This is a genomic window from Streptomyces incanus (assembly GCF_042656345.1).
GTDB lineage: Bacteria > Actinomycetota > Actinomycetes > Streptomycetales > Streptomycetaceae > Streptomyces > Streptomyces incanus.
In genome coordinates, this window is the sequence record NZ_JBHSPC010000028.1 from 43258 (window position 1) to 86186 (window position 42929).

The window sequence follows — 42929 nt, forward strand, 5'->3', positions numbered from 1 at the left end:
CGTGCCTCTCCGTACGGTCTTACCGGCGCTGTCGTGCGGTGAGTGCAATCCGTGGGTAAGCGCTGTATCGAAGTACGCTGAAGGCATGACGAGCACGCGGCCGCACCCGGAGGATTCGGCGGAGCAGCGGCCCCCCTACAACGCGTTCGCCAGACTGTGCCCGTCGCGCGGCACGCTGGAGCATGTGACGGGACGCTGGGGCGCGCTGACGCTCGGGGCACTGTGCGAGGGGTCGCTGCGCTTCAACGAGCTGCGCCGCCGGGTCGACGGTGTGAGCGAGAAGATGCTCTCCCAGACGCTGCACGCGCTGGAGCGCGACGGTCTGGTGCACCGCGAGGCGCAGCCGACCAACCCGCCCCGGGTGGACTACGAACTCACCCCGCTGGGCCACGAGGTCGCGCGGCGCGTGCTGTCCCTCATCCATTTCCTGGAGGACAGCATGGACGACGTGCTCCAGGCCCGCGAGAGCTACGACGCGGCGCGCGGAGCCCTCTGACACCTCGGGCAGAAGTAGCTGGACCGGTTCATCCAGGGCCGTCGGCGCATCGGCGTACCGCAGCGCCGGCAGGGCAGGCCCTCCCGGCCGTAGGCGTCCAGGGACCGGTCGAAGTAGCCCGATTCGCCGTTGACGTTGACGTACAGGCTGTCGAAGCTGGTGCCGCCCACCGCGAGGGCGGCGTTCATCACGTCCCGGACGTGGTCCAGGAGAAGCTGGGAGCGTGGGCGGGTGAAGGTCTCCGTGGGGCGCTCGTAGTGGATGCGGGCCCGCCACAGCGCCTCGTCCGCGTAGATGTTGCCCACTCCGCTGATCAGTGTCTGGTCGAGCAGGGCCCGTTTGATCGTGGTGCGCTTGCGGCGCAGCGCCCGGTGGAAGGCCTCGTCGTCGAAGAGCGGGTCGAGGGGGTCTCGGGCGATGTGCGCGATGACCTCGGGCAGCCCGTCGGGGGTGTTGTCGTGCAGCGAGAGCCCGCCGAAGGTGCGCTGGTCGACGAAGCGGAGCTCGGTGTCCAGGTCGTCGGTGAAGCGGACCCTCACGCGCAGGTGCTTCTCGTCCGCCGCGCTGTGCGGCTGGACCAGCAGCTGGCCGCTCATGCCGAGGTGGGCCAGGACCGACTGGTCCGAGTCCTCCAGGGGCAGCCACAGGTACTTGCCGCGGCGGCCGGGGACGCCGACGCGGTGACCCCTCAGTCGGTGCGCGAAGTCGTCGGCGCCGGCGAGGTGGCGGCGGACCGCGCGCGGGTGCAGCACCTCGGCCGCGGCGACGGTCCGGTGGGCGACCCACCGCTCCAGTCCGCGCCGTACGACCTCGACCTCGGGCAGCTCGGGCATGGTTCCCCCTCCGAGGACCTCTCTCCACGACCGCGACCCGAACACCCGTCCCCTGCCGGGGGCGGGCGCTCGGGTCGCGCTCTGCGTGTATCGCGAACACCCCGAAGACCGCGGGTGCCGCGTGATCCGTGTACGGATCGTCAGGCGGAGGCCGACGACGCCTCGGCGGCAGGTTCGGCGCCCGCGTCGGCGACCGGGCCGGCCGCTTCGGTCGAGGCAGCCGCCTCGGCGCGCTCGTCCGCGGCGGCCCGGATGGACCGCCAGGCGGACTCGGCGGCCTGTTGCTCCGCTTCCTTCTTGCTGCGGCCGGTGCCGGTGCCGTACGAGACGCCTCCGACGCGGGCGGCAGCAGTGAAGGTCTTCTCGTGGTCGGGGCCGGTCTCCGTGACCAGGTACTCGGGCACGCCGAGTCCTTCGATCGCGGTGAGCTCCTGGAGACTGGTCTTCCAGTCCAGGCCGGCACCGAGGTTGGAGGACTTCTCGATCAGCGGGTCGAACAGACGGTGCACCAGCTCCGCCGCCGAGTCGAGTCCCTGGTCGAGATAGACCGCGCCGATCACCGCTTCGAGGGTGTCGGCGAGGATGGATGCCTTGTCCCGGCCACCTGTGCCCTCTTCACCGCGGCCGAGCCGGATGAAGGAACCGAGGTCGAGCCCGCGGCCCACCTCCGCCAGCGCACGCGAGTTGACCACCGCGGCCCGCAGCTTGGCCAGCTGTCCTTCGGGCAGATCGGGGTGGGTGCGGTACAGCGTGTCCGTGACGACGAGGCCGAGCACGGAGTCCCCCAGGAACTCCAGTCGCTCGTTCGTCGGCAGACCGCCGTTCTCGTACGCGTAGGAACGGTGGGTCAGCGCGCGTACCAGAAGGGCGGACTCGAGCTGGTAGCCGAGCCGCCCTTCCAGAAGCGTGTGGGACGAGGCCTGGTGGTCCGCCGATCCGCTCCCGCTCTCGCGGGGCGACTGCTTCTTGGGCGTGGACACAGTGCCTCTCACCAGCCGCTCAGACCTCGAGGACCTGGCGCTTGTTGTAAGTGCCGCAAGACGGGCACGCGATGTGCTGCAGCTTGGGCTCGTGGCAGCGCTCGCACGCAACCAGGGTGGGGACCGCAGCCTTCCACTGCGACCGGCGGTGGCGCGTGTTGCTGCGCGACATCTTCCGCTTCGGAACAGCCACGGCTACTTCTCCTGCTTCTCGTCGACGCCCGGTTCGGCGCCGCTCATCTCGTCCTTCTCGCCATCTTCGGGTGAACCGGCGAGTCCCTGCAGTGCCGCCCAACGGATGTCGACGGCGTCGTGGTGGTGGTCCGGGTCGTCCGCGAGCCGGGCTCCGCATTCGGAGCACAGGCCGGGGCAGTCGTCCTGGCACACCGGCTGCATCGGCAGTGCGAGCACCACCGCATCGCGCAGCACGGGCTCGAGGTCGAACATGCCGTCCTCGAGGGGAAGCCTGTCCTCGTCGTCCTCGGCGTCGTCGCCCGGTTCCGCCTTCACGCGGCCCCGGTCGTCGGCGTCAGGGTACGAGAACATCTCCTGGTATTCCGCGACGAGCTCCTGCTCGAGCGGCTCCAGACACCTTACGCACTCCCCCTCGGCCGTCGCACGGGCGGTGCCTGTGACCAGCACACCTTCCATGACCGACTCGAGCCGGAGTTCGAGTTCCACCGGGGCGCCTTCCGGCACTCCGATGACTCCCTGGATCCCGAGGTCCCTGGGCGCCTCGAGCGAGCGGGTCAGGCGCTGCAGCGCGCCCGGCCTCCGTCCCAGCTCGTGTGTGTCGAACACGAGGGGATTGCGGTGGTCGAGGCGGGCGTTCAGAGCCATTCCTGCTTTCGATCTTCGAGCTCGGAGAAACGCTGTCCCATGGTGTTCCCGGGCAGCGTGGATCGCGGACGTCTACGAAGTCAGCGCAGTACACACACGACCGAGGAGCCAGGATACTGGACCTTCGGCTCTCGTCCCAATCCGGGCCGGTGACAGGCCACGGGCCGGGCACCGCCCGGGCCGTGGCCGGACGGTCAGCCGTTGCCGCGGCCCTGTTCGTAGGCGCGCAGCTGCTCGGCGCTGATCATGCTGGTGTCGAAGAGACTGATCTCGTCGAGGGCCGCGGGGTCCTGCTGCTGGGGGGCGTAGTCCTGCCGGCCCTGTCCGGGGTCGTAGGCCGGCTGCTGCGGCGTCTCGTAGCCCTGGTAGGCGGCGTACGGGTCGGCCTGCTGAGCGGCGGCCTGCTGCGGGTAGCCGTAGGGGTCCTGCCCGCCGCCGTACTGCTGCGGGTAGCCGCCGTACGGATCGGGCTGCTCGTTCTGCTGCGCGTAGCCGTACGCCTGTTGCTGCTGGGCGTAGTCCGGCTGGGCGACCTGCTGGGGCTGCTCGGGCGCGGCCTGCTGGGGCCGGGCGGGCCGCTGGGCCGGGGCGTCCGACATGGCCGCGAGGTCGGCGAGGTAGTCGGCGTCGCTGGAGTGCTGGATGGTGGTCATGTCCTCGGCGAGGGCGCCGAGGTCGTCGCTGGCGATCCGGCCGTGCAGGGTCTGGCGGCCCCGGCCGACCGCCTCCAGGGTCTTGGCGAGGACCGCCTCGAAGGCGCCGAGCTTGACGTCGACGTACTCGTCGGCGCTGCGGCGCAGGGTCTCCGGGTCGTGGCTGCGCTCGGGGGCGTCGTCTTCCTCGGGGTCCACGTAGCCCTGCTCGTCGAGGCCGGGTCCGGTGCCGAGCAGCTTCTCGCGGCCGCGGCCGACGGAGCCGAGGGTCTTGGTGAGGACGACCTCGAAGTTGGCGAGCTTGGAGTCGACGTAGTCGTCGGCCTCGGCGCGGACCTCTTCGGCCTCCTTGCGGGCCTCGGTGAGAATCCGGTCGGCCTCGGACTGGGAGCGGCGGGCGACCTCCGTGCCGGAGATCAGGGAGCCGCGCTCGGCGTGCGCGCCCTCGATGATCCGCTCGGCCTCCTGGCGTGCCCGCTCGACCATCTGCTCGCGGCCGCCGATGAGTTCCTGGGCCTGGGCGAGCGAGTCGGGCAGCGCCGCGCGCACCTCTTCGAGCATCGAGAGCAGGTCGGCGCGATTGACCACGCACGAGGCCGACATGGGCATCGACCGGGCCCCGGAGACCAGGTCGACGATCTCGTCCAGCTTCTTCTGCACGTCCACCGTGTGCTCGCCACTCTCTACAGCTGTGTTGGAGACGGACGCAACGACTGTACGACCCTGGGGCGGGTGGGGAACACCGCCCGGCGGATTGCCCGGGGGCGGCGGCCCCGGGGCTGGAGGGCCGGTCCGGCTCCGCCGTGCGCTCAGTGCTCGCGCGGGCGGCGCCCGGACCGTGGGCGGGTGGCTCTCAGTCCTTGCGGAGGCGCTCGGAGAGGGCGGAGAAGACCTCCGGGGGCACCAGGTGCGAGACGTCGCCGCCCCAGGTGGCGACCTCCTTGACCAGGGAGGACGACAGGAAGCTGTAGGTCGGGTTGGTGGGGATGAAGAGGGTCTCCACGCCCGAGAGGCCGTTGTTCATCTGGGCCATCTGCAGCTCGTAGTCGAAGTCGCTGACCGCGCGCAGGCCCTTGACGATCGCGGGGATCTCGCGCTGCTTGCAGAAGTCGACGAGCAGGCCGTGGAAGGCCTCGACCCGGACGTTCCCGTACTCGGCGGTGACCCGGCCGATCAGGTCGATCCGCTCCTCGACCTCGAAGAGGCCCTTCTTGGACTGGTTGATCATCACCGCGACGTAGACCTCGTCATAGAGACTCGAGGCTCGGGCGATGATGTCGAGATGTCCGTTGGTGATGGGGTCGAACGACCCGGGGCAGACGGCGCGGCGCACTGGTGGTCCCTCGCTCTCCGGTCCGGTCATCGTGCGTCTTCGCACGTAGAGGCGGCGCGACCGTACCAAAACGTTCCCTCGCCGTAGCGACGGGCCCGGAGCGCTTCGAAACCGGGCGGCCACGCGAAATCCCCGCCTCTGGTGCTGCGCTCCACGGTGACGAGGGCTTCGCCGGTGAGCCAGCCCCCGGTACGGAGTGTGAGAAGGATCTCGCGGAGATCATCGTCGGAGACGGCGTACGGGGGGTCGAGGAAGACGAGGTCGTACGGTTCGGCGGGCGGGGGCGTACGGATGATCTGTTCCGCTTTGCCCGGTCTGACCTCGGCGCCGGGCAGCCCCAGTGCCTTGACGTTGTCCCGGACCGTGCGGACGGCTCTGGCGTCGGCCTCGACGAGGAGGGTGTGTCCGGCTCCCCGGGACAGGGCCTCCAGGCCGACGGCGCCGGACCCGGCGTACAGGTCGAGGACGCGCTCGCCGTCCAGCGGGCCGCCGAGGAGGGCCTGCCAGGTGGAGAACAGGCCTTCGCGCGCACGGTCGGAGGTGGGGCGGGTGCCGCTGCCCGGCGGTACGCCCAGGCGGCGTCCGCCGGCCCGGCCGGCGATCACGCGGGTCATGTCCTCGTCCTTGTCCTCGTCGGTGTGCTTGTCGGTGCCCGGCCGTCCCAGTCTGTCAGCCCTTCTCCAGGTACTGCTCCCTCTCGTCGTCCAGCAGCGCGGCCAGCGCGGTGCGCAGTCCCGGCAGGCGCTCCAGCTCGGGGTCGGCGGCGACGACCGCGGTGGCCTCCTCGCGTGCCTCGGCGATGATCTCCTCGTCGTCGATGACGGCGAGCACGCGCAGGCTGGAGCGGGTGCCGGACTGGGCCTGGCCCAGGACGTCGCCCTCGCGGCGCTGTTCGAGGTCGATGCGGGAGAGTTCGAAGCCGTCCAGAGTCTCGGCGACCGCGCCGAGCCGCGCGCGGGCCGGGCTCGCCTCGGGCATCTCGGTGACGAGCAGGCACAGGCCGGGGGCCGAGCCGCGGCCGACCCGGCCGCGCAGCTGGTGGAGCTGGGAGACGCCGAAGCGGTCCGCGTCCATGATCACCATGGCGGTGGCGTTGGGGACGTTGACGCCGACCTCGATGACGGTGGTGGCGACCAGGACATCGGTCTCGCCGGCCGCGAAGCGGCGCATGACGGCGTCCTTGTCGTCCGGCTGCATCCTGCCGTGCAGGACCTCCACGCGAAGACCGTTCAGGGGCCCCTCGGCCAGGTGTGCGGCGACGTCGAGGACGGCGAGCGGCGGGCGCTTCTCGGTGTCGTCCTCGGGGGTCGCGGGCTTCGCCTTGCCGGTCTTCTTCGGGTCGTCCTCCTCGTCCCCGATGCGCGGGCAGACCACGTACGCCTGGTGGCCTTTTTCGACCTCCTCGCGGACCCGTTCCCAGGCGCGGGCCAGGAAGTGGGGTTTGTCGGCGGCGGGGACGACATGGCTGGCGATGGGCGAGCGGCCGGCCGGGAGCTGGTCGAGGACGGAGGTCTCCAGGTCGCCGAAGACGGTCATCGCGACCGTGCGCGGGATGGGGGTGGCGGTCATGACGAGCAGGTGCGGGGGCTGTTTGCCCTTGCCGCGCAGGGCGTCGCGCTGTTCGACGCCGAACCGGTGCTGCTCGTCGACGACGACCAGGCCCAGGTCGTGGAACTGCACCTTGTCCTCGATCAGCGCGTGGGTGCCGATCACGAGGCCGGCCTCGCCGGTGGCCAGGTCGAGCAGGGCGTGGCGGCGGGCCGCCGTGCCCATCGAGCCGGTGAGCAGCACCACCTTCGTGGCGTTCTCCGCCCCGCCCAGCATGCCGCCCTCGGCCAGTTCGCCCATCATCTCGGTGATCGAACGGTGGTGCTGCTGGGCGAGCACCTCGGTGGGCGCCAGCATGGCCGCCTGTCCCCCGGCGTCGACGACGGCGAGCATGGCGCGCAGGGCGACCAGGGTCTTTCCGCTGCCGACCTCGCCTTGGAGCAGCCGGTGCATCGGGTGTTCGGTGGCGAGGTCGGCGAAGATCTCGCCGGAGACCTTCCGCTGGCCGTCGGTGAGCGTGAAGGGGAGCCGGTCGTCGAAGGCGGCCAGCAGGCCGTCGGGCTCCGGTTTGCGGGCGACGGCGGGGAGCAGGGCGTCGGCGTGACGGCGGCGGGCGAGGGCGACCTGGAGGACGAAGGCCTCGTCCCATTTCAGGCGGGCGCGGGCGTCCTCGATGTCCGCCCTGGTGTGCGGGCGGTGGATCTTCAGCAGGGCCTCGGGGAGCGGGACCAGGCCGCGCCCTTCGCGCAGCGGGCCGGGGAGGGGGTCCACGGCGTCCTGGGCGTGGGGCAGGACGGTCTGGAGCGCCTTGCCGATCTTCCAGGACTCCAGTTTGGCGGTGGCGGGATAGATCGGGATGAGCGCGCCGGCCCAGGTCTCGACGCTCTCCTGCGGATCGCCTCGCAGCAGCTCGTACGCGGGGTGGGCGAGCTGGAGGCGGCGGTTGAAGACGGAGACCTTGCCGGCGAACATCGCGCGGGTGCCCGGCAGGAGTTCCTTGTGCGGCTTGTGGACTCCGCTGCCGAAGAAGACGAGTCGGAGCCGGCCGCTGCCGTCCGTGATGGTGACCTCCAGGCGCTGGCCCTTGCCTCGCGGGGCCTTGGTGGAGGCGAAGGTGTGCAGGCGGGCGTCGTCGACCTGGGCGACCACGGTGACGTGCTCGTCCATGGGGAGATCGGCGAGGTGGCTGAGCTGGCCGCGCTCCTCGTATCTGCGGGGATAGTGGTGGAGGAGGTCGCCGACCGTGTGCAGGCCGAGGTACTCGGCCATCACCTTCGCGGTGGGAGGGCCGAGCACCGACTTCAGCGGCTGTTGCAGTGGTTCTCTCGACGGTTCTTGCAGTGCGGGCACGGGATCCATTGCACACCACGGCACTGACAAAGCGGGAACGCCGGTGCCGCTGGGCCCTGTCGTCCGACTCGCGTCGTCCGCCGGGGGCGGGCCTCGCGGCGTCATGGGGTCCCCCTCCTGCTCGAGCGAAGACGAGAGCTCGGGGAAGCGTGCTCTCGGTGCGCCGGGCCCCGAGCCTCGTACCGGATGTCCTCGGGTCCGGGCCCGGTGCGGCGAGTGGGGCCCTGCTCGAAGAGCTTGGCGGAGGGTTGGGAATTCCCTGGTCAGAGGAGTCTCCCGGGCTCTAGGATGACGCGCCAACGCTCCGGCCATCCCCGCGGTCACCGCCTCACCGGGACCGCCCGACCCCGCGCCGTCAAGAGTCCCCCCACCGGCGCCGTGACGATGGACTCCCAGATCTCTCAGGCACCCCAGGCATCCGGCTCACCCCAGTCGCCCCATACGTTCCAGGTCGATCTCCGTGGCCTGGTGGACCTGCTCTCCCATCATCTCTATTCCAGTCCCAAGGTCTATCTGCGCGAGCTGCTGCAGAACGCGGTGGACGCCATCACCGCCCGCCGCGCCGAGGATCCGGACGCCCCCGCCCGGGTGCGGCTGTCCGTGGAGGCGGGCGCGCTGCGGGTGGAGGACACCGGCGTCGGCCTCACCGAGGCGGACGTGCACCATCTGCTCGCCACCATCGGGCGCAGCTCCAAGCGCGCCGAGGGTCTGCAGGAGGCCCGCTCGGACTTCCTCGGGCAGTTCGGCATCGGGCTGCTCGCCTGCTTCGTGGTGGCCGAGCGGATCCGCGTGGTCAGCCGCAGCTCACGGACGCCGGACGCGCCGCCCGTGGAGTGGACGGCGCGCGACGACGGTTCGTACACGGTGCGGACGCTGCCGCACGAGGCGCGGCCCGAACCGGGCACCACCGTGCACCTGGTGGCGCGGACCGGGTCCGCCGAGTGGCTGGCCGAGGCGCGGGTCCTGTCGCTGGCCCGGGACTTCGGCTCGCTGCTGCCGTACGACGTGCGGGTGGGCGAGGAGAAGGTCACCGAGCTGCCCGCGCCCTGGGACCGTGCGTATCCGAGCCCCGCCGCCCGCAGGGTGGCGCTCGCCCGGCACTGTCACGAACTGTTCGGCTTCCTTCCGCTGGACTCCATCGACCTGGACGTGCCACTGGCCGGGGTGCGCGGAGTGGCGTACGTGCTGCCCTCGGCGGTCAGCCCGGCCCAGCGCGCGGGGCACCGCGTGCACCTGAAGGGCATGCTGCTGACCGAGCGGGCCGAACAGCTGCTGCCCGACTGGGCCTTCTTCGTGCGCTGCGTCCTGGACACGGACAGTCTGCGACCCACGGCCTCACGCGAGTCGCTGTACGAGGACGAGACGCTGGCCGGGGTCCGCGAGGCGCTGGGCGAGCGGGTCCGCGGCTGGCTGACCGGGCTGGCCGCGGGTGACCCGGAGCGGCTCGCGGCGTTCCTGTCGGTGCACTACTTGGGCGTGAAGGCGCTCGCGCGGCACGACCGGGAGATGCTGCGCACCATGCTGCCCTGGCTGCCGTTCGAGACGACGGACGGGCGGCTGTCCCTGGAGGAGTTCGCGCAGCGGCACCCGATGGTGCACTTCACGCGGACGGTCGAGGAGTACCGGCAGGTCGCGCCGATCGCGTCCGCGCAGGGCATCGGCGTGGTCAACGGCGGTTACACGTACGACAGCGAGCTGGTCGAGGCGCTGCCCTCGGTGCGGCCGGGCACCGTGGTCGCCGAGCTGGACGCGGACACGGTCACCGCCCATCTGGACGCGGTGGACCCGGCCGAGGAACTGGCCCTGGCGGGCTTCCTGGCCGCCGCGCGGGCCAAGCTGGATCCGCTGGGCTGCGACGTCGTCCTGCGCGCGTTCCACCCGCTGTCCGTGCCCGCACTGCACTTGGACGACCGGGAGTCCCGGCACGAACAGGCGCGCGCCGAGGCGGAGTCGGGGGCCGACGACCTGTGGGCCGGCATCCTCGGCTCGCTGCGCGGCAGTGCCCCGCGGGCGCGCCTGGTGCTCAATCACCTCAACCCGCTGGTGCGGCGGATCAGTTCGCTGGGCGACCCCGAACTCATCGGCACCGCGACCGAGTCGCTGTACGGGCAGGCGCTGCTCATGGCGCAGCGGCAGCTGCGACCGGCCGACTCGGCGCTGCTCAACCGGGCGTTCCTCGGCCTGCTGGAGTGGGCCACCCACGACGACGAGTCCACGGGGGGCTCTCACCGATGAGCTCGATCACCGATTTCGATTCCCTGCGCCGCGCGATGGGCGAGAACTCCGAACAGCCGGAGGGGCCGGCTCGCAACGCGCGCGCGGAGCACCTGCTGCTCGAGGCCGAGAAGCTGAACATCCCGCTCGCCGTCATCGAGGCGCTCGGGCACCAGCTGAAGGTCTACAACTACAGCTCGGAGAAGGGAAAGATGTTCGTCCCCTTCGCGCGGCTGCTGCGCATGTGGGACGAACGCCCTGAGGACTTCGACGAGTACGAGACGCATTCGCTGCACTGGGTCTTCAAGTGGATGTCGGCCGGCATGCTCGACCAGCCGCACATCCCGCTCGCGTCGATCGAGAAGTGGCTCGGCGAGATGGAGCACCGCTACCGGCTGGCCGGTCATTCGGAGCGGGCGGTGCGCAGCGCCGAGTTCAGTGTGGCCGCGCATGTCGGGGACGTGCCGCGGGCCGATCGGGCGTACGCCGGGTGGCTGGCCGCCGACCGGGACACCATGGCCGACTGCCACGCGTGCGAACTGCACGGGCAGGGCTGGTGGCAGGCGGAGAACGGGCGGGACGCGGAGGCGCTCGAGCTGTGGCGGCCGGTCCTGGAGGGCGAGTTCACCTGCGCCCACGAACCGCACACGGCCCTCGCGTCCTCTCTGCTGCCGCTGCTGCGGCTGGGCCGCGCGGACGAGGCGCGCGCCCACCATCTGCGCGGTTTCCGGCTGGTCCGGCCCATGGAGAGCATGCGCGGCGCCTACGCGGACCACGTGGAGTTCTGCGCGCTGAGCGGCAACGAGGCGCGCGCCCTCGAACTGCTCGCGGAGCGGCCCGCCTACTTCACCGACGAGGGGCATCCGCGCAGCAAGCTGGACTTCCTGAGCGTGGTGGCACTGCTCATGGACCGGCTGACCTGGCTCGGCCTGGGCGGCGGCCAGGTCCCCGGTCCGGCCGGGCGGACCTGGACCGCCGCGGAACTCGCCCCGCACGCGCGGGCCGAGGCGCTCGCTCTGGCGGCCCGTTTCGACGAGCGCAACGGCACGGAGCACGTCAGTGAGCGGGCCCTCGCGCGGATGGCGCGCCGCCCGCTGGTGGACCGGCTGCCGCTCGGCGTACGGCCGTCGGGCGCGTCCCCGATCCGCGCGCCCGAGCGCCCGGTACGGCCGGTGGCGCCGGGTGCTGAGACGTCCGCGGCACCCGGCACGGAGTCCTCCGGCGATTCCTCGCTGCCCGCGCTGCTCGTCGAGGCGCGGCGGATGTCGGACACCCTGCAGCCGCACGCCGTGGAGGCCTGGGCGGCGGTGGCGCGCGCCGCCCAGGAGGCAAAGGCGGCGGGGGACGACGTCGCCCTGGAGCCCCGCGACCGCGCGGAGGTCGCCGACCACGAGGCGATGGTCCTCGGTCCCGAGGCCACCGGCCTCTTCGAGCGGGCCGCCGAGCTGTACGCGGAGGCGGGCGACCCCGGGGAGGCCCTGGCGGCACGCGCGCGTGCGGCGTACGTCCACGCGCTGGCGGGCCAGGTGGACGAGGCACTCGCGGCGGTGGCCGGGCCGCACGAGGAGATCCTCGCGCTGTACGCCGCCGGCGGTACGGGCCTGCGGCAGACGGCCTCGGTGCTGATGGCACGGGCGCGGATCCTGACCCGGCGCGTGCACGCCGCCGGGGAGGACCTTGAGGACGCCGTCCTGGAAAAGGCCGTGACCGCCGTACGCGCGGTGCTCGCGCTCGTGGAGGGGCACACCGGTGAGGACGTTCGGCTCGCCGCGCGGGCCGCCGAGGCGCAGGCGATGCTCGGCGAGCTGGCGGGGCGCGCCGGGGACGTGGAAACCGCCGCGGAACTGTCCGCGCGGGCCGCCGAGGCGTTCGTCGCGGCGGGGCTGCCGTGGTTCGCGGTGGAGTACGAGACCCGGCTGGCGCAGCTCGCCCACCACCTCGGCGACGTCGACGGCGCCGAACGGGCGCTGCGGGCGGCCCTGGAGCACGGCGGGCCGTATCTGGAGCCGGTCGGGCGGGCGCAGCTGCAGCTGCAGCTCGCCGAGGTCACCGGCGGGCTCGGGCGGGTGGCGGAGGCCACGGACCACGCCCTGGAGGCGGCGCACTGGGCCGACGAGGCGGGCGAGGGACCGACGCTGGGCGTCTGGGCGCGGCATCAGCTCGGCGGGTTCCTGCTGCGGCGCGGGCGGTGGGCCGAGGCCGCCGAGGTGCTGGAGTCCGTACTGCCCGAGGTGACCGCCGGGACGCATGGCGACGGGGCGGTCGTGCAGACGCTCTGGTGGCTCGGGGACTGCCTCGGTGAGCTGGGCGAGCACCGGGCCGCCGCCGAGCGGCGGTTGCAGGCCGCCGGGATCGCCCGGAACTGGCCGGAGCAGCAGGACCACGCGACGCTGGCCCATCTGGCCGCGTCCAGCCTGGAGCAGGCGGGCCTGGCCGACGAGGCGGAGCGGGCCTACGCGCGCGCGGGCGAGCTGTGGCGCACGGTCGGCGACGCGCCCGGTCTGGTGCGCTCGCTGCGCGCCCGCGCGTGGCTCACGCTGCGCGGGGAGGCGGGCCCGGACGGGGCACGCACGCTGATGGCGGACGCGGTCGAGGAGTGCGAGGCGGCGGTGGACGCGGCCCCGGACGACGAGACCCGCGCGCGTCTCACCGCCGACCTCGGCCACACCCACCGGCAGTTCGCGGACCTGCTGGTGCGGGTGGCGGACGGAGGGGCCGCGGACGACGACGGGGAGACCCTGTTCGAGGAGGCGGTGACCGCGCTGGACCGGGCGATCGCCACGTTCGCGCTCCTCGGCCCGGACACCCTCCAGGACCGCTCCCGGGCCGAACTGGCCGCGGCCTGGCTGGAGGCCGACCTGGGCCGTCCCGCGGACGCGGCCGCACGCGCGCGTGCCGTCCTGACCGCCCACGAGAACGCCCCGGAGGAGGACGACACGGCCCAGTCCCTGCGCGGCGAGGCGGAGCGCCTCCTGAACGCCCTCGCGGGGGAGGACCGAGAGCGCGCGCAGGACTGAATCCGCCGAACGACGGCCCCACGGACCCGGCGGGTGCCGGACCGCCATCCGGCCCCCGCACGCCAGGGCGGGCCGGCCCTCGCGGAGAAGAAACGGAAGCCGCGCCGAGGACTGGACCCGCCCAACGACAGTTGTACGAATCCGGCAGGTGCCGGCCCGCCTACGCGCGGCCGGGGCGGTACCTGCCCGGCGGGGCCCATGCGCCCGGTGGCACGGCAGAGGCGGACGGCCGCACGCGGCGGAAGTCCTTCCGGCGCGGGCGAGGTCGCACGGGGCGAGACCAGAGGGCGGGGCCGGGCCGGACGGCGTTGCGCGGCCGCGGTCGAGGCGGGGCGGTAGGCGGGGCGGTAGGCGGCACCCCGCTGGAACCCCCCGCACCGGCCCGGGCACCGCGCACTCGTGTCCGCCTCGGATGCCGCCCGCGCGACCGGCCCCCGCCCGTCACGGACGGGACCGTCGCCCCGTCCTCACTCCACCCCGATGAGGAGCAGGGCGCCCTGTCTGCCGCCCTGGTAGAGGACCGTGTCGACGGCCAGGTAGCCCTCGCGGACGTGGGTTTCCAGGTGGGTGGCGACGGTGTGGGGGGTTTCGTCGCCGAGGACCAGGGTGACCATCTCGCCGCCGGCGGAGAGCATGCGGTCCAGGACGGCCGTGGCGGTGGCTGTGACGTCGTCGCCGATCACGGCCACGTCGCCGTCGATGAGGCCGAGGACGTCACCGGCCTGGCAGATGCCCGCCATGGTCCAGGACTGCCGTTCGGCGACGGCGATCTCGGCGTACCGGGTCGCGCCCGCCGCCGAGGTCATCGCCACCACGTCCTCGTCGAAACGGCGCTCCGGCTCGTGCACCGCGAGCGCCGCGATGCCCTGGACCGCGGAGCGGGTCGGGATGAGGGCCACCCTGAGCCCTTCGGCGCGGGCTTGTTCGGCCGCCGCGGCGGCGGTGTGGCGCAGCTCGGCGTCGTTGGGCAGCAGCACCACCTCGTGCGCGTGGGCCCGCCGGACGGCCTCGACCAGTTCACCGCTCGCGGGCGGCTCGCCGGGGCGGGCCAGGACCGTGGTCGCACCGGCCCCGGTGTACAGGACGGCCAGCCCTTCGCCGGGCACCACGGCCACCACGGCCCGCGCGGTGCGCTCCACGGGCGGCCGGCCGGCCCCGGGGGCATGGGCGTCACCGGCACCGAAGTGCGCGATCCGGATACGGTGCGGGCGCCCTGCCTCGACCCCTGCCTCCACGGCGGCTCCGGCGTCGTCGACATGGACGTGGACGTTCCACAGTCCGTCACCGCCGACCACGACGAGCGAGTCCCCGAGAGCGTCGAGCCGCTGCCGCAACCGCTGCACGGCCGCGTCCTCGGCCTCCAGGAGGTAGATCACCTCGTAGGCGGGCCCGGTGACCGTGGCCTCCGTCACTCCCCCGCCGTCGGCACATCCGGCGGGTTCGTCGTGCTCCACGCGCGCGTGGGTGCCGGTTCGCACACCCGCGTGTGTCCCGGCACCGTTCCCGTACGCTCCGGGCGCGGGCCCTTTCGGCGTCTCCCCCGTGAACGTCTCGACCAGGGCCGCGAGCACCGTCACCAGCCCCCGGCCGCCCGCGTCCACCACGCCCGCCCGCCGGAGCACAGCCAGCTGGCCCGGCGTCGCGGCGAGGGCCGTGCGGGCGCCGTCGTAGGCCGCCCGCGCCACTTTCCCGCAGTCGCCCTCCGCACCGTCGGCCGCGTCGGCGGCGGCCGAGGCGACGGTGAGCACGGTGCCCTCCACGGGGTGGGCCACGGCCTGGCGCGCGGAGTCGGCCGCGGTCCGCAGGGCGCGCCGCAGCCCCTGTCCGTCGGCGTGGGCCGCCCCGTCCCCGGCCAGCACCTGCGTCATCCCCCGCAGCAGCTGCGCCAGGATCGTCCCGGAGTTGCCGCGGGCGCCGATCAGCGCCCCGTGGGCCATCGCCCGCGCCGCGTCGGCCAGCGTGGGCCCCTCGGGCCCCTCTGCCGCGTATCCCGCGAACACCGCCTCGACCGCCGTGGCCGCGGACTCGACCGTCAGATAGAGATTCGTACCGGTGTCCCCGTCCGCCACGGGGTAGACGTTGATCGCGTCGATCTCCTCGCGCGCGCGCCCCAGGGCGTCGAGCGCGAGTCCGCACCAGGCACGCACCGCGAGAGCATCGAAGAATGTCTGCGGCACCTGTGCCACCTGCGCCTCCCTGAGCTGCTGGACGTGGCACGCAGCGTAGACCTTGGGGGGCCGGACGGCGGAAGCGGGCCGGGGCGGGCCGCTGAGCTGCCATGGTAGTTTCGTTCCACTGGTTCAGCCGTTGTATGCTGCTCCGGTTGCCCGATCCGAATCGGGCCTCTCCCTGGCAGAGCCACTCAGATTCCCAAGAACTCCTCGAGTTCCGACGTTCTGATCCCGGCATGCCGGGATCAACCGTAAGTGCATCTGAAGTCTTTGGAGTGACCCGTGGCTGCCAACTGCGACGTCTGCGGCAAGGGGCCGGGCTTCGGCAACAACATCTCGCACTCGCACCGCCGTACGCCCCGTCGCTGGAACCCGAACATCCAGCGTGTGCGTACCGTGGTGGGCGGGACGCCGAAGCGCGTGAACGCTTGCACCTCGTGCATCAAGGCCGGCAAGGTCTCGCGCTGACGCTCTCGCTGAGCGCGCGGCCACAGCTGGTCCACCGCACTGAGCCGGTCCACCTCGGGTGGGCCGGCTTTTTGCCATGCCCGCACGCACGGGCGGCATGGGCCCTGCCGCCCACGCCGCCGTTCCCGGCCGGGGTCCCGCCTCAGCCCTCGCCGGACGCGGCCCCGGCCCCTACGCCGGTCCCCCGCCCGAGCGCCCACCCGTGATCCACCGGCCCTATACCGGAGCCCAGCGAGAACCCGGCCGCGATCGCCCCCGTGACGTACTTCTTGGCGGCCGCCACCGCCTGAGGCACCGGCTGCCCCTTCGCCAGGTGCGCGGCGATCGCCGAGGCCAGGGTGCAGCCCGTGCCGTGGGTGTGCCGGTTGTCGTACCGCGGAGCGCGCAGCCAGTGCTCCTGTGAACCGTCCGTGAGCAGGTCGACGGCCTCGCCCGAGTCCCCGGCGAGATGGCCGCCCTTGATCACGACCCACTGCGGCCCGAACGCCAGCACCGCTTCCGCGGCCCGGCGGAAGTCCCGTTCCGACTGTGCCCGCACACCGGTGAGTTGGGTCACCTCGTCCAGGTTCGGCGTGGCCACGGTCGCGACCGGCAGCAGTTTCGTCCGTACGGAGTCGAGCGCGGAGGCCGCCAGCAGCGCGTCCCCGTGCTTGGAGACCCCCACCGGGTCGACGACCACCGGCGCCCGGCTGCCGGCGAGCAGACCGGCCACCGCCTCGACGAGTTCGGCGGAGGCCAGCATGCCGGTCTTGACCGCCTGGACCCCGATGTCGTCGACGACACTGCGGTACTGGGCCCGTACCGCCTCCACCGGCAGCGGCCAGGCGCCCTGCACGCCGAGCGAGTTCTGCGCGGTGACCGCGGTGATCACGCTCATGCCGTGGGTGCCCAGCGCGAGCATCGTCTTCAGGTCGGCCTGGATCCCCGCACCCCCGCCGGAGTCCGAACCGGCGACCGTCAGCACCCTCGGCGGCACGGCCCCGGCACCCGCGGCGCCCTCCGTGCCCACGCCGCTTCCGGCGCTCCCGGCGCTCATGACTCGATGTCCGCGAAGTGGTCCCAGCCGCCCTGGGCGGTCCAGGGTGCCCCGTCGACCGTCACCTGGGGCAGCGCCGAGGGGTTGAGCACCTCGCCTATCACCTTCCAGCGGGCGGGGAGTTTCACGTCCGGCGGGAAGGTGGCCACGATCGCGTGGTCCTCTCCCCCGGTCAGCACCCACTGCATGGGGTCGACGCCGACGGCCTGCCCGATGTCGTTCATCTGGGAGGGGATGTCGATCGCCCCGGAGCGGATGTCGATACGCACCTTGCTGGCCTCGGCGATGTGCCCGAGGTCGGCGATCAGTCCGTCGCTCACGTCGCACATCGAGGTCGCCCCCAGCCCGGCCGCGGCGGGACCCGCGTGGTACGGCGGTTCGGGCCGCCGGTGCGCCTCGACGAAGGCGCGCGGTGAGCGGAAGCCGCGCGAGAGCACCGCGTACCCGGCCGCGGACCAGCCGAGCCAGCCGGTCACCGCGACGAGGTCGCCGGGCTGTGCGCCGGCCCGGGTCACCGGTTCCTGGTTGCGCAGATCACCGAGCGCGGTGATCGACACCATGATCGTGTCGCCGCGTACGACGTCTCCGCCGACCACCGCGGCACCCGCCACCTGGCACTCGTCGCGCAGTCCGTCCATCAGCTCGGAGGGCCAGGTCACCGGCAGTTCGCCCGGGACGACCAGCGCGAGCAGCAGCGCGGTCGGCACGGCGCCCATGGCGGCGATGTCCGCGAGGTTCTGCGCGGCGGCCTTGCGGCCGACGTCGTAGGCGGTGGACCAGTCGCGGCGGAAGTGCCTGCCCTCGAGCAGGACGTCGGTACTGGCCACGACCCGGCGGTCGGGTGCGGAGACCACGGCGGCGTCGTCGCCGGGGCCGATCCGGACCGCCGGGGTGGTGGTGAGGCGGGAGGTGAGCTCCCTGATGAGCCCGAACTCCCCGAGCTCACCAACCGTGCCCTTCATTTCCCCAGCTCCCCTTCTGTACCGGTCCGTTCCCGGTCCCGTTCCCGGTCGCGAGTCGTCCCTGCCCTCGCTACGGTCGAAGTGACCGTCAACTTGTGTCCAGTCCGTACCCCGGCGCGCGGGTTCTGGTTCCCGCGGGTCTCCCCGCGGCGAGCGGCGACGCGATACCGTGGCGTTCCTTTTCCCCACATGATCCTCGTGGCCGCCCTGGAGGTTCCGTGGTACAGGCGTACATCCTGATCCAGACAGAGGTCGGCAAGGCGTCGACCGTCGCCGATCTGATCGGCAAGATCCCTGGAATCGTCCAGGCCGAGGACGTGACCGGACCCTATGACGTCATCGTGCGCGCTCAAGCCGACACCGTCGACGACCTGGGTCGCATGGTGGTCGCGAAGGTCCAGCAAGTGGACGGCATCACCCGTACCCTGACCTGCCCGGTCGTCCATCTGTAGCCCCCGTCTACCCTGTGGCGGTGAGTTCCTTCCGCCGCCACGCCGTCCTGCCCGCCCTCGCCCTGCTGATCACCGCCGCGGGTTGCTCCTCGGCAGACGACAGCGCGTCGGCGGCGGTTCCCAGCCCGGACGCGAAGGCCACCGAGCTGTGCCGGAACCTGGACGAGGTCCTGCCGGCGACGGTGGACGACGAGAATCGCGACGATCCCGAACCCGCGTCCGCACTGACCGCGGGCTGGGGCGGCGAGGCGATCATACTGCGGTGCGGTGTCGGGCAACCGCCGAAGATGGTGGATCCCAAGGTGGCCGACGGCAACGACCCGAGGGCGATGGCGGGCGGTGTCGACGGCGTCGACTGGCTGATGGAGCAGCAGGACGACGGGGCGCACCGCTTCACGACCGCGAGCCGTGAGGCCTATGTCGAGGTGCGGGTGACCGACGGACGGGACAGCACGGGCGTACTGATCGATCTCGCCCCCGCCATCAAGGAGGCGATCCCCGAGGGGATCGCCTCCTAGACCCGTACTTCGCGGGTCCCTCGATCGTGAAGATCAAGTGATCGGGATCGGTCCACGGGCGGTCGGCCCGGCGGCGTGATTGTCATCGGGCAACCGATCGCGGCGGGAACCGGTCGGTGATCATGCGCTGAGCCTTCACTAACGGGTGACCCGCGAAGTGCGGGCCTAGAACCTTTCGCGCGCCTCAGCGCAGTCCGGTCCGCCGTCGCAGCGCCGCCTGCACCAGCCGGTCCACCAGCTCGGGGTACTCGATGCCGGTGGCCTGCCACATCTTCGGATACATCGAGATGGGTGTGAAGCCGGGCATCGTGTTGATCTCATTGATGACGAACTCGCCGTCCTCGGTGAGGAAGAAGTCCGCGCGCACCAGCCCCTCGCAGCCCGCCGCCTCGAACGCCTCCACCGCCAGCCGGCGCACCTCGGCCGTCTCCTCGCCGGTCAGCGGTGCGGGCACCATGCCGGGCGTGGAGTCGATGTACTTGGCCTCGAAGTCGTAGTACGCGTGCGCGTCGGGCGGCGGGATCTCGGCGGGCACCGAGGCACGCGGACCGTCCTCGAACTCCAGCACCCCGCATTCGATCTCGCGGCCGCGCAGGGTGGCCTCCACGAGGATCTTCGGGTCGTGCCGCTGGGCCTCGGCGATCGCCTCGTCCAGGCCGGAGAGGTCGTCGACCTTGGTGATCCCGATCGAGGAGCCCGCCCGCGCGGGCTTCACGAACAGCGGCCAGCCGTGCTCACCGGCGAAGTCGACGATCTTCTTGCGGGCGGCGGGCTCGTCGTTCTCCCACTCGCGGGGCCGGATCACCACGTACGGGCCGACCTTGAGCCCGAAGGAGGTGAACACCCTCTTCATGTACTCCTTGTCCTGCCCAACGGCGGAGGCGAGCACCCCGGAGCCCACGTAGGGAACACCGGAGAGCTCCAGGAGTCCTTGCAGGGTGCCGTCCTCGCCGTAGGGGCCATGCAGCACGGGGAAGACGACGTCGACCTCACCGAGCGCCTTCGGTACCGAACCGGGCTCGCTGTAGACGACTTCACGGCTCGCGGGATCGAGGGGGAGCACCACCGTGCCCTCGGCCGCGTCGGTGAGTTCGTCCACGCTGGGCTGCCGCCGGTCGACGATGGCCATGCGGTCCGGCTCGTCGGCGGTGAGTGCCCAGCGGCCGTCCCGGGCGATACCGATCGGCAGGACGTCGTACTTCGTCCGGTCGATGGCCTTGAGGACGGCGCCGGCGGTGACGACGGAGATCCCGTGCTCGGAGCTGCGCCCGCCGAACACAACGGCCACACGCGGCTTGCGAGGCGGCTGCTCGGGGCTCTGGGGGAGGTTCTGGGTGCTCATATCGCGATGAGAGTACCCGGTGGCCGTTCCCCTGATACAGCGCCCACGGTGCGGCAAACGGAGGGCTGCCACGCGGGCGCGCACCCCTCGTCGCTCAGTGTCGTTCCGGCTTCGCGCTGCGCGACATCAGCTCCTTGAGGGCGACCACCGGGGGCTTGCCCTCGTGCACGATGCCGACGACCGTCTCGGTGATCGGCATGTCGACGCCGTGCCGGCGGGCCAGGTCCAGCACCGACTCGCAGGACTTGACGCCCTCGGCGGTCTGTTTGGTGACCGCGACGGTCTCCTCCAGCGTCATGCCCTTGCCGAGGTTGGTGCCGAAGGTGTGGTTGCGCGACAGCGGTGAGGAGCAGGTGGCCACCAGGTCGCCCAGGCCCGCGAGTCCGGCGAAGGTCAGCGGGTCCGCGCCGAGCGCGGCACCGAGCCGGGTGGTTTCGGCGAGCCCGCGGGTGATGAGCGAGCCCTTGGCGTTGTCGCCGAGCCCCATGCCGTCCGCGATGCCGACGGCCAGCCCGATCACGTTCTTCACGGCGCCGCCCAGTTCGCAGCCGACGACGTCGGTGTTGGTGTACGGGCGGAAGTACGGCGTGTGGCAGGCGGCCTGGAGCCGCCGGGCGACGGCCTCGTCGGCGCAGGCGACCACGGCGGCGGCCGGCATCCTGGCGGCGATCTCCCGGGCGAGGTTGGGTCCGGTGACCACGGCGATCCGGTCGGCGCCGGTCCCGGCGACGTCCTCGATCACCTCGCTCATGCGCATGGCGGAGCCGAGTTCGACGCCCTTCATCAGCGACACCAGGACCGTGTCCGGGGCGAGCAGCGGCTTCCACCCGGCGAGGTTGCCGCGCAGCGTCTGGGAGGGGATCGCGAGGACGGTGAAGTCGGCGTCGCGCGCGGCCTCGGCGGCGTCCGTGGTGGCCCGCAGGTTCGCCGGGAGTTCGACTCCGGGCAGGTAGTCGGGGTTGGTGCGGGTGGAGCTGACCGCTTCGACGAGTCCGGGGCGCCGCGCCCACAGCACCACGTCGCATCCGGCGTCGGCGAGCACCATGCCGAAGGCCGTACCCCACGATCCGGTGCCGAAGACGGCCGCCTTGACCTGCTTGCTCACGTATTCAGCCCCTCTTCTTCCCGCGCGGTGGCCCGTTCCCCGGCCCTCCGCTGTTCGTTCTGCCGCTCCTGGTGCTGCCGGCCGCTCTGCGCCCCGTCCGCCGGCGAACCGTGCGCGGACGACAGGCGCTCGGACGGTCCGTGTTCCGCCGGCTCGCGCCCGGACGGACCGTCGTGCTCCCTGCGCCGGGTCTGGGCCCGGGTCTTGCGGCGCTGCTCCACGCGTTCGCGCTGCGGATCGTAGGGCTCTTCGGGGGCCTTCTCGCCGCGGATCTCCTCCAGGTGGCGGGTCACCGCGGCCATGATGGCCTCGGTCGCCTCCTTGAGCAGCTCCGGGGTCATCTCCCGGTCGTAGAAACGGTCCAGGTCGACCGGCGGTCCGGCCAGCACACGGTGCGTCTTGCGCGGGAAGAGACGGGGCTTGCCGCTGTACGGCGGCAGCACCTCGTTGGCGCCCCACTGCGCGACCGGGACCACGGGGCACCTGGTCTGCAGGGCGACCCGCGCGGCACCGGTCTTGCCGGTCATGGGCCAGCCGTCCGGATCGCGGGTGAGAGTGCCCTCGGGGTAGAAGGCGACGCATTCGCCGCGCTCCACGGCGTCGATCGCGGCCCGGAAGGCGCTGAGCGCGTCCGTGCTTTCGCGATAGACGGGGATCTGCCCGGTGCCGCGCATCATGGCACCGACGAATCCCTTGTTGAAAAGACCGCTCTTCGCCAGGAATCGCGGCACGCGACCGGTGTTGTACTGAAAGTGCGCGTAGGCGACGGGATCAATGTGCGAATTGTGGTTCACCGCGGTGATAAATCCGCCTTCAGCCGGAATGTTCTCCATTCCGCGCCAGTCCCGTTTGAGTAGAACCACCAGCGGCGGTTTGCAGATCACCGCAGCGAAGCGGTACGCGAAGCCGATTCTGCGGCGCGGCACAGAGACACCTTCCTCCAAGTCCTGGACCCGGGGGCCAGGTGGGCCGCACAAGTGTCGCCCCGGGCCGCCGGTCTGTCGAGAACACCGTACGCCCCGGTCCCCCGGCCGCCGGGTGCCGCGGGGGACAATGACGGCGACAAGAGAGGGATGTAACACGCGTGCAGTGGACCTTGGTGGTACCCCTGAAACCGCTGGCCGAGGCCAAGAGCAGGCTCTCCGACACCGCGGACGACGCCTTGCGTCCGGGGCTCGCGCTCGCCTTCGCACAGGACACGGTCGCGGCCGCCCTGGCGTGCCGCGCGGTGCGGAACGTGGCGGTCGTCACGAACGACGTCCTGGCCGGCCGCGAGCTGGCCGCGCTGGGTGCGGGAATCGTCGCCGACGAGCCGGGCGGCGGTCTGAACGCGGCACTCGCCCACGCGGCCGCCACCGTGCGGGCCTTGTGGCACGCGGGTCCCGTGGCGGCTCTCAACGCCGACCTCCCGGCGCTGCGCGCGGCCGAACTGGCACGTGCGCTGGAGAGAGCGGCCGCGTTCCCGCGCGCGTTCCTCCCCGATGCGGCGGGCGTCGGCACCACGCTGCTCACGGCGGCGGCGACGGAGGAACTGCGGCCGTCCTTCGGCCCCGGTTCCCGGGCCCGGCACCGCGCGTGGGGAGCCGTCGAACTGCGTCTCGAAGCGGTGGATTCCGTACGGCAGGACGTGGACACGGGGGACGATCTCCGGGCGGCGCTGGCGCTGGGGGTGGGGCCCCGCACGGCGGCCGCCTGCGCGCGGCTGCTGATCGCGGAGCAGTAGGCTGCGGCCATGCAGGCGACCGCGTACACCTACGACCCCGAGAGCCGCAGCGGCCAGGTGCTGCTGGACGACGGCACTCCGGTGCCCTTCGACGCGCCGGCGTTCGACGCGGGAGGTCTGAGGCTGCTGCGTCCCGGGCAGCGCGTGCGCATCGAGACCCGGGGCGAGGGTGAGGCCCGGCAGATCACCCTGGTGACGCTCCAGACGTTCTGACCAGCACGTTCCGACCAGCACGTGCCGACCGGCGCGCTCCGGGCGGCACGGCCACCGGCGACCGGTACCGGTCCCGGTACGGAACACGTGGACCGGCACACCGCGGGCCGGACTCCGTGACGGAGTCCGGCCCGGCGCGTGAGTACCGCTTCGCTGCCGCTACTTCTTGCGGGCGCTGGTCTTCTTGGCGGTGGTCTTGCGTGCGGTCGACTTCTTGGCGGGCGCGCTCGCGGCCGTCGCCTTCTTCGCCGGGGCCTTCTTGGCGGTCGTCTTCTTCGCGGCGGTGGTCTTGGCGGTCGCCGCGGCCGTCTTGCCGGGGGCCTTCTTGGCGGTCGTCTTCTTGGCGGCGGCCGCCTTTCCCGCGGCCCGCTTCGCCGTCGTCTTCTTGGCGGCGGCCTTCTTGGCGGCGGCCGACTTCGCGGTCTTCTTGGCGGCGGCCTTCTTCACCGTCGCGGAAACCCCGCCGGACAGACTGCCCTTGGGCGCCTTCTTGACGGCGACCTCGCCACCGCGCGGCAGCTTCTTCGAGCCGCTCACCAGGTCCTTGAAGCCCTGGCCCGCACGGAAGCGCGGCACCGACGTCTTCTTGACCCGAACCCGCTCGCCGGTCTGGGGGTTGCGGGCGTAGCGGGCGGGGCGGTCGACCTTCTCGAACGAACCGAAGCCGGTGACCGAGACCCGGTCACCCGCGACCACAGCGCGGACGATGGCGTCCAGGACCGCGTCGACGGCATCGGCGGCCTGCTGCCTACCGCCCATCTTGTCGGCAATCGCTTCTACGAGCTGCGCCTTGTTCACGTCTTCCCCTTCGGAGACATCGCCCGAACGGATCCGTTCAAGCATTTTCGCACGTTAGGCAGATATATACCGCAAATCAAACACGAAACGGGCTTATCACCCTTGTGCCGCAACGAGCTCGGCCGCCTTGAGCGGTTCAGCGTTCCTCTTCGGGAAATCGGCCCTCGTCGAGGTCCGCGATGAACCGTTCCAGCCGCTTTGCCGCACCGGCGAGATCGTGTTTGGCCGCGGCCGTAATGACCAGCAGCTTCCGGGTCAGCGCCATCCGTACGCCCTCCGGGACTTGCAGTGCGCGCACTTTTGCATGCGCTTCTTTGAGCCGGACCGCGACCTCCGTGTAGATCTCGAGTTGGCCGTCACGTTCCATGCACAGATTGTGCCATCTGGGGCGAGTTGTCGCCTGCGCAGGGGGCAACTGCAGCCTCGGACGGCAATCCAGGCACACTCCGAGGTCACGCGCACGTGACACGTGTACCCCGACAACCACCTTCATAACGTGGGAAGTTGCAAGGCCTCAAGGGGACGCGCGGGTCCGAATGGGTGCAGACACGGCCGTACCCCCGATCGGGCCGATCGGGGGTACGGGAGGGGGTGGAGGTGGCCGAAAGTCGACCTGCCGCGTGGACTTCGACTCAGGCGTTCTGCGCCGAGAGCGTCCGCGGCTTGAACGACGGGCGCTTCGCCTCGTACGCGGAGATGTCGGCCTCGTTCTGCAGGGTGATGGAGATGTCGTCGAGCCCGTTCAACAGTCGCCAGCGGGAGTTCTCGTCGAGCTCGAAAGCGGCGGTGATGCCCTCGGCGCGCACCTCGCGGGTCTCGAGGTCGACGGTGATCTCGGCCTGCGGGTCCCGCTCGGTGAGCTCCCACAGCGCGTCCACGATCTTCTGCTCGATGACGACGGTGAGCAGGCCGTTCTTCAGCGAGTTACCACGGAAGATGTCGGCGAAGCGGGAGGAGATCACGGTCTTGAAGCCGTAGTTCTGCAGCGCCCAGACGGCGTGCTCACGGGAGGAGCCGGTGCCGAAGTCGGGGCCGGCGACCAGGACCGTGGCGCCCTCGCGCTCGGGGCGGTTGAACACGAACTCGGGGTCCTTGCGCCAGGCCTCGAACAGCCCGTCCTCGAACCCGTCCCGGGTCACCTTCTTGAGCCAGTGGGCGGGGATGATCTGGTCGGTGTCGACGTTGCTGCGGCGCAGTGGGACGGCCCGGCCGGTGTGGGTGGTGAATGCTTCCATGACTGATCAGACTCCAGCGGGCGTGGGGACGTCGGCGTCGAGGTCGGCCGGGGAGGCCAGGTGGCCGAGGACCGCGGTGGCGGCGGCGACCTGCGGGGACACCAGGTGGGTGCGGCCGCCCTTGCCCTGCCGGCCCTCGAAGTTGCGGTTGGAGGTGGACGCGGAGCGCTCACCGGGGGCGAGCTGGTCGGGGTTCATGCCCAGGCACATGGAGCAGCCCGCGTGCCGCCATTCGGCGCCGGCCTCCTTGAAGACCACGTCCAGGCCCTCGGAGACGGCCTGCAGACCCACCCGCGCGGAGCCCGGGACGACCAGCATCCGTACCCCGTCGGCGACTTTGCGGCCCTTGACGATGTCCGCGACGGCGCGCAGGTCCTCGATCCGCCCGTTGGTGCAGGAGCCTACGAAGACGGTGTCCACACCGATGGAGCGCAGCGGCTGGCCGGCCTCCAACCCCATGTATTCCAGGGCCTTTTCGGCGGCGAGGCGCTCCGAGGCGTCTTCGTACGAAGCGGGGTCGGGGACCGCCGCCGAGAGCGGCGCGCCCTGGCCCGGGTTGGTGCCCCAGGTGACGAACGGGGACAGCCGGGAGGCGTCGATGACGACCTCGGCGTCGAACTCGGCGTCGTCGTCGGTGCGCAGCGTCTTCCAGTAGGCGACGGCCGCGTCCCAGTCCTCGCCCTGCGGGGCGTGCGGGCGGCCCTTGAGGTACTCGAAGGTGGTCTCGTCGGGGGCGATCATGCCCGCGCGGGCGCCGGCCTCGATCGACATGTTGCAGATGGTCATGCGGGCCTCCATCGAGAGCTTCTCGATGGCCTCGCCGCGGTACTCCAGGATGTAGCCCTGGCCACCGCCGGTGCCGATGCGCGCGATGACCGCCAGGATCAGGTCCTTGGCCGTGACACCGTCGGGCAGTTCGCCGTCGATGGTGATCGCCATGGTCTTCGGGCGGGCCATCGGAAGCGTCTGCGTGGCGAGTACGTGCTCGACCTGGGAGGTGCCGATGCCGAAGGCCAGGCCGCCGAACGCGCCGTGCGTGGAGGTGTGCGAGTCTCCGCAGACCACGGTCATGCCGGGCTGGGTCAGGCCCAGCTGGGGTCCGACGACGTGCACGACGCCCTGCTCGACGTCGCCCAGCGAGTGCAGCCGGACACCGAACTCGGCGCAGTTCGCCCGCAGCGTCTCCAGCTGGATCCGGGAGACCGGGTCGGCGATGGGCTTGTCGATGTCGAGGGTCGGGGTGTTGTGGTCCTCGGTCGCGATGGTGAGGTCGAGGCGCCGCACGGCGCGGCCGCTCTTGCGGAGGCCGTCGAAGGCCTGGGGGCTGGTCACCTCGTGCAGCAGGTGCAGATCGATGAAGAGGAGGTCGGGCTCGCCCTCGGCGCGCCGGACGACGTGGTCGTCCCAGACCTTCTCCGCGAGTGTCCTACCCATCGCTTTCCCTCCGGCCGGCAAAGGTGCGCCGGCCCAACTAGAAATCCGTGAGGAGACGGCGCCCCACCCCTGAGTCCGGGCGTCGCCACCAGGCCCATTGGTTCACGGGCCGTTTGTGTTGATGACTGCGTACGTCCAGAGTGGCGCGTTCCAAGGAAAACTGAACTTGCGTTTCACAGAGTGAGACGCGAGTATCGTTGCATGGACAACAGTAGCGGCGTCGGCGTTCTGGACAAGGCGGCCCTCGTCCTGAGCGCTCTGGAGTCCGGTCCGGCCACCCTCGCGGGGTTGGTCGGTGCCACCGGACTGGCACGACCCACGGCCCACCGCCTGGCCGTGGCCCTGGAGCACCACCGGCTGGTGGCGCGGGACATGCAGGGCAGGTTCATCCTCGGCCCGCGCATGGCCGAGCTGGCCGCGGCGGCCGGCGAGGACCGGCTGCTCGCCACGGCGGGCCCGGTGCTCACCCATCTCCGCGATGTCACCGGCGAGAGCGCCCAGCTCTACCGCCGCCAGGGCGACATGCGGATCTGCGTCGCCGCGGCGGAGCGTCTGTCCGGTCTGCGGGACACCGTTCCGGTCGGCTCCACGCTCACGATGAAGGCCGGTTCCTCCGCGCAGATCCTGATGGCCTGGGAGGAGCCGGAGCGGCTGCACCGCGGCCTGCAGGGCGCCCGTTTCACGGCGACGGCCCTGTCGGGGGTCCGGCGCCGCGGCTGGGCGCAGTCGATCGGGGAGCGCGAGCCCGGTGTCGCCTCGGTCTCCGCACCGGTGCGCGGCCCGTCGAACCGGGTGGTGGCCGCCGTCTCGGTGTCGGGACCCATCGAGCGCCTGACCCGCCACCCGGGCCGGATGCACGCCCAGGCCGTCATCGACTCCGCGACCCGCCTCTCCGAGGCGCTGCGCCGCTCCTGACCCTCGTCGTCCGTCCCGTCCGACCCGTCCGTCCCGTCCCAGGGGGACCGGCCCGCCTCAACGCCGCGGCAGGCCCTCCCCCGGACCTACGGATGCTCGGTGGACGAACACACATGACGAGAGCCCCCCACCGAAGTGGAGGGCTCTCCTTCTCTGTACCCCCGACCGGATTCGAACCGGCGCTACCGCCTTGAGAGGGCGGCGTGCTAGGCCGCTACACAACGGGGGCCTGGACACTGCGTTTCCGCAGGTCCGAGCTGGTCTACCTGGACTCGAACCAAGACTAACTGAACCAGAATCAGTCGTGCTGCCAATTACACCATAGACCAATGATGGTTTAGACCAGTCGTACCCCCGACCGGATTCGAACCGGCGCTACCGCCTTGAGAGGGCGGCGTGCTAGGCCGCTACACAACGGGGGCCCTAGCGATCCTCACCCGGCCGGAGCCGGGTGATGTCACCGCGAGGCCGTGGGAGCTACCCGGGCGCCCTTGCGGGATGGATCTGTACCCCCGACCGGATTCGAACCGGCGCTACTGCCTTGAGAGGGCAGCGTGCTAGGCCGCTACACAACGGGGGCTTGCGGATGAAATCCGCGGTGTGCAGATGAGCTCTGCGAGCTGGCCTACCTGGACTCGAACCAAGACTAACTGAACCAGAATCAGTCGTGCTGCCAATTACACCATAGGCCACTGGAACGCAAGCCCCGGAGGGATTATGTTCTAGCTGTACGTCTGAGGGCTTTGACCTTCCGGCCCTGACCCCCGCGGCGCAGGAAGAACATTACCCGATGCCGGACCCGGCTCCAAAACGGGTATCCGCGCCGAGGAGCGCGGGGAGTTCGCCGAGGGAGACGATCCTGCGCGGCCCGACGGGCGGCTCGGCGGTCGCGTACGCCCCGCCGCGGTCGATCCACACCGACAGCAGCCCGGCCTCCGCGGCGCCCCGGCCGTCGATCTCCGGGTGGTCTCCCACGTACGCGACCTGGTCGGGCGGCAGTGCCAGGGCCTCGCAGGCCGCCAGGAAGGCGGCGGGCTCGGGCTTGGACACCCCCAGCTCGGCGGCGCACAGGATGACCTCGAAGCGGTCGTGGACGCCGAGGGCGCGCAGTTTGGGGTCCTGGACGTGGAGGCTGGAGTTGGACAGCACCGCGTGCCGGTGGCTGGTGGCGAGCGCGTCGAGGACCGGCAGGACGTCCGGGAACAGGGACCAGGCGGCCTCGTAGTGCACCAGGTAGCGCCCGAACCAGTCGTCGGCCTCGGTGTCGGTCAGCTCGCGCTCCAGGAAGACCCGGATGCGGTCGCGGCGCTGGGTCTCGAAGTCGACCTCGCCCGCGGCGAACCGGGCCCACTGCGCGTCGGTCACCTCCCGCCAGTGCGCCAGCGCCTCCTCCACGGAGGCGTACCGGGCGAGCAGTTCCTCGGCGAGGAGATACGCCCGCATCCCTTCGCGGTCGGCGGAGGTGTAGTCGAAGAGTGTGTCGTCCACGTCCCAGAGAACCGCTCGGATCGCCATGGGACCGACGGTACCGACAACGGCGAGGGGCGGCACCCGTCCTTCCGGGTGCCGCCCCTCGCCGTGGCGCCGCACGGGCGCGGCGACCGCTCCGTGCGGCCGCTCCGGGGGACTACGCGGCGAGCTTCGCCAGGGCCGCGTCGATGCGGGCCAGGGTCGTCTCCTTGCCCAGGACCTCGAGGGACTCGAAGAGGGGCAGGCCGACCGTGCGGCCGGTGACGGCGACGCGGACCGGGGCCTGCGCCTTGCCGAGCTTGAGGCCGTGGGCCTCGCCGGCGGCCAGGACGGCCTCCTTCAGGGACTCGGCCGACGTCCAGTCGGCCGCGTCCAGCTTCTCGCGGGCGGTGCGCAGCAGGGCGTCGGAGCCCTCCTTCATCGCCTTGGCCCAGGAGGCCTCGTCGAGGACCGGCTCCGGCAGGAACAGGAAGTCGACGTTGTCGGTGATCTCCGACAGCACCTTCAGGCGGGTCTGCGCGTGCGGCGCGATGGCCTGCCACTTGGCCTCGTCGAAGGCCTCCGGGGCCCAGGGGGCGACGGGGGCCTTCAGCCAGGGGCGGCAGCGCTCGGTGAAGTCCTTCACATCGAGCAGACGGATGTGGTCGGCGTTGATCGCCTCGCACTTCTTGAGGTCGAAGCGGGCCGGGTTGGGGTTGACGTCACTGACGTCGAAGGCCGCGACCATCTCCTCGATCGTGAAGATGTCCTGGTCCGCGGAGAGCGACCAGCCGAGCAGGGAGAGGTAGTTGAGCAGACCCTCGGGCAGGAAGCCGCGCTCGCGGTAGAGGTTGAGCGACGCCTGGGGGTCGCGCTTGGAGAGCTTCTTGTTGCCCTCGCCCATCACGTACGGCAGATGGCCGAAGGCCGGGGTCCGCTTCGCGATGCCGAGCTCGGTCAGCGCCTTGTACAGCGCGACCTGGCGCGGGGTGGAGGAGAGCAGGTCCTCGCCGCGCAGGACGTGGGTGATCTCCATCAGGGCGTCGTCGACCGGGTTGACCAGGGTGTACAGCGGGGCGCCGTTGGCGCGCACGATGCCGTAGTCCGGGACGTTCTCCGGGAGGTAGGTGATCTCGCCGCGGACCAGGTCGGTGAAGGTGATCGCCTCGTCGGGCATCCGGAAGCGGACGATCGGCTCGCGGCCCTGGGCCTTGTACTCCTCGGCCTGGGCGTCGGTCAGCTCGCGGCAGTGGCCGTCGTACCCGGAGGGCTTGCCGGCGGCGCGGGCGGCCTCGCGGCGGGTGTCCAGCTCCTCCTGGGAGCAGTAGCAGCGGTAGGCGTGGCCGGCGTCCAGGAGCTTGCCGGCGACGTCGGCGTAGATGTCCATGCGCTGGGACTGGCGGTACGGCGCGTGCGGGCCGCCGACCTCGGGGCCCTCGTCCCAGTCGAAGCCGAGCCAGCGCATCGCGTCGAGGAGCTGGGTGTACGACTCCTCGGAGTCGCGGGCCGCGTCGGTGTCCTCGATGCGGAATACGAACTGGGCACCGCTGCTCTGGTGGTGCTTGGCGAACGCCCAGTTGAACAGGGCGGTGCGGACCAGTCCCACGTGGGGGTTGCCGGTGGGCGACGGACAGAAACGGACGCGGACGGGGGAGCCTGATGCGCTAGCCACGCTTGACAACCTTGTTGGTGAGAGTGCCGATGCCTTCGATGGTGACGGCGACCTCGTCGCCGACGTTGAGGGGGCCGACGCCGGCCGGGGTGCCCGTGAGGATCACGTCTCCGGGGAGCAGCGTCATCGCCTCGGAGATGTTGACGATCAGGTCCTCGATGGAGTGGATCATCTCGCTGGTGCGGGCGAGCTGGCGCTGTTCGCCGTTGACCGTGAGCTGGAGCGTGAGGTCCGAGGCGGCGGCGAGGTCCAGCTCCGTCTCCACCCAGGGGCCGAGCGGGCAGGAGGTGTCGAAGCCCTTGGCGCGCGCCCACTGCGTCTCGCGCCGCTGGACGTCGCGGGCGGTGACGTCGTTGGCGCAGGTGTAGCCGAAGATCACGTCCTTGACGCGCTCGCGCGGGACCTCGCGGCAGAGCCGGCCGATCACCACGGCCAGTTCGGCCTCGTGGTGCACCTCCTGGGAGAAGGAGGGGTACTGGATCTCGTCGCCGGGGCCGATCACCGAGGTGGCGGGCTTGAAGAAGGCGAACGGGGCGTCGGGCACCTCGTTGCCCATCTCCTTGGCGTGCTCCGCGTAGTTGCGGCCGAAGGCGACCACCTTGTTGGGGAGCACCGGGGGCAGCATCCTGACCTTGCTCACCGGGACCTTGGTGCCGGAGAGTTCGAAGTCCGTGAACGGGATGCCCTTGATGATGTCCAGGACGAGCTCGTCCTGCTGGTCACCCTCGACCGCGCCGAAGGCGACGTTCCCGTCGATGGAGAATCTGGCGATGCGCACGGGATGCTTGGCCCCTTGACTGAGCTGGCTGGAGTCTGACGCTCCAGGCTAACGCGGCAGGGGGTGCGTGCCTCGCGCATTCACCCGCGTACCGCCCCTCGCGCTGCACGCGTATCGGCCGGGCGCGGCAGCGGGCACAGCGAAGAGCGGCGCCCCCTGGAGGAGGGGACGCCGCGGGGCTGGTCCGGCTGCTCCGGGCCGCTGCGGACGCCTCCGGGGCCTTTGAGCATTTCGGGGCCGGTGCCCGTACCAGTCGGTGCCGGTACCGGAGAGGTACCGGCGACAGGCCCTACTGGTTCGCGGCGCCGGCCGCGGTCGGGATCTCCATGAGGATGGTGCGCCTGGGATTGGCAGTCTGGGCCGGGAGTTCGACGGTGTGCTCCTGGTGGACCGGCGTCTGCAGTTCGGCGGCGCCGTCGAGGTGCGCCAGCGTCGTGCGCCGCGGGTTGGCGATCTTGTGGAACATCGTCGTCGTCTTCACTGTTTACTCGACCCTGTCCTGTTCACGGGCGTCCGGCGGGGTCCGGGGACCACCCGTCGGGCGCGGGTTGTCTGTTTTGCCATTTCTGTAAAGCGCCAGGCTAAACATGCGATTCCCCGCCGACCGGCGCCGGAGACCGCGATACGCGTGTGAGTTTGCTCACGGATCAACGGTCAAACCGCCTCAATCCGGACCGGCGCCCCACTCCCCCGAAACGGACATTGACCTCCTGAACCCACCATTCCGCTCCTGATCATCGCGACTGGGACACCGGATCGACCCGGCGGAATCACCCTCATTCGCCCCCTTTGCTCGAGATCACTTTCTACGCCGGGTAACCCATCCCTCACGTGGTGTCATGTACGTCACGGCATGCCCCATGGGCCTTGTTGGGAGATCCCGCACTGTGCTGGAATTCCAGCGACCGCCGCAGATTCCGATCCGGCGCACAGGGGGCGCGCAAACGCGCCATCGTGGCGGTGAAGCAAGGGGGAACCCGCGCCGGTCACTCACGACCACCACGGGGGCGTATTCAGGGCGCCCCTATGACGCCGACACCGTGTCCCGCCGTTCGCGCGGAGGGACGCCTGGTCCAGAGGTTGCGACGCTAGTGCAGGGACGTTTCAAGAGGGATGGCAGCGCTTCGGCGGAGCCGGAGCACGGCGGCAATGGCCCCACGGCCGCCGGCTCCTCGCCCCAGCACGCCCAGAACCAGAACCAGGGTCCGGCGACGAACGGTGAAGGCGGAGCACGGCCCGGCCGCCCCGGCGCCAAGCCCGCAGGGTCGGAGGGGACACCCCCGGCTCCGCAGAAGCCCCCGAAGAGCCCCACCGGCCCGGGATCGCGCGCAGCCCTGCGCAACTGGCGGATCTCCACCCGCCTGGTGTCGCTGCTCGCGCTCCCGGTGGTCGCGGCCACCTCGCTGGGCGCCCTGCGTATCAACCAGTCGATGGACGACATCCAGCAGCTCGACAACATGAAGCTGCTGACGGACATGACCCAGCAGGCGACCGAGCTCGCCGCCGCGCTCCAGGAGGAGCGCGACCAGTCGGCCGGCCCGCTGGCGCACGGCGGCAAGGCCACCGACTTCGGGGTCAAGGGCCACCGCGAGAAGACCGACCGCGCCCGGAAGAACTTCCTCGACAGCTCCGAGGAGATCAACAACGCCAGCCGGGACGGCAATCTCACCGGTGTCCGCGAAAACCTCGTCCAGCTCGCCGGCAACCTGGGCGACCTCGAAAAGATCCGCAACACGGCCTATGTGGCGGAGGGCAACTCCACCCAGACCGTCGAGGCGTACCACCGCCTGATCGAGAACCTGATCGACCTCTCCCAGGACATGGCCGAGGCGACCAGCAACTCCGAGATGATCCAGCGCACGCGCGCCCTGGGGGCCTTCTCCGCCGCCAAGGAGTACGCGTCGATCCAGCGCGCGGTCCTCGCGGCGGCACTGCCCGCCAACAACACCAGCTTCGGCGATCTCGCCGAGAACGACCGGCTCTACGCCGAGTCGGCGCTGGAGAGCCAGAAGTCCGAGGTGCGCAGCTTCAAGAGCATCTACGGCGAGGACCCGGCCACCGAGCTGCTGGCGCCCGTCGAGGAGGGCAACGACACGATCCAGGCCACCGACAAGTACGCGGGCCGTGCCCTGGTGTCGGCCGACGGTCTGGGGTCGATGAGCAAGCGGTCCTACCGTGACTGGCTGGACGACAGCTCCACCAAGATCCAGCAGATGAAGAACGTCGAGCTCCGTCTGCTCGAGGAGATGGAACAGAAGGCCCGCGAGCTGCGCAACGCCACCGAGCAGGACGCGATCATCTCCGGTGCGCTGATCCTGATCGTGCTCGGCGTCTCGCTGGTCGGCGCCTTCGTCATGGCCCGCTCCATGATCCGCTCGCTGCGCCGCCTCGAGGACACCGCGACCAAGGTCGCCCAGGAACGTCTGCCCGAGCTGGTCAAGCAGCTGTCCGAGTCCGACCCGCAGGACGTCGACACGTCCGTGGAGTCGGTCGGTGTGCACTCCCGGGACGAGATCGGCCGTGTGGCCGCGGCCTTCGACGACGTGCACCGCGAGGCGGTCCGCCTCGCCGCCGAGCAGGCCCTGCTGCGGGGCAACGTCAACGCGATGTTCACCAACCTCTCGCGCCGCTCCCAGGGTCTGATCCAGCGCCAGCTGTCGCTGATCTCCGAACTGGAGTCCCGCGAGGCCGACCCGGACCAGCTGTCCTCGCTGTTCAGGTTGGACCACCTCGCCACCCGTATGCGCCGGAACGGTGAGAACCTGCTGGTTCTCGCGGGTGAGGAGCCCGGACGACGGTGGACCCGACCGGTCCCGCTGGTCGACGTGCTCCGTGCCGCCGCGTCCGAGGTGGAACAGTACGAGCGCATCGAACTGGCCGCCGTGCCGACCACCGAAGTGGCCGGCCGGGTCGTCAACGACCTCGTCCACCTGCTCGCCGAGCTGCTGGAGAACGCGACCTCGTTCTCCTCCCCGCAGACCAAGGTCAAGGTCACCGGTCACGCGCTGCCCGACGGCCGCGTGCTGATCGAGATCCACGACACCGGTATCGGCCTGTCCCCGGAGGACCTGGCGGCGATCAACGAGCGGCTCGCCTCGCCGCCCACCGTCGACGTCTCCGTCTCCCGCCGCATGGGTCTGTTCGTGGTCGGCCGGCTGTCGCAGCGGCACGGCATCCGGATCCAGCTTCGCCCGTCCGACTCCGGCGGTACGACCGCACTGGTCATGCTGCCCGTCGATGTCGCCCAGGGCGGCAAGAAGCCCCAGGGCAAGCCCGGTCAGCCGGGTGTCGGCGGTCCCGCCGCCGCGCAGGCCGCGGCCGGTGCCGCGGCGGCCCGCCGGTCCGCCGGTGGTGGCCAGTCCGGTGGCGGTGCTCTCGGTGCCGGTGCGCCCGGCGGTGGCCGGCTCGCCGCCGGTCAGGGTCCGCGGGCCGCACTGCCCGGACGGGACGGCCAGGGCCGCCCGGGTGCCCCGGGCGGGGCGCGGGGTCCGCAGGGCCAGCCGGGCAGGTCGTCCACTCCGTCGCTGTTCGAGCAGGGCGGCGCTCCGTCGCAGGGCCGCCCGGCCCCGGCCGGCGCGGGTGCCGGCTACGGCGGCCAGGCCCCGGGCGCCCCGCAGGGAACGCAGTCCGCGGGTCAGGGCGGTGCGCAGAGCCAGAACATGTTCGGCGCCCGGGGCGACGTGCCCCAGCAGCGGAGCAAGGGCAACGCCGAGCGCGGCCGTCGCCCGCAGCTGCCGCCGCGCGGCAACGGTCCGCGCGCAGAGCTGCCCGGCGGCGACCAGCAGCAGCCGCGGGTGCCCAGCTGGAGTGACGAGAACGCCCAGCCGCCGGTGCCCCGGGCTTCGCTGGACGCCCCGCGCGGCCACGACGAGCCGGACACCGCCCGGACGAACGCCATGCCGCGGTTCGACGGCCAGCACGGTGCGGGCGCCACCTCCGAGATGCCCCGGTTCGACGACCGGCAGGGCCACGGCGCCCCCGGTGCCGGCGCCCCGCAGCACACCGGCCAGTACGGCGGGCCCGGCGCGAACGGCGGCCAGGACACGGGCCAGTTCGTCAGCGGCGACCTCTACGGCGCCCCGGCGGACCGCTACAGCGGGCAGGGCAACAACGGTCAGGGCAACGGGCAGAACCCGTCCCACACCGGCCAGTTCCCGGCCCAGCAGGGCTACGCCGGTGGGTCCTACGGCAACGGCTCGTACGCCAACGGTTCCACCGGCCAGTACCCGGGCCAGGGCGACGGCGCTCCCGCGCGGTACCCTGCCCCGGAGCGGCCGAACCACGCGGACCCGGCCTCCACCGGCCAGTTCGAGCGTCCGCAGATGAACGGGGCGCAGGAACCCGGCCTCGGCAACCAGCGTCCCCTGGCCCCGCAGCAGCGGCCGGACCGTCCCCAGCCGGGCCATGCGGCCACCCCGCAGCGGCCCGACAACGGCCGCGGGCAGAGCGACGCCTGGGCGCTGCCGCCGGCGTCCGGTCCCGGCGACGGGCGCACCCCGCTGTACGACACCCTGGAGACCAACTGGTTCCATGGTGCACAGGAGGAGCAGGGCAATCCCCCGGCTCCGGCCCAGCAGCCGCAACAGCAGTCACCGCAGCAGCAGTCACCGCAGCAGCCGCAGGGGCCGACCGGCCCACAGCGGTCCGCTGCCGCCACCTGGCGCAGCTCGCCCAACGACGAACTGGTCCGGCAGGCCGAACGCGTCCGGAAGCCGGCCGCGGGCGGCGTCACCACATCCGGTCTGCCGCGCCGGGTGCCCAAGGCGAACCTCGTCCCGGGCACGGCTCAGCAGCAGTCCCACCAGAGCGGTCCGCAGGTCTCCCGTGCGCCCGATGACGTACGCGGCCGACTGACCAATCTCCGTCGAGGTATCGCACAGGGTCGTCAGGCCGGTTCGTCGTCCCAGACCGGCAGCTTCCCCCGACCCACTCACCAGCAGGAGCGTTAGTTGAGCCCGATGAGCCAGGCGGCACAGAACCTCAACTGGTTGATCACCAACTTCGTGGACAACACCCCCGGGGTGTCCCACACCGTCGTCGTGTCCGCCGACGGTCTCCTCCTGGCGATGTCGGAGGGCTTCCCGCGCGACCGCGCGGACCAGCTCGCGGCCGTGGCGTCGGGACTGACCTCCCTGACCGCCGGCGCCTCCCGCATCTTCGAAGGCGGCAACGTCGCACAGACGGTCGTCGAGATGGAGCGGGGTTTCCTCTTCCTCATGTCCGTCTCGGACGGTTCGTCCCTGGCCGTCCTGGCCCACCCCGATTGCGACATCGGTCTCGTCGGCTACGAGATGGCGCTCCTGGTCGACCGCGCGGGGGCGGTCCTCACCCCGGACCTGCGCGCTGAGCTACAGGGAAGTCTGCTCCACTGACCGGCCCCGGCACCACCCGTCTCACCAAATCACCGTCCGGCCGCCACAATCCCCCCACCGGCCCCCTCAGACGGCTTGACCGACCGACTTGCTGTCCCGCCCGGAGGATCAATGACCCCGCCCCCCGCTTCTCATGATCCGTACGCGGAGCCGTACGAGGACGAGGGCGACCAACCACTGGTACGTCCCTATGCGATGACCGGTGGCCGGACCAGGCCGCGCTATCAGCTGGCCATCGAGGCACTGATCAGTACGACGGCCGACCCGGCAGCACTCATGGGGCTCCTCCCGGAGCACCAGCGCATCTGCCACCTGACCCGTGAGGTGAAGTCGGTCGCCGAGGTCTCGGCGCTCCTGAACATGCCGCTGGGCGTGGCCCGGATCCTGGTGGCGGACCTCGCGGAGGCGGGTCTCGTGGCCATCCATCAGCCGGGCGGCGACGAGACCACCGGCGCACCGGACGTGACACTGCTCGAAAGGGTGCTCAGTGGACTTCGCAAGCTCTAGCGGCGGGACGGTCTCCGAAAGCCGTTCCACCACCTCCGCGAAGATCGTGGTGGCGGGCGGCTTCGGCGTGGGCAAGACCACGTTCGTCGGTGCTGTCTCGGAGATCAACCCGCTGCGTACCGAGGCCGTGATGACGTCCGCCAGCGCGGGCATCGACGACCTCACCCACACCGGGGACAAGACCACCACGACGGTGGCCATGGACTTCGGCCGTATCACCCTGGACCAGGACCTGATCCTGTACCTCTTCGGTACACCCGGCCAGGACCGCTTCTGGTTCATGTGGGACGACCTGGTGCGCGGCGCCATCGGCGCGGTCGTGCTGGTGGACACCCGCCGACTGGCGGACTGCTTCCCGGCCGTCGACTACTTCGAGAACAGCGGACTGCCGTTCGTCGTCGCCCTCAACGGCTTCGACGGACAGCAGCCCTACCAGCCGGAAGAGGTGCGTGAGGCGCTGCAGATCGGGCCCGACGCCCCGATCATCACCACCGACGCCCGGCACCGCTCGGACGCCAAGAGCGCGCTGATCACTCTGGTCGAGCACGCCCTCATGGCCCGCCTCCGGTAGCCGAAGGCACCAACGGCATACAGCAGTTGTCGTAGACGCGCCGGGGCCGGCTGTGTCCTTGGACACGGCGGGCCCCGGCGTTCATAACGTTTCGGCAGAGGAATCGGCCGGGGTCGACACGCGACGCGTTCGAGCGGTGCCACTGTGCGTACGGCCGCCCCGCCTTTTGACGGGGCTCATTCTTTTTGACCGTTTTATCTGCGGCACACATCACGCCGGAACCCTCCCTTCCGCTGTTTGGAAGAGAACTGGTGGGCATGCTGGAATGCCTGGACTGCCCATTGGTCAAAGACGCACTCAGCAGTCGTTGGCCCGCCGGGCTCTGAGACACTGCGGCACACCGTTGGTGCCGACCGCTGAGAGGTTGTTGGTCGAGTGAGGCGAAGCACGAACAGTCCCGAGCCGTCGGCCCGGGGCAACTTCACCCCGCCGCCGCGCGCAGCGGCTCCCGCCCCCGTGCACGACGCGCAACCGACGGCCGCGACCGCCCCGAGCGGCGGCCGTTTCTCCCCCCGCAACTGGCGGGTGGCCACCAGGCTGAACGCGATCCTGCTCATACCCGTGCTGGTCGGCCTGGTCATGGGCGGCTTCCAGGTGAAGGGCTCGATCAACACCTGGCAGGAGGCCGAGGACGCGGAGAACACCGCGCGTCTGGTGCGGGCCTCCCTCACCTACGCCGACGCCCTCTACCTCGAGCGGGACCTCACCGCGGCCCCGCTGCTGCGGGGCGAGGGACAGGACGATCCGACCGTCGTCAAGGCGCGTGCCGCGACGGACAAGGCCGCCGACGACTTCGACGTGGCGGCCCAGGCCATGCCCGCCAAGGCGGGCCTGGAGCGCCGGCTGGAGCTGCTGCGCGCGGCGGAGCCCAAGCTCACGCCGCTGCGCCAGGCCGCGTACACCTCCAAGCTCAAGGGCGTGGAGACCGAAGAGGGCTACGTCCAGATAGCCAACCCGCTGATGCAGTTCGCCAACGAACTCAGCCTGGGCACCGGCAACGTCACCAGCTACGGCCGTACGGTCTACGCGATCTCGTTGAGCAAGGCGGCACTGTCGCTCCAGCGGTCCATCGGTACGCATCTGCTGGTGAAGCCCGGCCCCACCGACAGTCAGCTCGCCAGCCAGCGGGTCGCGCTTTCGTCCTATGCCTACCTCGAGAACATCGCCGTCCAGGAGTACATCGGCGGTGGCACCGAGGCCGACACGACCAAGCTGAAGCAGCTCGAGCAGGACATAAAGGCCGACGGCGCGGCCCTGGCCAAGGAGAACGCCGCCTCGGACCCGGACTACGTGCCGCCGCCCGAGAACCCGGTCACGTTGATCTCGGAGGTCGCGCGGCTCGGCACCACGGACCCGGCCGCCCGCACCGAGATGGCCGGCCGCGGCATCACCGTGGAGAACTACTGGGCGGTCAACACCCTCAAGTTCGACGGCTACCGCGAGATCGAGTCGGACCTCGCGGACACCGCGGTGGACGAGGCGGCCGCCATCGCCGGCGCCGCTCAGCGCGACGCCTTCATCACCGGCGGCGCCGTCGTGATCGCCCTGCTCGCCGCGTTCATCCTGGCCGGCATGGTCGCGCGCCAGATGAGCCACTCCATGCGCCGACTGCGCAACGCCGCCTTCGGCATCGCCGAGCAGCGGCTGCCGATGCTGGTCGACCAGCTCTCCCGTACCGACCCCGGCCGGGTCGACACCCGGGTCTCCCCGATCCCGATCAACTCCACGGACGAGATCGGTGAGGTCGCCCGCGCCTTCGACCAGGTCCACCGCGAGGCCGTGCGGCTCGCCTCCGAGCAGGCCCTGCTGCGGGGCAACATCAACGCGATCTTCACCAACCTCTCGCGCCGCAACCAGTCGCTGATCGAGGGCCAGCTGACCCTGCTCACCGGCCTGGAGAACAACGAGGCCGACCCGGACCAGCTGGAGCACCTCTTCAAGCTGGACCACCTGGCCACCCGTATGCGCCGCAACGGCGAGAACCTCCTCGTCCTCGCCGGCGAGGAGCCGGGCCGCCGCTGGGACCAGCCGGTCCCGCTGGTCGACGTGATCCGCGCCGCCTCCTCCGAGGTGGAGCAGTACGAGCGCATCGAACTGTCCGGCGTTCCCGAGGCCGAGATCCACGGCCGCGCGGTGACCGACCTCGTGCACCTGCTGGCCGAGCTGCTGGAGAACGCGACCACGTTCTCCTCCCCGCAGACCAAGGTCCGTGTCACCGCGACCCGTCTTCCCGACGGCCGCGTGATGATCGAGATCCACGACAAGGGCATCGGCCTGACCCCCGAGGACTTCGCGGACATCAACCACAAGCTGGCCAACCCGCCGACCGTCGATGCCGCGATCTCGCAGCGCATGGGCCTGTTCGTGGTCGGCCGGCTGTCCGACCGGCACGGCATCCGGGTCCAGCTGCGCCCCTCGGGCGAGCAGGCCGGTACGACCTCGCTGGTCATGCTGCCGGACGCGATCACCCATGGTGGCGGTGGCGAGACGCAGTCCGCCCCCGACGAGTTCACGGTCTCCCAGATCATCCCGGAGCAGAGGACCTACCCGGGCGAGGACTTCAGCCAGCAACAGCAGCAGCCGCTGCGCACGGCGGCGGAACTCGGCTTCGACGACAGCCGCTACGAGGTCCCGGACGACCTCCGCGACCTGGACCCGGTCGGCCGTTCGCTGATGCGCGGGGAGCGACGGGCGGCCCTGGACCCGCAGGGCCAGCCGCCCGCGCTGCCCGACCCCCAGGCGCCCGGCGACCAGAACGGCTCCGACCAGGCTGCCTACCCCGACGAGTTCGCCGCCGCCCCGCAGGGCTACGGCGATGGCCAGGGCGCCGGTGACACCCGGAACTTCGAGGGCGCGCCGGCCGGCTACCCGGAGCAGGAGCCCGCCGGTTTCGACCAGCAGGCGTACGGCAACGGGCAGCAGCCGCAGTACGAAGGACAGCAGCAACCGGCGTACGACGAGCCGTACTACGCGCCGGGCGCCGACCTGCCGCAGAACGACTCCTTCTCGTCGAACGGCGGCTACCCGGCCGGCTCCTACGCGGAGCCGGCCCGGGACGACCGGGCGACGGGTGGCCCGGCCGGCCCCGGGACGTTCCCGGGCTTCGGCGAGCAGCGTCCGCAGGACGACTGGCCGCAGCAGGACGGCTACCAGAACGGTTACCCGGCGCAGTACCCCGCGGCGTCCCCGGAAGCGGGGTCCGCACCGGCCGCTGACGCAACGGCGCAGGACAGCGTAGGCTTCGACCGTCCGGGTCCGGCCCACTCCGCCTCCCACGAGCTGACCGATGCCGGACTTCCGCGCCGTGGAGCCTCCACGGGCGGCGCCGGTCAGAAGCGGCGTGCGAACCAGGAGCCCAAGGCTCCGGCTCCCGCCGCCACTTCGACTCCGGCCCAGCAGGGTGACGGCGACAGCTCCTGGCGTTCGGCGAACGACGAGCGCTGGCAGCAGGCGTCCTCGCTGCGGAGGCCCAAGGCGGGCGGGGTGACCTCATCCGGGCTGCCGCGACGTGTTCCCAAGGCCAACCTGGTCGAGGGCGCCGCCGAAACCACCCCTCAGGGAGGCCCCCAGGTCTCCCGCGCCCCGGAGGACATCCGGGGCAGGCTGAGCAACCTGCGGCGCGGCGTCCAACAAGGCCGCAACGCAAGCAGTGAAACGAACGGCCAGGCCACTGGGAATCACCGCAGTGGTCCTGACAGCACCTACAACCAGGAGCGTTAGTGTGAGCCCGATGAGCCAGGCGGCACAGAACCTGAACTGGTTGATCACCAACTTCGTGGACAACACCCCGGGGGTGTCCCACACGGTGGTGGTCTCCGCCGACGGACTCCTTCTGGCGATGTCCGAAGGATTTCCCCGCGACCGCGCGGACCAGCTCGCGGCCGTGGCCTCCGGGCTGACGTCGCTGACCGCAGGCGCCTCCCGGATCTTCGAGGGCGGCAGTGTGAACCAGACGGTTGTGGAGATGGAGCGGGGATTCCTGTTCCTCATGTCCATTTCCGATGGTTCCTCACTCGCCGTTCTCGCACACCCCGATGCGGACATCGGCCTCATCGGGTACGAGATGGCCCTCCTCGTCGACCGTGCCGGTACGGTCCTGACCCCGGACCTTCGCGCGGAACTCCAGGGGAGCCTGCTCAACTGACAAACGGACGGTGCGGTTTCGCGTCCCGTGGCCGTAAGGTTTCGGGACGCGGCTCCCACGTGATGGGTGCCAGGCACAGTCGGAGGAGGAGAAAGTGGCTACACCACCAGGCGGATCGTCTACGGGCGACTGGTCGTACGACCCCGCGCGGGGTCACAACGACGGTTCCCAGAACCGGTACGGCTATTCCTCTCCGCCGAACCACGGCCGGCCGTACATGCCGCAGGGCCCCGGCCCTTCGCCGTACGAGCAGCCGCATGCGCCGCACACCCAGCCCGTGCAGCCGCAGCGCCGCACCCCAGAGCCGGCGCCCGCCGGGGCGTCGAACAATCCCCTGGTGCGCCCGTACGCGATGACGGGCGGCCGCACCAGGCCGCGGTACCAGCTCGCCATCGAGGCACTGGTGCACACCACCGCGCAGCCGCACCAGATGCAGGGCCAGTTGCCCGAGCATCAGCGGATCTGCCACCTCTGCCGAGAGATCAAGTCGGTGGCCGAGATCTCGGCCCTGCTGACCATCCCTCTCGGCGTGGCCAGGATTCTCGTCGCCGACTTGGCGGAGGCAGGACTGGTCGCCATCCATCAGCCCGGCGGCGACGAGAGCGCCGGCGGCCAGCCAGACGTGACACTGCTCGAAAGGGTGCTCAGTGGACTTCGCAAGCTCTAGCGGCGGTCCTTCCCGCTCCACCACCTCCGCGAAGATCGTGGTGGCGGGCGGCTTCGGCGTGGGCAAGACCACGTTCGTCGGTGCTGTCTCGGAGATCAACCCGCTGCGTACCGAGGCCGTGATGACGTCCGCC

38 protein-coding genes, 5 tRNA genes and 1 pseudogene are annotated in these 42929 nt (G+C 71.4%); 17 read left to right on the top strand and 27 right to left on the bottom strand.

Features of this window, described 5'->3' with window-relative positions:
* The first annotated feature begins 85 nt into the window (after positions 1–85).
* On the top strand, positions 86–496 hold the full coding sequence (locus ACFP2V_RS10995; RefSeq protein ID WP_381209221.1) for a winged helix-turn-helix transcriptional regulator: 411 nt from the start codon (positions 86–88) through the stop codon (positions 494–496).
* Here ACFP2V_RS10995 and mutM read toward each other — a convergent pair.
* The 8 genes from mutM to recG all read right to left on the bottom strand — a co-directional run bounded on the left by mutM (position 469) and on the right by recG (position 8042).
* Positions 469–1329 (bottom strand): bifunctional DNA-formamidopyrimidine glycosylase/DNA-(apurinic or apyrimidinic site) lyase, encoded by an 861-nt coding sequence (mutM, locus tag ACFP2V_RS11000; protein ID WP_381209224.1) that lies wholly within the window; start codon positions 1327–1329, stop codon positions 469–471. The genes ACFP2V_RS10995 and mutM overlap by 28 nt on opposite strands.
* A 140-nt stretch (positions 1330–1469) precedes the next feature.
* Positions 1470–2321, bottom strand: coding sequence for a ribonuclease III (gene rnc, locus ACFP2V_RS11005; protein ID WP_381209227.1), 852 nt, complete (start codon positions 2319–2321; stop codon positions 1470–1472).
* 7 nt (positions 2322–2328) lie between these two features.
* On the bottom strand, positions 2329–2502 hold the full coding sequence (gene rpmF / locus ACFP2V_RS11010; protein WP_007493396.1) for a 50S ribosomal protein L32: 174 nt from the start codon (positions 2500–2502) through the stop codon (positions 2329–2331).
* A gap of 2 nt (positions 2503–2504) precedes the next feature.
* Positions 2505–3149: a YceD family protein gene (locus ACFP2V_RS11015; protein WP_381209231.1), complete on the bottom strand. Its 645-nt coding sequence runs from the start codon at positions 3147–3149 to the stop codon at positions 2505–2507.
* A 194-nt stretch (positions 3150–3343) separates the two neighbouring features.
* A complete protein-coding gene (locus ACFP2V_RS11020) occupies positions 3344–4468 on the bottom strand; it encodes an ATP synthase F0 subunit B (RefSeq protein WP_381209234.1) in 1125 nt (374 codons plus the stop codon).
* Positions 4469–4655: 187 nt separating this feature from the next.
* Complete coding sequence (coaD, locus tag ACFP2V_RS11025; protein ID WP_381209317.1) at positions 4656–5135, bottom strand: pantetheine-phosphate adenylyltransferase; 480 nt, start codon at positions 5133–5135, stop codon at positions 4656–4658.
* 26 nt (positions 5136–5161) lie between these two features.
* Entirely contained in the window at positions 5162–5749 is a 588-nt protein-coding gene (gene rsmD, locus ACFP2V_RS11030; protein WP_381209237.1) for a 16S rRNA (guanine(966)-N(2))-methyltransferase RsmD, read from the bottom strand.
* 55 nt (positions 5750–5804) lie between these two features.
* A complete protein-coding gene (gene recG / locus ACFP2V_RS11035) occupies positions 5805–8042 on the bottom strand; it encodes an ATP-dependent DNA helicase RecG (protein ID WP_381209240.1) in 2238 nt (745 codons plus the stop codon).
* 375 nt (positions 8043–8417) lie between these two features.
* Here recG and ACFP2V_RS11040 point away from each other — a divergent pair, with 375 nt between their 5' ends.
* On the top strand, positions 8418–10268 hold the full coding sequence (locus ACFP2V_RS11040; RefSeq protein WP_381209320.1) for an HSP90 family protein: 1851 nt from the start codon (positions 8418–8420) through the stop codon (positions 10266–10268).
* Positions 10265–13264, top strand: a complete 3000-nt coding sequence (locus ACFP2V_RS11045) for a tetratricopeptide repeat protein (protein ID WP_381209243.1) — start codon at positions 10265–10267, stop codon at positions 13262–13264. The genes ACFP2V_RS11040 and ACFP2V_RS11045 overlap by 4 nt, the downstream gene beginning before the upstream one ends.
* 467 nt (positions 13265–13731) lie before the next feature.
* Here the strand turns inward: ACFP2V_RS11045 and ACFP2V_RS11050 are convergent, their stop codons facing one another.
* A complete protein-coding gene (locus tag ACFP2V_RS11050; protein ID WP_381209246.1) occupies positions 13732–15450 on the bottom strand; it encodes a DAK2 domain-containing protein in 1719 nt (572 codons plus the stop codon).
* Positions 15451–15717: 267 nt separating this feature from the next.
* On the opposite strand from ACFP2V_RS11050, the gene rpmB reads away from it, so the two are divergent.
* Positions 15718–15903, top strand: a complete 186-nt coding sequence (rpmB, locus tag ACFP2V_RS11055; RefSeq protein WP_004924906.1) for a 50S ribosomal protein L28 — start codon at positions 15718–15720, stop codon at positions 15901–15903.
* Between the two features lie 142 nt (positions 15904–16045).
* Here the strand turns inward: rpmB and thiD are convergent, their stop codons facing one another.
* Both thiD and ACFP2V_RS11065 read right to left on the bottom strand, forming a co-directional pair.
* Positions 16046–16939 carry a bifunctional hydroxymethylpyrimidine kinase/phosphomethylpyrimidine kinase gene (gene thiD / locus ACFP2V_RS11060; RefSeq protein ID WP_381209250.1) on the bottom strand — a complete coding sequence of 298 codons (894 nt, stop codon included), beginning with the start codon at positions 16937–16939 and terminating at the stop codon, positions 16046–16048.
* Positions 16936–17901, bottom strand: coding sequence for a thiamine-phosphate kinase (locus tag ACFP2V_RS11065; protein WP_381209253.1), 966 nt, complete (start codon positions 17899–17901; stop codon positions 16936–16938). Before ACFP2V_RS11065 ends, thiD begins: the two co-directional genes overlap by 4 nt.
* Positions 17902–18119: 218 nt before the next feature.
* On the opposite strand from ACFP2V_RS11065, the gene ACFP2V_RS11070 reads away from it, so the two are divergent.
* Both ACFP2V_RS11070 and ACFP2V_RS11075 read left to right on the top strand, forming a co-directional pair.
* Complete coding sequence (locus ACFP2V_RS11070; RefSeq protein WP_381209256.1) at positions 18120–18353, top strand: Lrp/AsnC family transcriptional regulator; 234 nt, start codon at positions 18120–18122, stop codon at positions 18351–18353.
* 20 nt (positions 18354–18373) lie between these two features.
* A complete protein-coding gene (locus ACFP2V_RS11075) occupies positions 18374–18871 on the top strand; it encodes a DUF3515 domain-containing protein (protein WP_381209259.1) in 498 nt (165 codons plus the stop codon).
* A 184-nt stretch (positions 18872–19055) separates the two neighbouring features.
* Here the strand turns inward: ACFP2V_RS11075 and ACFP2V_RS11080 are convergent, their stop codons facing one another.
* The 3 genes from ACFP2V_RS11080 to ACFP2V_RS11090 all read right to left on the bottom strand — a co-directional run bounded on the left by ACFP2V_RS11080 (position 19056) and on the right by ACFP2V_RS11090 (position 22244).
* The gene (locus ACFP2V_RS11080; RefSeq protein ID WP_381209262.1) at positions 19056–20213 is read right to left on the bottom strand and encodes a D-alanine--D-alanine ligase family protein; all 1158 of its coding nucleotides are present in this window, start codon (positions 20211–20213) and stop codon (positions 19056–19058) included.
* A gap of 94 nt (positions 20214–20307) precedes the next feature.
* Positions 20308–21318, bottom strand: a complete 1011-nt coding sequence (locus ACFP2V_RS11085; RefSeq protein WP_381209265.1) for an NAD(P)H-dependent glycerol-3-phosphate dehydrogenase — start codon at positions 21316–21318, stop codon at positions 20308–20310.
* Entirely contained in the window at positions 21315–22244 is a 930-nt protein-coding gene (locus tag ACFP2V_RS11090) for a lysophospholipid acyltransferase family protein (RefSeq protein WP_381209268.1), read from the bottom strand. Before ACFP2V_RS11090 ends, ACFP2V_RS11085 begins: the two co-directional genes overlap by 4 nt.
* A gap of 158 nt (positions 22245–22402) precedes the next feature.
* Here ACFP2V_RS11090 and cofC point away from each other — a divergent pair, with 158 nt between their 5' ends.
* Together cofC and ACFP2V_RS11100 are read left to right on the top strand one after the other, a co-directional pair.
* Entirely contained in the window at positions 22403–23041 is a 639-nt protein-coding gene (cofC, locus tag ACFP2V_RS11095) for a 2-phospho-L-lactate guanylyltransferase (protein ID WP_381209271.1), read from the top strand.
* Positions 23042–23050: 9 nt separating this feature from the next.
* A complete protein-coding gene (locus tag ACFP2V_RS11100; RefSeq protein WP_381209274.1) occupies positions 23051–23254 on the top strand; it encodes a hypothetical protein in 204 nt (67 codons plus the stop codon).
* A 159-nt stretch (positions 23255–23413) separates the two neighbouring features.
* Here ACFP2V_RS11100 and ACFP2V_RS11105 read toward each other — a convergent pair whose 3' ends face one another.
* The 4 genes from ACFP2V_RS11105 to leuC form a co-directional block, all read right to left on the bottom strand.
* Complete coding sequence (locus tag ACFP2V_RS11105; protein WP_381209323.1) at positions 23414–24052, bottom strand: HU family DNA-binding protein; 639 nt, start codon at positions 24050–24052, stop codon at positions 23414–23416.
* Between the two features lie 136 nt (positions 24053–24188).
* Positions 24189–24419: an SCO5555 family protein gene (locus ACFP2V_RS11110; RefSeq protein WP_381209277.1), complete on the bottom strand. Its 231-nt coding sequence runs from the start codon at positions 24417–24419 to the stop codon at positions 24189–24191.
* A 265-nt stretch (positions 24420–24684) separates the two neighbouring features.
* Positions 24685–25287 (bottom strand): 3-isopropylmalate dehydratase small subunit, encoded by a 603-nt coding sequence (gene leuD, locus ACFP2V_RS11115; protein ID WP_381209280.1) that lies wholly within the window; start codon positions 25285–25287, stop codon positions 24685–24687.
* 6 nt (positions 25288–25293) lie between these two features.
* Positions 25294–26721, bottom strand: coding sequence for a 3-isopropylmalate dehydratase large subunit (gene leuC, locus ACFP2V_RS11120; RefSeq protein WP_381209283.1), 1428 nt, complete (start codon positions 26719–26721; stop codon positions 25294–25296).
* A gap of 201 nt (positions 26722–26922) precedes the next feature.
* Between leuC and ndgR the strand changes: the two genes are divergently transcribed.
* Positions 26923–27636, top strand: coding sequence for an IclR family transcriptional regulator NdgR (ndgR, locus tag ACFP2V_RS11125; protein ID WP_055572410.1), 714 nt, complete (start codon positions 26923–26925; stop codon positions 27634–27636).
* A 156-nt stretch (positions 27637–27792) separates the two neighbouring features.
* Here the strand turns inward: ndgR and ACFP2V_RS11130 are convergent.
* From ACFP2V_RS11130 to ACFP2V_RS11170, 9 genes are all read right to left on the bottom strand, one after another.
* Positions 27793–27865, bottom strand: a tRNA-Glu gene (locus ACFP2V_RS11130).
* A 28-nt stretch (positions 27866–27893) separates the two neighbouring features.
* Positions 27894–27965: transfer RNA gene (locus ACFP2V_RS11135), tRNA-Gln, on the bottom strand.
* 20 nt (positions 27966–27985) lie between these two features.
* Positions 27986–28058, bottom strand: a tRNA-Glu gene (locus ACFP2V_RS11140).
* A gap of 85 nt (positions 28059–28143) precedes the next feature.
* Positions 28144–28216 (bottom strand) — tRNA-Glu (locus ACFP2V_RS11145).
* A 40-nt stretch (positions 28217–28256) separates the two neighbouring features.
* Positions 28257–28328: transfer RNA gene (locus ACFP2V_RS11150), tRNA-Gln, on the bottom strand.
* 91 nt (positions 28329–28419) lie between these two features.
* Positions 28420–29151, bottom strand: a complete 732-nt coding sequence (locus tag ACFP2V_RS11155) for an HAD family hydrolase (RefSeq protein ID WP_381209286.1) — start codon at positions 29149–29151, stop codon at positions 28420–28422.
* A 112-nt stretch (positions 29152–29263) separates the two neighbouring features.
* Positions 29264–30757: a glutamate--tRNA ligase gene (gene gltX / locus ACFP2V_RS11160; RefSeq protein ID WP_381209289.1), complete on the bottom strand. Its 1494-nt coding sequence runs from the start codon at positions 30755–30757 to the stop codon at positions 29264–29266.
* Complete coding sequence (locus ACFP2V_RS11165; RefSeq protein ID WP_381209292.1) at positions 30750–31535, bottom strand: fumarylacetoacetate hydrolase family protein; 786 nt, start codon at positions 31533–31535, stop codon at positions 30750–30752. Before ACFP2V_RS11165 ends, gltX begins: the two co-directional genes overlap by 8 nt.
* Positions 31536–31824: 289 nt before the next feature.
* On the bottom strand, positions 31825–32016 hold the full coding sequence (locus tag ACFP2V_RS11170) for a hypothetical protein (RefSeq protein WP_381209295.1): 192 nt from the start codon (positions 32014–32016) through the stop codon (positions 31825–31827).
* 610 nt (positions 32017–32626) lie between these two features.
* On the opposite strand from ACFP2V_RS11170, the gene ACFP2V_RS11175 reads away from it, so the two are divergent.
* The 8 genes and pseudogenes from ACFP2V_RS11175 to ACFP2V_RS11210 all read left to right on the top strand — a co-directional run.
* Positions 32627–36484, top strand: a complete 3858-nt coding sequence (locus ACFP2V_RS11175) for a sensor histidine kinase (RefSeq protein ID WP_381209298.1) — start codon at positions 32627–32629, stop codon at positions 36482–36484.
* A gap of 9 nt (positions 36485–36493) precedes the next feature.
* Positions 36494–36907, top strand: a complete 414-nt coding sequence (locus ACFP2V_RS11180) for a roadblock/LC7 domain-containing protein (protein WP_046258885.1) — start codon at positions 36494–36496, stop codon at positions 36905–36907.
* 111 nt (positions 36908–37018) lie between these two features.
* Positions 37019–37414, top strand: a complete 396-nt coding sequence (locus ACFP2V_RS11185) for a DUF742 domain-containing protein (protein WP_381209301.1) — start codon at positions 37019–37021, stop codon at positions 37412–37414.
* Positions 37395–37985: a GTP-binding protein gene (locus ACFP2V_RS11190; RefSeq protein WP_381209304.1), complete on the top strand. Its 591-nt coding sequence runs from the start codon at positions 37395–37397 to the stop codon at positions 37983–37985. The genes ACFP2V_RS11185 and ACFP2V_RS11190 overlap by 20 nt, the downstream gene beginning before the upstream one ends.
* Positions 37986–38360: 375 nt before the next feature.
* Positions 38361–41705 carry a sensor histidine kinase gene (locus ACFP2V_RS11195; protein WP_381209307.1) on the top strand — a complete coding sequence of 1115 codons (3345 nt, stop codon included), beginning with the start codon at positions 38361–38363 and terminating at the stop codon, positions 41703–41705.
* Between the two features lie 10 nt (positions 41706–41715).
* The gene (locus ACFP2V_RS11200; RefSeq protein ID WP_042168317.1) at positions 41716–42129 is read left to right on the top strand and encodes a roadblock/LC7 domain-containing protein; all 414 of its coding nucleotides are present in this window, start codon (positions 41716–41718) and stop codon (positions 42127–42129) included.
* A gap of 94 nt (positions 42130–42223) precedes the next feature.
* Positions 42224–42796 carry a DUF742 domain-containing protein gene (locus ACFP2V_RS11205; RefSeq protein ID WP_381209311.1) on the top strand — a complete coding sequence of 191 codons (573 nt, stop codon included), beginning with the start codon at positions 42224–42226 and terminating at the stop codon, positions 42794–42796.
* Positions 42777–42929 (top strand): annotated as a pseudogene (locus tag ACFP2V_RS11210) (ATP-binding protein); the annotation flags it as partial. The gene ACFP2V_RS11205 and the pseudogene ACFP2V_RS11210, both read left to right, overlap by 20 nt.

Coding starts and splice junctions, on each gene's coding strand:
- ACFP2V_RS11065 (WP_381209253.1), bottom strand. CDS start 17,901: ATGAAGGGCACGGTTGGTGAGCTCGGGGAGTTCGGGCTCATCAGGGAG.
- ACFP2V_RS11015 (WP_381209231.1), bottom strand. CDS start 3,149: ATGGCTCTGAACGCCCGCCTCGACCACCGCAATCCCCTCGTGTTCGAC.
- ACFP2V_RS11185 (WP_381209301.1), top strand. CDS start 37,019: ATGACCCCGCCCCCCGCTTCTCATGATCCGTACGCGGAGCCGTACGAG.
- ACFP2V_RS11110 (WP_381209277.1), bottom strand. CDS start 24,419: ATGGAACGTGACGGCCAACTCGAGATCTACACGGAGGTCGCGGTCCGG.
- ACFP2V_RS11045 (WP_381209243.1), top strand. CDS start 10,265: ATGAGCTCGATCACCGATTTCGATTCCCTGCGCCGCGCGATGGGCGAG.
- thiD (WP_381209250.1), bottom strand. CDS start 16,939: ATGAGCGCCGGGAGCGCCGGAAGCGGCGTGGGCACGGAGGGCGCCGCG.
- ACFP2V_RS11180 (WP_046258885.1), top strand. CDS start 36,494: ATGAGCCAGGCGGCACAGAACCTCAACTGGTTGATCACCAACTTCGTG.
- ACFP2V_RS11200 (WP_042168317.1), top strand. CDS start 41,716: ATGAGCCAGGCGGCACAGAACCTGAACTGGTTGATCACCAACTTCGTG.
- rsmD (WP_381209237.1), bottom strand. CDS start 5,749: ATGACCCGCGTGATCGCCGGCCGGGCCGGCGGACGCCGCCTGGGCGTA.
- ndgR (WP_055572410.1), top strand. CDS start 26,923: ATGGACAACAGTAGCGGCGTCGGCGTTCTGGACAAGGCGGCCCTCGTC.
- ACFP2V_RS11080 (WP_381209262.1), bottom strand. CDS start 20,213: ATGAGCACCCAGAACCTCCCCCAGAGCCCCGAGCAGCCGCCTCGCAAG.
- recG (WP_381209240.1), bottom strand. CDS start 8,042: ATGGATCCCGTGCCCGCACTGCAAGAACCGTCGAGAGAACCACTGCAA.
- ACFP2V_RS11040 (WP_381209320.1), top strand. CDS start 8,418: ATGGACTCCCAGATCTCTCAGGCACCCCAGGCATCCGGCTCACCCCAG.
- ACFP2V_RS11100 (WP_381209274.1), top strand. CDS start 23,051: ATGCAGGCGACCGCGTACACCTACGACCCCGAGAGCCGCAGCGGCCAG.
- leuD (WP_381209280.1), bottom strand. CDS start 25,287: ATGGAAGCATTCACCACCCACACCGGCCGGGCCGTCCCACTGCGCCGC.
- leuC (WP_381209283.1), bottom strand. CDS start 26,721: ATGGGTAGGACACTCGCGGAGAAGGTCTGGGACGACCACGTCGTCCGG.
- ACFP2V_RS10995 (WP_381209221.1), top strand. CDS start 86: ATGACGAGCACGCGGCCGCACCCGGAGGATTCGGCGGAGCAGCGGCCC.
- mutM (WP_381209224.1), bottom strand. CDS start 1,329: ATGCCCGAGCTGCCCGAGGTCGAGGTCGTACGGCGCGGACTGGAGCGG.
- ACFP2V_RS11155 (WP_381209286.1), bottom strand. CDS start 29,151: ATGGCGATCCGAGCGGTTCTCTGGGACGTGGACGACACACTCTTCGAC.